Annotated in this window: 47 protein-coding genes (2 of these 47 running past the window's edge); 23 read left to right on the top strand and 24 right to left on the bottom strand. The window is 45.6% G+C overall.

Annotated features, from left to right (window positions below; translation table 11 throughout):
- Window positions 1–2,450, top strand: partial view of an S-layer homology domain-containing protein gene (locus H8698_RS06385; protein WP_249311770.1) — the 3' portion only. It extends 979 nt beyond the left edge of the window; only the last 2,450 of its 3,429 coding nucleotides appear in the window; its start codon lies beyond the left edge, outside the window; it ends in the stop codon at window positions 2,448–2,450.
- Between the two features lie 36 nt (window positions 2,451–2,486).
- On the opposite strand, the gene H8698_RS06380 is transcribed toward H8698_RS06385, so the two are convergent.
- The 8 genes from H8698_RS06380 to H8698_RS06345 form a co-directional block, all read right to left on the bottom strand.
- Window positions 2,487–5,021: an ABC transporter permease gene (locus tag H8698_RS06380; protein WP_249311769.1), complete on the bottom strand. Its 2,535-nt coding sequence runs from the start codon at window positions 5,019–5,021 to the stop codon at window positions 2,487–2,489.
- Window positions 5,014–5,691: an ABC transporter ATP-binding protein gene (locus tag H8698_RS06375; protein ID WP_249311768.1), complete on the bottom strand. Its 678-nt coding sequence runs from the start codon at window positions 5,689–5,691 to the stop codon at window positions 5,014–5,016. The genes H8698_RS06380 and H8698_RS06375 overlap by 8 nt, the downstream gene beginning before the upstream one ends.
- Window positions 5,692–5,809: 118 nt before the next feature.
- The gene (locus tag H8698_RS06370) at window positions 5,810–8,266 is read right to left on the bottom strand and encodes an FtsX-like permease family protein (RefSeq protein WP_249311767.1); all 2,457 of its coding nucleotides are present in this window, start codon (window positions 8,264–8,266) and stop codon (window positions 5,810–5,812) included.
- 1 nt (window position 8,267) lies between these two features.
- Window positions 8,268–8,936: an ABC transporter ATP-binding protein gene (locus tag H8698_RS06365; protein WP_177678671.1), complete on the bottom strand. Its 669-nt coding sequence runs from the start codon at window positions 8,934–8,936 to the stop codon at window positions 8,268–8,270.
- A gap of 76 nt (window positions 8,937–9,012) precedes the next feature.
- Window positions 9,013–10,239 carry a sensor histidine kinase gene (locus H8698_RS06360; protein ID WP_249311766.1) on the bottom strand — a complete coding sequence of 409 codons (1,227 nt, stop codon included), beginning with the start codon at window positions 10,237–10,239 and terminating at the stop codon, window positions 9,013–9,015.
- The gene (locus H8698_RS06355; protein WP_249311765.1) at window positions 10,236–10,928 is read right to left on the bottom strand and encodes a response regulator transcription factor; all 693 of its coding nucleotides are present in this window, start codon (window positions 10,926–10,928) and stop codon (window positions 10,236–10,238) included. Before H8698_RS06355 ends, H8698_RS06360 begins: the two co-directional genes overlap by 4 nt.
- 10 nt (window positions 10,929–10,938) lie before the next feature.
- Window positions 10,939–11,862, bottom strand: coding sequence for a sensor histidine kinase (locus H8698_RS06350; RefSeq protein ID WP_249311764.1), 924 nt, complete (start codon window positions 11,860–11,862; stop codon window positions 10,939–10,941).
- On the bottom strand, window positions 11,850–12,512 hold the full coding sequence (locus tag H8698_RS06345; RefSeq protein WP_249311763.1) for a response regulator transcription factor: 663 nt from the start codon (window positions 12,510–12,512) through the stop codon (window positions 11,850–11,852). The genes H8698_RS06350 and H8698_RS06345 overlap by 13 nt, the downstream gene beginning before the upstream one ends.
- Window positions 12,513–12,667: 155 nt before the next feature.
- Here H8698_RS06345 and H8698_RS06340 point away from each other — a divergent pair, with 155 nt between their 5' ends.
- The 5 genes from H8698_RS06340 (at window position 12,668) to H8698_RS06320 (ending at window position 18,761) form a co-directional block, all read left to right on the top strand.
- Entirely contained in the window at window positions 12,668–13,372 is a 705-nt protein-coding gene (locus H8698_RS06340; RefSeq protein WP_249311762.1) for a response regulator transcription factor, read from the top strand.
- On the top strand, window positions 13,365–14,702 hold the full coding sequence (locus H8698_RS06335) for a sensor histidine kinase (RefSeq protein WP_249311761.1): 1,338 nt from the start codon (window positions 13,365–13,367) through the stop codon (window positions 14,700–14,702). The genes H8698_RS06340 and H8698_RS06335 overlap by 8 nt, the downstream gene beginning before the upstream one ends.
- A 211-nt stretch (window positions 14,703–14,913) precedes the next feature.
- The gene (locus H8698_RS06330) at window positions 14,914–15,963 is read left to right on the top strand and encodes a tyrosine-type recombinase/integrase (protein WP_249311760.1); all 1,050 of its coding nucleotides are present in this window, start codon (window positions 14,914–14,916) and stop codon (window positions 15,961–15,963) included.
- Between the two features lie 108 nt (window positions 15,964–16,071).
- Window positions 16,072–17,031, top strand: coding sequence for a glycosyltransferase family 2 protein (locus H8698_RS06325; protein WP_249311759.1), 960 nt, complete (start codon window positions 16,072–16,074; stop codon window positions 17,029–17,031).
- Window positions 17,028–18,761 (top strand): DUF6056 family protein, encoded by a 1,734-nt coding sequence (locus tag H8698_RS06320; protein WP_249311758.1) that lies wholly within the window; start codon window positions 17,028–17,030, stop codon window positions 18,759–18,761. Before H8698_RS06325 ends, H8698_RS06320 begins: the two co-directional genes overlap by 4 nt.
- Before the next feature lie 41 nt (window positions 18,762–18,802).
- Here the strand turns inward: H8698_RS06320 and ligA are convergent, their stop codons facing one another.
- Window positions 18,803–20,791, bottom strand: a complete 1,989-nt coding sequence (ligA, locus tag H8698_RS06315; protein ID WP_249311757.1) for an NAD-dependent DNA ligase LigA — start codon at window positions 20,789–20,791, stop codon at window positions 18,803–18,805.
- A 228-nt stretch (window positions 20,792–21,019) separates the two neighbouring features.
- On the opposite strand from ligA, the gene putP reads away from it, so the two are divergent.
- The 3 genes from putP to H8698_RS06300 all read left to right on the top strand — a co-directional run bounded on the left by putP (window position 21,020) and on the right by H8698_RS06300 (window position 24,084).
- Window positions 21,020–22,579 (top strand): sodium/proline symporter PutP, encoded by a 1,560-nt coding sequence (putP, locus tag H8698_RS06310; protein ID WP_249311756.1) that lies wholly within the window; start codon window positions 21,020–21,022, stop codon window positions 22,577–22,579.
- A 68-nt stretch (window positions 22,580–22,647) separates the two neighbouring features.
- Entirely contained in the window at window positions 22,648–23,820 is a 1,173-nt protein-coding gene (locus tag H8698_RS06305) for an NAD(P)-dependent malic enzyme (RefSeq protein ID WP_249311755.1), read from the top strand.
- A 102-nt stretch (window positions 23,821–23,922) separates the two neighbouring features.
- Window positions 23,923–24,084 (top strand): hypothetical protein, encoded by a 162-nt coding sequence (locus H8698_RS06300; RefSeq protein ID WP_249311754.1) that lies wholly within the window; start codon window positions 23,923–23,925, stop codon window positions 24,082–24,084.
- Here H8698_RS06300 and H8698_RS06295 read toward each other — a convergent pair.
- The gene (locus H8698_RS06295) at window positions 24,079–24,969 is read right to left on the bottom strand and encodes an AraC family transcriptional regulator (protein ID WP_249311753.1); all 891 of its coding nucleotides are present in this window, start codon (window positions 24,967–24,969) and stop codon (window positions 24,079–24,081) included. The genes H8698_RS06300 and H8698_RS06295 overlap by 6 nt on opposite strands.
- A gap of 937 nt (window positions 24,970–25,906) precedes the next feature.
- Between H8698_RS06295 and kduI the strand changes: the two genes are divergently transcribed.
- Both kduI and H8698_RS06285 read left to right on the top strand, forming a co-directional pair.
- Entirely contained in the window at window positions 25,907–26,737 is an 831-nt protein-coding gene (gene kduI, locus H8698_RS06290) for a 5-dehydro-4-deoxy-D-glucuronate isomerase (protein WP_249312269.1), read from the top strand.
- Between the two features lie 11 nt (window positions 26,738–26,748).
- Window positions 26,749–27,534: a gluconate 5-dehydrogenase gene (locus H8698_RS06285; RefSeq protein ID WP_283245407.1), complete on the top strand. Its 786-nt coding sequence runs from the start codon at window positions 26,749–26,751 to the stop codon at window positions 27,532–27,534.
- 61 nt (window positions 27,535–27,595) lie between these two features.
- On the opposite strand, the gene H8698_RS06280 is transcribed toward H8698_RS06285, so the two are convergent.
- From H8698_RS06280 to H8698_RS06270, 3 genes are read right to left on the bottom strand one after another with little or no spacing between them, the layout of a single operon-like run.
- Window positions 27,596–28,258: a DUF2628 domain-containing protein gene (locus H8698_RS06280; protein WP_249311752.1), complete on the bottom strand. Its 663-nt coding sequence runs from the start codon at window positions 28,256–28,258 to the stop codon at window positions 27,596–27,598.
- Between the two features lie 17 nt (window positions 28,259–28,275).
- The gene (locus H8698_RS06275; RefSeq protein ID WP_249311751.1) at window positions 28,276–29,496 is read right to left on the bottom strand and encodes a PDDEXK family nuclease; all 1,221 of its coding nucleotides are present in this window, start codon (window positions 29,494–29,496) and stop codon (window positions 28,276–28,278) included.
- On the bottom strand, window positions 29,483–30,205 hold the full coding sequence (locus H8698_RS06270) for a PrsW family intramembrane metalloprotease (protein ID WP_249311750.1): 723 nt from the start codon (window positions 30,203–30,205) through the stop codon (window positions 29,483–29,485). Before H8698_RS06270 ends, H8698_RS06275 begins: the two co-directional genes overlap by 14 nt.
- A 152-nt stretch (window positions 30,206–30,357) precedes the next feature.
- Here H8698_RS06270 and H8698_RS06265 point away from each other — a divergent pair, with 152 nt between their 5' ends.
- The 7 genes from H8698_RS06265 to H8698_RS06235 all read left to right on the top strand — a co-directional run bounded on the left by H8698_RS06265 (window position 30,358) and on the right by H8698_RS06235 (window position 37,869).
- Entirely contained in the window at window positions 30,358–30,933 is a 576-nt protein-coding gene (locus tag H8698_RS06265) for a hydrolase (RefSeq protein WP_249311749.1), read from the top strand.
- Between the two features lie 11 nt (window positions 30,934–30,944).
- A complete protein-coding gene (locus tag H8698_RS06260) occupies window positions 30,945–31,886 on the top strand; it encodes an AEC family transporter (protein ID WP_249311748.1) in 942 nt (313 codons plus the stop codon).
- A 23-nt stretch (window positions 31,887–31,909) separates the two neighbouring features.
- Complete coding sequence (gene miaB / locus H8698_RS06255) at window positions 31,910–33,325, top strand: tRNA (N6-isopentenyl adenosine(37)-C2)-methylthiotransferase MiaB (RefSeq protein WP_249311747.1); 1,416 nt, start codon at window positions 31,910–31,912, stop codon at window positions 33,323–33,325.
- A gap of 25 nt (window positions 33,326–33,350) precedes the next feature.
- Window positions 33,351–33,755 (top strand): YlbF/YmcA family competence regulator, encoded by a 405-nt coding sequence (locus H8698_RS06250; protein ID WP_177680492.1) that lies wholly within the window; start codon window positions 33,351–33,353, stop codon window positions 33,753–33,755.
- A 20-nt stretch (window positions 33,756–33,775) separates the two neighbouring features.
- A complete protein-coding gene (gene mutS, locus H8698_RS06245; protein WP_249311746.1) occupies window positions 33,776–36,373 on the top strand; it encodes a DNA mismatch repair protein MutS in 2,598 nt (865 codons plus the stop codon).
- A gap of 85 nt (window positions 36,374–36,458) precedes the next feature.
- Window positions 36,459–37,100 carry a single-stranded DNA-binding protein gene (locus tag H8698_RS06240; protein ID WP_249311745.1) on the top strand — a complete coding sequence of 214 codons (642 nt, stop codon included), beginning with the start codon at window positions 36,459–36,461 and terminating at the stop codon, window positions 37,098–37,100.
- 94 nt (window positions 37,101–37,194) lie between these two features.
- Complete coding sequence (locus H8698_RS06235; protein ID WP_249311744.1) at window positions 37,195–37,869, top strand: CPBP family glutamic-type intramembrane protease; 675 nt, start codon at window positions 37,195–37,197, stop codon at window positions 37,867–37,869.
- A gap of 51 nt (window positions 37,870–37,920) precedes the next feature.
- Here H8698_RS06235 and H8698_RS06230 read toward each other — a convergent pair whose 3' ends face one another.
- The 6 genes from H8698_RS06230 to H8698_RS06205 form a co-directional block, all read right to left on the bottom strand.
- Complete coding sequence (locus tag H8698_RS06230; RefSeq protein WP_249311743.1) at window positions 37,921–39,732, bottom strand: L-fucose isomerase; 1,812 nt, start codon at window positions 39,730–39,732, stop codon at window positions 37,921–37,923.
- Between the two features lie 66 nt (window positions 39,733–39,798).
- Window positions 39,799–40,722, bottom strand: coding sequence for a stalk domain-containing protein (locus H8698_RS06225; protein ID WP_249311742.1), 924 nt, complete (start codon window positions 40,720–40,722; stop codon window positions 39,799–39,801).
- Window positions 40,723–40,838: 116 nt separating this feature from the next.
- Window positions 40,839–41,696, bottom strand: coding sequence for an AraC family transcriptional regulator (locus H8698_RS06220; protein WP_249311741.1), 858 nt, complete (start codon window positions 41,694–41,696; stop codon window positions 40,839–40,841).
- A gap of 290 nt (window positions 41,697–41,986) precedes the next feature.
- Window positions 41,987–43,591, bottom strand: coding sequence for an ABC transporter substrate-binding protein (locus H8698_RS06215; protein ID WP_249311740.1), 1,605 nt, complete (start codon window positions 43,589–43,591; stop codon window positions 41,987–41,989).
- Between the two features lie 39 nt (window positions 43,592–43,630).
- Window positions 43,631–44,083: a hypothetical protein gene (locus H8698_RS06210; RefSeq protein ID WP_249311739.1), complete on the bottom strand. Its 453-nt coding sequence runs from the start codon at window positions 44,081–44,083 to the stop codon at window positions 43,631–43,633.
- 17 nt (window positions 44,084–44,100) lie between these two features.
- Window positions 44,101–45,804 carry a proline--tRNA ligase gene (locus tag H8698_RS06205; RefSeq protein ID WP_249311738.1) on the bottom strand — a complete coding sequence of 568 codons (1,704 nt, stop codon included), beginning with the start codon at window positions 45,802–45,804 and terminating at the stop codon, window positions 44,101–44,103.
- A 377-nt stretch (window positions 45,805–46,181) separates the two neighbouring features.
- Between H8698_RS06205 and H8698_RS06200 the strand changes: the two genes are divergently transcribed.
- Complete coding sequence (locus H8698_RS06200; RefSeq protein ID WP_249311737.1) at window positions 46,182–47,546, top strand: citrate/2-methylcitrate synthase; 1,365 nt, start codon at window positions 46,182–46,184, stop codon at window positions 47,544–47,546.
- Window positions 47,547–47,653: 107 nt separating this feature from the next.
- Here H8698_RS06200 and H8698_RS06195 read toward each other — a convergent pair whose 3' ends face one another.
- Both H8698_RS06195 and H8698_RS06190 read right to left on the bottom strand, forming a co-directional pair.
- The gene (locus H8698_RS06195; RefSeq protein WP_249311736.1) at window positions 47,654–49,636 is read right to left on the bottom strand and encodes a pyruvate formate lyase family protein; all 1,983 of its coding nucleotides are present in this window, start codon (window positions 49,634–49,636) and stop codon (window positions 47,654–47,656) included.
- 13 nt (window positions 49,637–49,649) lie between these two features.
- A complete protein-coding gene (locus H8698_RS06190) occupies window positions 49,650–50,498 on the bottom strand; it encodes a glycyl-radical enzyme activating protein (protein WP_249311735.1) in 849 nt (282 codons plus the stop codon).
- 98 nt (window positions 50,499–50,596) lie between these two features.
- Here H8698_RS06190 and H8698_RS06185 point away from each other — a divergent pair, with 98 nt between their 5' ends.
- Both H8698_RS06185 and uvrB read left to right on the top strand, forming a co-directional pair.
- On the top strand, window positions 50,597–51,376 hold the full coding sequence (locus tag H8698_RS06185) for a helix-turn-helix domain-containing protein (protein ID WP_249311734.1): 780 nt from the start codon (window positions 50,597–50,599) through the stop codon (window positions 51,374–51,376).
- 25 nt (window positions 51,377–51,401) lie between these two features.
- On the top strand, window positions 51,402–53,366 hold the full coding sequence (gene uvrB, locus H8698_RS06180) for an excinuclease ABC subunit UvrB (RefSeq protein ID WP_249311733.1): 1,965 nt from the start codon (window positions 51,402–51,404) through the stop codon (window positions 53,364–53,366).
- A gap of 160 nt (window positions 53,367–53,526) precedes the next feature.
- Here the strand turns inward: uvrB and fabG are convergent, their stop codons facing one another.
- From fabG to yqfC, 3 genes are read right to left on the bottom strand one after another with little or no spacing between them, the layout of a single operon-like run.
- Entirely contained in the window at window positions 53,527–54,264 is a 738-nt protein-coding gene (gene fabG, locus H8698_RS06175; protein WP_249311732.1) for a 3-oxoacyl-ACP reductase FabG, read from the bottom strand.
- A 58-nt stretch (window positions 54,265–54,322) separates the two neighbouring features.
- Window positions 54,323–55,567 carry a sporulation protein YqfD gene (yqfD, locus tag H8698_RS06170; protein WP_249311731.1) on the bottom strand — a complete coding sequence of 415 codons (1,245 nt, stop codon included), beginning with the start codon at window positions 55,565–55,567 and terminating at the stop codon, window positions 54,323–54,325.
- A 9-nt stretch (window positions 55,568–55,576) separates the two neighbouring features.
- A complete protein-coding gene (gene yqfC / locus H8698_RS06165) occupies window positions 55,577–55,861 on the bottom strand; it encodes a sporulation protein YqfC (protein WP_177679069.1) in 285 nt (94 codons plus the stop codon).
- Window positions 55,862–55,925: 64 nt separating this feature from the next.
- Here yqfC and H8698_RS06160 point away from each other — a divergent pair, with 64 nt between their 5' ends.
- Together H8698_RS06160 and mnmL are read left to right on the top strand one after the other, a co-directional pair.
- Window positions 55,926–56,978 carry a nucleoside recognition domain-containing protein gene (locus tag H8698_RS06160; RefSeq protein WP_249311730.1) on the top strand — a complete coding sequence of 351 codons (1,053 nt, stop codon included), beginning with the start codon at window positions 55,926–55,928 and terminating at the stop codon, window positions 56,976–56,978.
- 80 nt (window positions 56,979–57,058) lie between these two features.
- On the top strand, window positions 57,059–57,671 hold the 5' portion of the coding sequence (mnmL, locus tag H8698_RS06155) for a tRNA modification radical SAM protein MnmL/YtqA (protein WP_177679065.1). The gene runs 338 nt beyond the window's last position; only the first 613 of its 951 coding nucleotides appear in the window; its start codon is at window positions 57,059–57,061; its stop codon lies off the right edge, out of view.

Here is a 57,671-nt window from a genome sequence, read left to right as displayed (position 1 = left end):
TATTTAATCTCGTGATGGCAAAAATGGATGAGGTGAATTCCAAAAACTATGTTTCGGGCGGGAATACCGGCGGCATTTCAAATCTGGCGCTGCTTGTTTCGGAGGTGCCCATTGAACAAAAGGACGAAATGATTGCGCACTATAAAACTATTTTATCTGACTTTGAAACACAGGGCATATCAAAAGACGATTTAAACAGTAAAATCGACAGTTACATAGAGGAGAGAAAAAATCCATACGGCTATTCCACAGAACTGAATGTTTTTAACGGACTGGTATATACCCAAGACCCGTTTTCCTGGCTGGAAATGACGGAAATTGCCGACTGGCTGAAGGGCAATCCAGATTATTTTAACACGGTGTTAGAAACTTATTTTACGAAAAACCCTTACAGTGTGATTGTGGTTTCGGGCAACGGGGCAAAGGTGCCTGTCAGCGACACCATTACGGCAACCGCAGAAGAACTGGAGCAGATAAGACAGGACACAGAAGACTTTAACGCCTGGGTAAACGCGCCGGAGGATCCGGAGGCAGTGGCGCGGATTCCGTCGTTAACCCTGGATGAGGTTGACCAAACCCCTGATTTGCTCCAGGCTCAGGAGGAAAAAATCAATCAAATTTCCTATTTCAGCACGGTGATTGAAGACCGTGAAACCGACTCTGCCAGCCTGTTTTTTGACATTGGCCTGAAAGGCGAAAGCTTAAATGAGCTGCAGTTGATGAACGGATTTTTAAATTATCAGCTGCAAAAAAGCGGTTTAGATGGGATTTATTTTGAGCTTTGCGGCTTAGAAAATGCAAAGGACGATTCTGTCGTTCGTCCTATGCTCTGTGTTGGAATGAATGCGCCAAGCGGCGAAATGGAAAGCAAGCTGAATTTGGCTATGGAATTTCTTTTGGGAGATAAGCTGTGGAATGAGGAAGATTTTAAGGAATATTTAAAAAACGCAGCAGACGATATTTTGAAAAACGGATACCGCGACCCATACTTCGTGTCCTATGAATTGATGCAGTCTGCCCAGTCTATGGGGAAACGATTTAACAGCGTTACCCGGGGCAGCATTGGTCAGGGATCGCTGGCATACTTTCGTTATTTAAAGCAGGCAGAACTGTCGCCTGAGGAAACCAACAGGCGGTTTGAAACTGTGAAAACGCTTGCAAACCGCATTTTGTCCTGCGCGCCGTTTGCAGAGTATGTGGGTTCGCAATCCGGCAGCCAGCAGTTTAAAGCCACGGTTGCCGCCCGGTTTGGCGAAATGAAAGCAGGAAGCATTATGGAATGGAAGCTCCCGGTGGGATATCCGTCTGCCGCCACCATCACCACCTTAGACGACGCAGACCACTTTATGCTGGCGGGATTTCTTACAGAAGGCGGATATGCGTTTTCAGGAAAAATGAATATTATGACAAAAGTGGTTGCTTCAAAATATTTATACCCTGTGATGCGGGGGCAATACGGCGTATATGGAGCTGGAATGAATGTTGACGGAACCACCCTGGTGTGCGCTGTGGCGGGGCTGAAAGACATAGACCTGGCCGTTCAGGTTTGGAGCGGCATGGGAAACTTTTTAAGGAACCTAGAAATGACACAAAAGGAACTTGACGGCATGATTGTCTCTGCAATTAACGAGTTTGACGAATGGGAAGCAAACACGGAAAACGGCGCATTTTTGGCTCTTTCAGGGAAAACTGCCGAAGACATAAAACAGGTGCGCAGCGAAATGCTTTCCACAACGGTGGAGGACGTAAAAAGCTATGCAGACTTTGTAGACGACATGGCGGCCCAGAACAGAATTTTTGCAGTGTTGGGGAAAGATGCGGCGGACAAGGCAAAATTTGAATTTCCCTACTATGCCGATGCAAAGACGCTCACAGTTTCGCCCAGGCTGAAACGAAATGCCGGCGGCTATATGACGGGGAAGACGGAAAACACGTTCCAGCCGGACGCACCAATTACCCGGGCGGAAACGGCGGCAATTTTTTCAAGGCTTATGGCCGACCAGCGTCCGCCGGAAGAAAAAAATTATTTTCAGGACGTAGCAGACAGCGACTGGTTTTCCAATGCGGTTGCTTCCGTAACGGAAAAGGGCGTTTTAAACGGCTATGGCGACGGCTCGTTTTGTCCGGATAAAAACATCACCCGGGCAGAGTTTGCCGCGGCGGCTTCTAAATTTTTGTTTGGCACAGTGAATAAAGGAAACACCCAATTCGCCGATGTAAGCGAAACCCACTGGGCGTATAACGCAATTTCAAAAATGGCAGACAGCGGATTGTTAAACGGCTATGATGGAGGCATGTTTATGCCCGACCAGCCCATCACCCGGGCGGAAGCCGTTACGGTGATGAACAAAATGCTGGGAAAAGCACCAGACAGCGAATCAAATAACCCATTTTCCGACCTATTGCCGATACACTGGGCCTATGCAGACATTTTAGCCGCAATTCAATAAAGCAAAAACGGCCGCAGCATGTGCTGCGGCCGTTTCTTATTCGTTTTCCCGTAACCGTTCCACAATGCTTTGCTTTGTTACGTTTCTTAAAACAATGGGCGGCAAAATCATGCCAATTATCAATAGAAGCGGAATGGTGCAGATGAGCGGCAGCAGCGTAAACTGGAAAGAGAAAAACCACAGATTACCCGAAATGGCTTTCACAATTACGCCGGAGAACAAAATGCTGCCCAATAACGACACCACAGCCGCGGCCAATGCATAGTAAAATCCCTCTAAAATCAGCATTTTCTGAAGCTGTGATTTCGTCATGCCAATGGACTGCATCATGGCAAACTCCCGGCGTCTTGTAATAATGCTGGTCAGGGTGGAGTTTACAAAGTTTAAAACGCCAATTAAGCCAATTACCAAACTCAGCGCACCGCCTACCAGCAGCACCATGCTGCGGAGTCCTTCAAACTCGCTGACGCGGGTGCCCTTGGAGCTAAAATTCATCACGGGCTCTGCGTTTTCCGTATATTGTTTTAAAAATGCGTCCATAGCGGGTTCGTCCTTGTCTTCTACATTAAAGACAAAGCTCATCACCCCCGGGTTTGCAACCATTTCTTTGTAGATATCAGCCGGCAGGTAAAAGGAAAAATCAGACCCGCGGCCGCAGGAATTGGTATATGTTTCAACAGCTACCTTTGCCATCACCTCAAAGGAGCGGATTTGCGGCTCATTGCCATTCCGCTTGTCGCTTAAGCCCTTGCGGTTGTGCAGCGTTACCGTGTCGCCGATTTTATAGTGCGACGAACTCCACTCCGGACTGCCGTCGTCATGAAGCTCCACGCCTTCTAAAATATATTTCCCGGTTTTTAATTTCTCCATGTCGATTTCACCCTCTAAAACGTCTAAGCGGGCCAAGGGCAGGTCATCTGCACCATACACGAAGCACATCGGCCGCCCCTCGGGGTCTACGTTATACTGTTTACTGGTTACATATTCGAGAGAAAAAGTTTCTGCGTCCATGTTGGCATAAAACCTTCCGCCCTCTGAAAATCCAGACTGCTGCTTCACGGCCTCAATAAAGCTTTCAGAAACAGCATTTTCCGGGCCGTGGAAATCGTAGTTAAAATAGTCAGCGTGGGCAATTAAAAAGTCGGTATCTACAAACTTTGAAAGAAACTTATCCATGTCGAACCCACGGCTAAAGGTATAAACCGTGTTAAACAAAATTAAGCTCATGGACATGGAAATTACCACTAAAACGGTTCTTTTTTTATTTCTGCTCAGGTTGGAAACAGCCATTGCCGAAATACGCGAACCGCGCTTTGTTTTTTTGCCTTTCTTTTTTGAATGTCCGGCATCGGTATACCGCACCGCCTCAACAGGGGAGACGCTGGCTGCAATTTTGCCCGGTTTATTTGTGCTTAAAAACACGGTGATGAGGGCAAACAAAAGGGCGCCGATAAAGATAATCGGGTTGGCGGTGGTGGTAAACTGCGCGCCCCTTGCAAAGGTTTGGCTTAAAATAACGGGTACCAGAGAGCAGCCGACAAAGTAGCCCGCAACCAACCCGATGGGAATGCCGATTGCGGCCAGAACCAGCGCCTGCCGCCGGATGATTTTCTTAATTTGTTTTCCGGTGGTGCCTATGGTTTTTAAAAGTCCGTAAAACCGAATGTCTTTAATTACAGAAATCTGAAAAATGTTATAAATGATCAGATAGCCTGTAAGAATAATTAAAAGCAGAGCGGCTAAAACGCCGATAACGGTGGGCGGGTCCATGGAAAAGTTCGTGGTGAGATAAGACCAGTTTACATTAGACGCAATGTAATTGGGGTCTTCCTCGCGTTGTGAATAGCCGGACTCTGTAAGTACCCGCTCTAGCTTGTTTTCTAAGCTTAGGGAGTTTGAAAACATCATGTAGCTGTTGATAACACCCGTCATGTCATAATTTTCTTTATAGCTGTTATACAGCTCGCCGATATGTTCCTCCATATATGCACGAGAGGTTATCAGCATGGAAACGTTAAACACCGGGTCTGGTTCCCACCAGCCGGAAATAACAAAATCCCGTGTCACCTTTTGGCCGTGCACCGTAAGCTCTAACGTTACCGGTGCCCCAATTTCCTGTTTTGCCCCCAGCATTTTTATGGCTTTGGTGTCTAAAATCAGCTCGTTCGCCTTTTCGGGCTTTCTGCCTGTGGTAGGTTCGCAAAAACCAAGCTTTAAGGCGGTGTCGTCCATGTAATAAAACTCGCCCCGGCGCTTTAAAAGTTCCTCATTATCAACGCTGTCGCATAAAATTCTGTTATAAGAAAGCTCTTTTATCAGTTTGTGTTTTTTTATTGTGTCAAACTGTTCATCAGTAATATATTTTATAACGGCCATGCCGTCGCCTCCGGCCTGGCGCATAGTTTGCTTTTGAAAATTTTCTACCAGCCCGCTGCCCACCGTGAAAAGGGCGGTGAACAAAACGGCAGTTAAGGCAATTGCGGCAATAGCAATGATATTGCGCGATTTGTTGGCCCAAAAGCTTTTGCCTGCAATGCGTGAAATCACTTTTTTGTTGCTTACCTTATACATTGCGGTCACCTGCAATTCTGCCGTCTTCAATGCGGATAATGCGCTGAGCCATCTGCGCCAGTTCCTCGTTGTGGGTAATCATAACAATGGTCTGGCCAAATTTTTCGCTGGTTACCTTTAAAAGCCCCAGCACATCTAAGCTGGTTTTGCTGTCTAAGTTTCCTGTTGGCTCGTCGGCTAGAATAATGGCTGGCTTGGTTGCCAGCGCCCGGGCAATGGCAACACGCTGCTGCTGGCCGCCGGAAAGCTGGTTTGGCAAATTGGTAAGTTTTGACTCTAATCCCAGCGTCGCGATGATGGAGTTTACAAAGGAGTGGTCCACTTTCTCACCGTCCAGTTCAATTGGCAGCACGATGTTCTCATATACATTCAGCACCGGCACCAGGTTATAGCTTTGAAAAACAAATCCAATTTTTCTGCGGCGAAAAATGGTAAGCTCGTCGTCCTTTAGCTTAAAAATATCGGTGCCGTCTACGGTAACGCTGCCCTCAGTTGCGCGGTCTAAACCGCCAAGCATGTGCAAAAGCGTTGACTTTCCGCTGCCGGAAGTGCCGACAATTGCGGCAAACTCGCCTTTTTGGGCGCTTAGGTTCACCCCGTCTAAGGCCTTTACCACGGTGCTTCCTTCGCCGTAATATTTTTTTAAATTGTGGGTTTTGAGAATTTCCATATGTTTAACCTCCTAAAAAAATCATGTGCAAAGATTTTTTATCCTTCGCACATGATTATATCAAACGGTTCTTTCGAGAATCTTACGAAAAGGTTACAGTTTTGAAAGAATTTATGGTTTACTCGCCGCTTCTCATCCGCGTAACCAGGCTCTCTTTGTGAATTCGTTTGGAAATGAAGAACGTAATTGCCATTTGTCCCAAAATCAGCGCCAGCCCAAGCCCGATGGTTTCAATCAGCGGATAGTGGTAAATCTGCACCTCCATAAAGCCTGTGTTCCTTCCGTATAAAAACACCAAATAGCCCAAAAGATTTCCCACAGTTAGCGCAGCAAGCAGCGTACCCATGGTGAACACCATTCCCTCTTTAGAAAGCATTTTTACAAGCTGTTTGTCGGAAAGACCAATGGCCTGCAGCATGGCAAGCTCCCGCTTTCGGGTTATAATGCTGGTTACCATGGTATTGATGAGGTTCATAAAACTGATAATACCAATTAAAATTAAGATTGCATACATCGGATATTTTATCATGTTAATGGAAAGCTTTGCAATGTCCCGCTCCTCGTCCATGGAATATAGCTTAAACAGCTGGTTTTGTCCGGTTATTTCCTGAAGCTGTGCTTTCACGGCGCCGAACTGCTCCGGCTCTGCGTGAATATATAGCGCTATGGTGGTGTTTAAATCCCCGGCCAGCTGATCGAACAGCTCTTTCGGCAGCATAAAACTCATTTTTCCCCAAGAGCCGCTGGCAGCAATTTCACCATTAAAAGGAATTTGCTTGTCCCCGCGGAAAAACGACAAAGACAGCCGCTGGTTCATGGAAAATCCTTCTTTTTCTAAAATGGTGTCGTAACAATATATCAAGCCGTGGTTTGCCAAAAGCGCGTCATAATCCAAGTCGCCCCGTTTTAAGTCTTTTTTCAGCTTTGGAATGTCCTCCCGGGTGAAGCAGCCAATTCCGGCGCGGGTCCCGCCGGCAAACACTTCAGAGTCTGAGTCGGCGCCTGCCAGCATTGCGTTTTCTGTGTCAACAGCCGTAACGCCGGGAATGGATTTGATTTTATTGAGCAAAGCATCGTCAAAGGGAGAGTGCATCTGCACTCGGTCTAAATTATTTTCCGGATAGGTCTTGTCGTTGTAAGATGCGTCTAAAGAAATCATGAAATCGCCCTCCGGCAGCGTTCTGCGGGCAAAGTCGTCAATGCTCATGCTGTTTGCCACCGCGGCAAGGCTGATGAACAGCACACAGCTCAGCCCCATGGTCACAATGGTAACAACGGTTCTTTTTTTATTCCGTGCAAGATTTGCCCAGCTTAAACGGGTTAAGTTTAAGGTGTTGCAGCCCTCCCGCTCTTTCCGCTTGTCTGAGCTGGTTTCTTGATACCGGATGGCCTCAACAGGTGAAATTTTTGAAGCCATTGACAGCGGTTTTAAAAGAGAGAGGAACACCGTAACAAGCACAACGAGGATAACCCCCAGCGTAACGGGAAGAGAAAACATGGAAATTCCGCCTTCGGGCAGCTCGGCATAAACGCTGTATTTCGACATGGCGCTCATGAGCATGGGAAGCCCCAGCTTGGGAATTAAGTATCCTAACACCAACCCAACCGGCAGGGCAATGAGGGAGGCAAACAGCCCCTCAAGCTGCAGCAGACGGCGGATTTGTTTTTTCGACGCCCCCAGGGCTTTCAGCTTTCCGATTTCCTGCACATCGGTAATGACAGACACGTAATAAATGCTGTAAATAACAAGACCTGCAAAGAGCGCAATGATGAGCGCGATCAGCACCGAGCCTGCTAAAATATCCTGGCCGGGGTCTGTCATCACCATTAAATATTCGGTGTTAAAGTCTAAATCGTCTTTGTTTAGCCCAATGTCTTCTGCAACGGACGCAATCCGCGCTTTCATCGCGTCGTAGTTTAAATTGTTTTCGCCGTTTACGCGGATTGCAGCGGAAAAGGAGCGTTCCTCCTCCGGGAAAAACTCGCGGATTAATGCTTCTGAAATGCTGGCGCCATAGGCGATCCTGTCGTCGCTCACGTTAAGTTTTGAAACATCCGCCTGGGAAACGAGACCGCAAATAGTAAATTCCCGTGTTACATATTCAGTTTCCCCGGGACGAAACGTAATAGACAGCGTGTTTCCAATTTCAGGGCTCGTGCCCATTCGCTCAAAAAACGCAGGAGGGCCGCAGATTTCGTTCGGAGCTTCGGGCAGCCTGCCCTCAGTTAAGTTTCCCGCACTGTGGAAAACAGAACCTTTCACGGCCTTTGTGAGGCTTAAAAATCCGGTCATTTTTTCATATTGAATTCTGGCAAATATTTCTGAGGCCTCCACTGCTTCAACATCCACATGGTTGGTAAGCAGGTTAAGCTGCCGGGCCGTTAAGTTTTTCATGCGGGCGTGGTGGTTGGCGGTGTGCGATACCGCATATTTCTGGTTGTTAATCAACCCCGCTACAGAGGTGCCCAAGCTCATGAGCAGCAGGGTGGTGAGCATGATGGAAATAACGGTGAACACCGTTCTGCTCTTGTTAAATTTAATCCGGCTTTTTGCAAGAGAGGTGAGTGAATTCATGCTATTTCACCACCTTGCCGTCTTCAATTATAATGGTGCGGTCTGCCATTTGGGCAATGTCCTCATTGTGGGTAATTACCACCAGCGTCTGGCCATATTTTTTTGCGCTTGTTTTAAGCAGAGCGATGACCTCGTCGCCGGTTTTGGTATCTAAATTTCCCGTGGGCTCGTCCGCTAAAATAATGGCGGGCTTTGCCGCCAGGGCCCGGGCATTGGCAACCCGCTGCTGCTGACCGCCTGACAGCGTGTTGGGCAAACTTTTCACCTTGCTGTTAAGCCCCAGTGTGCTGATAATGTCTTTTACAAATGCCGTGTCCGGCCGGCGCCCATCCAACCCTAAAGGAAGCACAATGTTTTCCCATACGTTCAGCGAGGGCACCAGGTTAAATGCCTGAAACACAAACCCAATTTTGCGGCGGCGGATCACAGCCAAACTGTTTTCGCTGTATGCAGCAATGTTTTCGCCGTCCACGAAAACCTCGCCGGAGGTGGGGTAGTCCAGTCCGCCCAAAAGGTGCAGCAGCGTAGACTTTCCGCTGCCAGATTTTCCAACAATGGCAACAAATTCATGCTGGAAAATAGAAATGTCGGCGTGGTCAATGGCCTTTACCAGGCTTTCACCAGCACCGTAGTGCTTACATAAATCCTTTGTTTCTAAAATGACATTCATGATGATTCCTCCTTTTTATAATTCCATTTTATCAGGGGAATCTTACATTTTTCTTACAAACAGCCTTACAGTTTGCTTACAGCGGAAGCTGAAGAATAAAAGCGGCGCCTTTGCCTGGTTCCGATTTCACCGAAATGGTGCCACCCTGTTCCTCTAAAATCCTGCGGGTGAGATAAAGCCCAATGCCGCTGCCCTCGCTGTTTTTTACCTCAGGGGTCGTGCCGCGGTAAAACCGCCTGAAAATTTTGTTCTGTTCGCTTTTTTCAATTCCAATGCCGCAGTCTGTTATTTCGACCCGCACAAAGGAATAAAGCGGTTGCACATGAATTGAAATTTTGCTGTGTTCAGGGCTGTATTTTAAAGCGTTGTCCAGCACGTTCATAATAGCCTCTGCCGTCCATTTCGGGTCGAGATTTAAGTTCAAATCTTTAAAGTCCGACGTTTCAATGGCAATGTTTTTTTTCATTGACTTGTCGTAAATGCCATTCACTGCGCGAACCAATAAATCTGAAAGATTCACTTTTTCTTTTTGGAGGGAAATCATGCCGGTTTCTAAGCGCGACACGTTCATCAGCGCGTCGGCAAGCAGTCTTAATTTGTCCACCTGCAGCAAACTTCGGGCTAAAAATTCTGTTTTCTGTTCCTGGGAATCTGCCTCAGAAAGCACGGTTAAGCAGGTGGAAAGCGCCGCAATGGGCGTTTTCAGCTGGTGGGAGATGTCTGTCACCAAAGATTTAGTGTTGTTTTTTTCCTCTGCCAGAAGCAAAGATTTATACTCTAAGTTCCTGCCCAGCTTGAAAAGTGTATCGGCAAACTGCCGGTTTAACAAAAGACGCTGTTTTTCTGCATCTTTTAAAAAAGAGAAATCGTCGGAAAAATAGCCCTCTAACACCTGGGCAATGCTTTTTTCCTGCCGGCTTTGTCTGCGCTTGATACTGATAAAAAAGGCAAGAATGAAAAGTGTTAAAACTGCCCACAATCCCCAGGTGACTGCAAAAAGAATGATAACCGTTTTTTTATAGCCGCTGTTTTCCAAAAGGCGCATGTGTTCATTATACCCATATTTGCCCAAAATTGTACTTCCTGTTTCAAAAGCGTCAGTTTCTCCTTTTGCAGCGGCGAGAAACGGCTGCTCGGCATTTGAATTTTCGGGCAAAACTGCGCCTGCAATGTTAATTACCGTGTTAATTTCCTGCCGGTAGGCCTCTTTTACAAAAAAAAACGCAAAGGTAGAAAAAGCAGCGGTGAACACGGTTACGGCAATCAGACAGGCAGCAAGGCTGCGTTTCAGCGGCCGGTTCATTTTGTTTCACACGCCCTTTCCCAAATATAACCCAGCCCGCGGATATTTTTAATGTAAACCGGATGGGAGGGGTCGGTTTCTATTTTTTCGCGCAGACGGCGAATGTTCACAGCCAGCGTGTTTTCGTCTACAAAGTTGCCCCCTGAGTCCCAAAGGGACTCCAACAGCTGATTTTTGGAAAGAACCTGCATGGGATTTTTTAAAAAAAGGAGCAAAAGCTTTTGCTCGTTGGCGGTTAAAGAAAGATATGCACCGCTGCGTTTTGCACGGTTTTGTTTTAAATCGAACATAATATCTCCGGAGCATATAACAAATTTTTCCTCCGGTTTGGTTCTGCGCATTATGGCGTTTACCTTCGAAATTAAAACCATCAGCGGAAAGGGTTTGGTAATATAGTCGTCTGCGCCGGCCTCATAGCCGTTCACCATGTCAATTTCCGTGTCCTGCGCCGTGAGAAACAGGAACATAACGTTGCTTTCCCTTCTTACCTCCCGGCAAAAGTCAAGGCCGCTGCCGTCTGGCAGGCCAATGTCGCAGATAATCAGCGAAACTCTGTTTGCAGAAAACAATGCGTTTGCCGCAGCCAGCGTTTCGGCACAAAGCACGTCGTAGCCTTCCTTTTTCAGCTTTACGCAGATACCCCGGCGCAGGCTGTCGTCGTCTTCTATCAATAAAATGGCGTTGTTCATGTCATCAACCTCACTTCGCTAAAAATAAGTTAAACTCTGTGCCGTGGCCTTTGGCAGATTTCACCGTTACATATCCGCCTTGTTTGGAGATAATTTCCCTTGTTAAATATAGACCGATGCCCACGCCCTTTTCGGCGGCTACGTCCGGACTGCGGTAAAACCGCTGAAAAATTTTGGGATATTCCGACTCATGAATTCCTATTCCCGTGTCGGAAACTGTGATACACACAAAACTCTCAAACTCTTTTGCATAAACCGATACGCTGCCGCCTGCATGGGTATATTTTATTGCGTTGTCCACCACGTTTGAAACCGCCTCAAAGGTCCACTTTGGGTCATAGGCGGCAGAAAATGCGGCGGGCGTTACCGTAAAACGAAGGTTTTTTTCTTCAGCCAGGGGGCGATAAGCCATGAAAAGATCTTTCAAAAGCGGGGATATTTCCTGGATTTTCGGTGCTACGGCAATAATGCCTGCCTCCAGGCGCGAAGTCTTAATTAAGGAGCTGATTAAAAAATTCAGCTTATCTGCCTGGAAGCGCACCTGTCGTGCCAGGTCTTTCGCCGGTTCATCAAGGGTTTCCTGCTCGCATAACAGCTCGGAATAGAGCTTCATGTTAGCAACCGGCGTTTTTGTCTGGTGGGAGATATCGCTGATGAGCACTTTAATTTGGCTTCGCTCTTTGTCAATAGCCTGCCTTTGCTCGTTGCCCGCCGACAGCAGGTGATACAGCATAGTTTCCAGCTTTGAAAGCCGGCTCTCGTCGAAATGCTGTTTCACAAAATTACCTGCAATTGCAGTCTGCAGCATGATTTCCAGCCGTTGGGCCAATTGAACAGATTTTATCTGAACGACAACGGCATATAAAAGGCAGCCAAGCGCCGCCATCGACAAAATTACAGAAACAATCACAGCCGCACCTCCTAACTTTCCCATTGGTAGCCAAGCCCGTACACCGTTTTAATAAACTCTGGTTTTTTGGGGTTGTCTTCAAGCTTGTTTCTTAGCCGGTTGATGGAAACAGACAGGGCGTTTTCATCCACGAAAGCTGCGCCATTTGTCCAAATGCAGTCAATTAGCCTGTCCCGTGTCACGGTATGGTTCGCATTTGAAACCAGCAGGTTTAACAGCTTCTGCTCCGTTTTGCTCATTTCAATGGGCGTTTCGTTTTTATAAAATACCATGTTTTGAAAATCGAACCGGAAAGGGCCAATGCATTGCACCATTCCTTTGTCGTTGCGGCGCAGTACGGCGTTTACCCTGGCGCGCAGCACTGCTAAGCTAAACGGTTTTGTAATGTAGTCGTCTGCGCCCAGTTCCAAACCCGTTACAATGTCCGACTCTAAGTCGTTTGCAGTCAGAAAAATTACGGGAACAACAGACTGTGCTTTTATTTCTCGGCAAAGGTCAAGGCCGCTGCCGTCAGGCAGGTTAATGTCGATTAAAATTAAGTCCGCCTTTGATAGATATTTTCTCGCTTCTAAAAGGTTAAAAGCCTGCAGAATGGAAAATTCAAGACTCTTTAAAGACAGCATTATGCCATTACTTAAGCTCAAATCGTCTTCTATTATTAAAATTGTTTTCATATTCTTATCCTCATTTAATATCATTTAATTTTATTGTACTATAGAACGCCGTCAATGTCAATTTAGGGAGAACAACCTTACGTTAACCTTAAGTTTTTTCTGATTTGCTTTTCACAAACGCAAAGGTGTGGTACAATAAAATCAGGTGATTCATAATGCAGGAACTGAAAACGAAAAAAATATTAGTTGTAGATGATGAACCAACGCTTTTGAAGCTGTTGGAGGACGCGCTGTTTCACGAGGGGTTTTATCACGTTTACACGGCAAAGGACTGCCGCGGGGCGCTGGAAATTGTGCAAACCCAAAACATTGCCCTGTGCATTTTAGACGTAAACCTGCCGGACGGAAACGGGTTTGCGCTGTTTGAAGACATTAAAAAGACATCGCAGGCACCCGTGATTTTTTTAACGGCAAAGGGCGAGGCAGACGACAGGCTGTGCGGATTGTCTTTGGGTGCGGACGACTATATCGTAAAGCCTTTTTTAATGAAAGAGCTGGTGCTGCGTGTGACGGCGGTTTTAAAAAGAACCTACCAAACCAGCGGCGCTGATTCCAGCTTCACGCTATCGGGAAAAACCATTGACTTTGAAACTGCTTCGGTGAACTCCGACAGCGGAGAAGTGCGGCTTACGGCAAAGGAGTTTATTTTGCTTAAAAAGCTGTTTGCACACAAAAATAAAATTGTAACCAACGACGCGCTGTGCCTTGCCGCCTGGGGCGACGACTATTACGGGTATGAAAACACGCTGATGGTGCACATCAGGCGGCTGCGGGAAAAAATTGAACAAAATCCGGGAAAGCCAAGGCACTTAATTACCGTGAAAGGAATTGGCTATAAGCTGGTGATTTCTGATGAATAAAACTATATTTAAAATTTTAATTTTGTTTATCGCAAGCGCTGTTGTGATTTCGTTAATTCTTCTGTCCATCAACTTTCTTGCCTTTGCTATAACGGCCAGCGACACAAGCAATTTAAACCAAAAGTCGCCTGTCACGGTTTTAGGTGAGGTGGCGAAGCACTTAAACAAGACAGACAGCGGGTTCGCGTTCGGTGAAGAATATTCCCTTTCTGAAAACCTCTGGGTCATTTTAATTGATGAAGCGGGCAATGTGATCTGGCAGGAGCATAAGCCTGCGGACATTCCGGAGCATTACACCATTAACGACGTTGCTTCCATGACCAAATGGTTTTTAAACGACTATCCCGTTTATGTGCGCACCTTAGACGATGGCCTTTTGGTGTTGGGATATCCCAAAAACACGGTGGGGAAATATCAAATGGAGTATTCCATGGAGTGGTTCAGCTCGCTTCCCACGCGGCTGATAGCGGTGCTGCTGTTCAATGCGGTTTTGGCAACGGTTCTGGCCCTGTGCTTTGGCCTTATTCTTTACCGCAGACTGAAAGAGCTGGTGACAGGTATTCGGACATTGAAACAGGAAGAACCGACAAATTTAAAGGAAAAGGGTATTTTTAAAGAGCTGGCCAAAAGCGTAAACGAAACGTCTGTGACAATCGGCCGTAAAAATGCGCTGTTAAAGCAGCAAGACGATGCCCGGGCCAACTGGATTGCGGGCATTTCTCACGACGTTCGAACGCCGTTATCCATTATCATGGGCTATTCTGAGGAGCTTTCCGGCTCATTAAAAGATGAGAATAAGCAGAAAAAAGCGGAAATTATTATGTCCCAAAGCCTAAAAATTAAAACGCTTGTGGAGGATTTAAACTTAATTTCCTCTTTGGAATATGACATGCAGCCGGCAAAAAAAAAGCAGATTAAAATTTGCAGTTTGCTGCGGGAAGCCGTTTCCGAAATTTTAAACGAAGCGATGGATGAAAAGGTTAACATTGAACTGGATTTAACCTTTGAAAAGGCCGCTGTCGTTGGAGACGAACGGCTGTTAAAGCGCGCGGTGTTTAACTTGATTCACAACGCCGTTTGTCACAATAAAAGCCCCTGCACCATTCAAATTATCCAGAAAAAAGAGGAAAGCATGTGTGTAATATCCATCCGGGACAACGGCGCAGGCGTTGACCCAAAGGTTTTAGAGCAGATCGGCACAATCCCTAAATCTGCCCACGGGTTAGGACTTCCCATGGCATATAAAATTGTTCAGGTTCACGGCGGCGTTTTTAACGCCTATAACGACGGCGGTTTTTGTGTGGAAATGAAGCTGCCGCTGGCACAATAAGAAATATCAAAAAGCCTCCTGAGGGAAGACCTCAGGAGGCTTTTTTCCGTAAACTAAATCTTTTCGGACACGCTAAAAATCGACAAATTTATCAAATTCGACAATTGTGATATAATTCATAATAGCACAAAAACGACGGTAAATCAAGGGATATTTAAAATATTTTATTCTATTTGCCGTCAAAATCACAGTCAAAAGGGGAAGTGTTGACATGGCCCGAAGAGGTGAAAATATTTATAAACGAAAAGACGGCCGCTATGAAGGACGATATATAAAATTTTATAATTCTGCCGGCAAGGCTGTTTACGGATATCTCTATTCAAAAAGCTATACGGACTTAAAAGAACGGCTAAAATCATGCAAAACGGAAAAGTGGGGTGCTTCAAAGGGTATGAATATCCCGCTGGGCGAGTGGATGAACACCTGGCTAAGCTCCTTAGGAACAACGCGAAAGCCCACAACGCAGCGCGTTTATAAAAGCCACATTGAGAACCACATTAACCCTGCGCTTGGAGCCATTCCGCTAAAAAAATTAAATGCGGAACAGATACAAAATTTTGTAAACGACTTAAATTTGTCCGCGGCTACGGTGAAAACAATTTTTGCAACGTTAAAATCGGCGTTAATTTCAGCTGGAGGCGTTGCGCCGCAGGTGTGGAGCGGTGTGAAAATGCCTAAAAGCGAGAAGTTCATTACGCGTGTTTTGTCTGTTGAGGAACAAAAACGCTTGGAAAATGCGCTTTCAGGCGACAGTGACATCGGAATATTCCTTTGCCTTTACACAGGTCTGCGCATTGGTGAGCTATGCGCCTTAAGATGGGAGGACATTCACTTAGAACGCGCGGTTCTAACAGTGAACGGCACCCAGGCCCGAACAGAAAAGGGTGTTGAAATCATTTCTCCCAAAAGCAAAAGCGCAAAAAGAGAAATTCCGCTGCCGCCGTTTCTGTTAGAAAAAATTAAGCGTTTGCCCCGCACGGGCGAATTTGTAATATCGCGCTTTGGCAGGCCTTTTGATATCCGCACATACCGGCGACATTTCAAGCATATTTTAAATAAGGCAGGCTTGCCGGATATTAAGTTTCATGCACTGAGGCACACCTTTGCAACCAGGGCGTTGGAGGTTGGAATGGACTATAAGACCCTTTCGGAAATATTGGGTCATTCCACCGTTTCCATCACCCTTGATTTATATGCCCATTCGTTAAATGAGCATAAAAAAAAGCAGATGAATAAACTTGGTGGAATTTTTCAATTATAGTCAATTTTTGTGGTCAAGGAGCGCAAAATGGCCGTGTGAACATGCTTTATTTTGCTTTTGTCCGAAAAGATTTAGTTTACGGACAAATTGGAAACGGGAGGTAGAAAAATGGATAAACTGTCGGTGATTGTTCCCTGTTACAACGAGGAAAAAAGCGTTATGTTGTTTTATATTGAGTTGTGCAAAGTGATTTGCCGCATGAATCATACGGAGTTTGAAATATTGTTTGTTGACGACGGTTCGTCGGACAAAACCCGGGAAATTATTGAACGCATTGCGACACAGGACGCCCGCGTGTTTTTTTTGTCCTTTTCCAGAAATTTTGGAAAGGAGGCAGCAATTTATGCCGGGCTCAAACATGTCAGCGGCAGCTACGTCGTGGTTATGGATGTGGATTTGCAGGACCCGCCTTCACTTTTGCCGGAAATGTATCAAATTCTTCAAACCGGGCAGTATGACTGTGTTGCAACAAAACGAAGCACCAGAACAAACGAGCCTCCTGTAAGAAGCATGTTTGCCCACGGGTTTTACAAACTGTTTCACAAATGCACCGGCCTAAAGGTTGCCGACGGCGCGCGCGATTTTAGAATGATGACGCGGAACATGGCAGACTGCATTGCCGAAATGCCCGAACACGGCAGATTTTCCAAGGGAATTTTTGCGTGGGTGGGCTTTGAAACAAAATGGCTTGAATTTGAAAACAAAAAACGCGTTGCAGGCGAAACAAAATGGTCGTTTATGAAGCTGCTGGGCTATGCGTTTGAAGGACTAACGGCGTTTTCGTTTGCCCCGCTGCACTTGTCCACGCTTTTTGCGGTTTTGTTTTTTGCCGCTTTTGTAATTTTTACGCTCTTTTGCATGTTTAGCCCCACAACGCGGCCTTTTTCCGCCTTGACTGGGCTGATTTTGGCGGTTGCCAGCCTACAGTTTTTCGTAATTGGAATTTTGGGGCAATATCTGTCGAAAATAGCGCTTGAAAATAAGCGGAGGCCGCACTATATTATCAAAAAGACCAATTTGAACAACCAAAAACAAATCATGCCGGAAAGCAGGTGCGGCTTCAGATGAACCAGCGGAAAAAAGCGGTTTTAAAAATACTTGGGATATGCGGTTTCGGTTTTATTTTGGCGCTAATGTTCTTTTTGCATGCAAATATCCGGCTTTCGCGGGACGATTTTTTTTATTATCCCTTTTTAAAACACGGAATGACAGAATTTTTTAACAGGCTAAAGCTCCACTATCAAAACACCAATGGACGGCTGCTGGTACACAGTGTTTGCGCCGCGTTTTTAAATTATAACCTGTGGACGTTCCGCCTGTTTAACATTGCGTCAATTCTTTTGTTTTCATGGCTGTTGGCAAACTTATTTGAACAGGACGTAAACCGACGCGCCGGCATGTTTTTAACGGCGCTTTCCGGTTTTTGGCTGATGGGCGGTTTTACTGCGGCGGAGGCTGTAACCTGGGTATCAGGTTCTTTTAATTACATATTACCGGCGCTGCTGCTCATATCTTATCTATATTTTCTAACAAATGCAACAAATGCTAAGGGCTATTTACTTACGTTTGTGCTTTGCCTGCTTTCTTCTGTTACAACCGAGATTACAAGCGCGCTCACGCTGTTGCTGTCTATAGTTCTTTTATTCAGCAGTCACAAAAAAAACAGCCTAATTCCCCCATTTTTTCTGGCCAACATGTTAGCAGCCCTCGCTGGGTTTTTATTTTTGGTTTGTTCGCCTGGAATGCATACCAGGACGGCTGCTGTTTCCTCGCTGGCCCAAGCAATGAAGCAGATGCTCATTCACTTCACCACGTTTTCCCAAATGTGCTGGGAGCCCGGGGGAATTGGCGGTATGCTTATTTTTTCCGCAATCTCTTGTGGAATATGCGCCTACAAAACTTTAAAACGGAAACTTCTATCCGGAACCATGTTTTTTATAGCTGCAATGGCGGTTTTAACAAATTTGGGCGTTGTGTATTCTGCGCGGTGCTACATTGTTTTCGACCTTTGCTATTTTGCGGCACTAATTTGGTTCGGCGTGTTGTTATGTCGTCAGGGAGAAACAAAGGTACTCCTTGCCGCCATATGTTTTGCGGCCGCATTTGCAATTATGTGCGCATCTGGGATTGTGGGCTTTCGCATGCTGTTTCTGCCTGCCATGTGCCTGCTCGTCATTGGCCTTTGCGCCCTGAGCCTGGCACAGCTCAGCCTGGGCGCAATATCTGTGGGGTGTGCCATTATGGTTGTAGTTTCGGGCGTGCAGGTTTTATGTCTGGCTAAAATTAACCAGAAGAATGCGGCTGTGTGGGACGAAAACCAGAAAACTATTGAACGTTACGATGGCGGCTCCCTTGCGCTTCAATCGGTTCCTGACGAATTTTATTTTCAGGGCGGCGTACCGGTAGACAACAATTTTGGCCACGATTATCTTGCGGAGTTTGGCATTGATGACGAGGTGCAGTCATATGCCGTTGAGAAGCAGTATTATACGGCGGTTGACGGGCAGAATGCGGTGGTGACAGATAAGGTAATTCGGCGGTATGATGATTATTACATTTCTTTTGAACGGCTGGCGGAATATTTAAACGAGCCCCACGCATGGCGCTATGAAACTTCTGAAATCCGGCACCGCGGTGAGCTTTACCGTTTTCACTACGGCGCACGTTCTGTTTTGACGTCTTATGTTGGCGGACGGTCGCAAAAATTGTCCGACCCTGTAAGAATTGTGGACAGTGATTTGAAAATTTCTGTATCAGATGCAAACAGGCTTTTTCACTTAAATCTCACCATAAAATAAAAATCGGGCGCCGCAAATTGCGGCGCCCGTCGTTGCGGCATTCATTTCGTCATGCTGAGCAATTCCTCTATCGTTAGAACAGGAATGTTCAGTTCTTGCGCCTTGGCAAGCTTACTGCCCGCATCCTCCCCGGCGATGACATAGTCTGTCTTTTTCGATACGCTTCCTGCGGCGGTTCCGCCGTTATCCTCAATTATTTGAACAATGTCGCCCCGGCTAAAGCCTTCAAACTTTCCGGTAATAACAAACTTTTTGCCTGCGCATGCGCTGTCTGTTTTCGGCTCAGGCGCAAAGGAAGTCTGGTTTACCCCCAGGGCTTTCAGCCGCAAAATCAGCTCCTTGTTCTCCGGACGGCTGAAAAAGTCGCAAATATTTGCAGCGGTTTTTTCGCCAATGTCAGGAATAGCGGTCAGTTCCTCCTCGCTTGCTTCCATAATATTTTCCATAGTCCGGAAGTGCGCTGCAATGGTTTTGGAGGACTTCAAGCCGTTTAACTGAATGCCCAGCGCAAACAATAGCCGGTAAAGGTCATTTTGCTTGCTTTTTTCAATGGCGGAAATCAAGTTTTCCGCGCTTTTGTCACCCATTTTTTCCAGGGCGGCGATATCCTCTTTAGAGAGCTCATAAAGGTCGGCTGCCGATTTGATGTGGCCAACGTCTAAAAGTTTTTCCAGTATGGCAGGGCCTAAACCCTCGATGTCCATAGCGTCCCGGGAGGCAAAGTGCATCAGCCGCCTGAGCAGCTGTGCGGGACAGCTGTCTCCGGTGCATTTGTGGGCGGCTTCACCCTCAACGCGCACAACCGGCGCGCCGCATTCCGGACAGACAGCTGGCATTTCAAAGGGAATCTCGTTCCCTGTACGGTCTTTTTTTTCAACGCCGACAATTTCCGGAATAATGTCTCCGGCCTTGCGCACATAGACGTTATCACCAATTAAAATGTCCCGCTCGCGGATAAAGTCCAAATTATGAAGGGTAGTGCGGCTCACTACGCTGCCTGCTACCCGAACAGGCTCAAGAACTGCGTTGGGCGTGATTTTTCCCGTTCGGCCCACCTGTACGACAATGTCCAGCAGTTTTGTTTTTTTCGTCTCTGCGGGGAACTTAAACGCAACCGCCCAGCGGGGGCATTTCGACGTGGCGCCTAAAAGCTCCCGGGTGCGAAGGTCGTTTACTTTAATTACCGCACCGTCAATCTCAAAGGGCAGGTCGTCCCGCAGGGCGCCGATTTTTTCCACCTGGGCAAACGCACCTTCAATCGAATTCGACACGTTGTTTTGATAAACGGTTTTAAACCCCAGCTGTTTGAGTTTTAATAGTCCCTCGTGATGAGTGGCGATGTTTAACCCCTCCTCGCGCTGAATGTTAAACACAAAAATGTCCAATCCGCGCTCTCTTGCAATGGAGGAGTCTAACTGTCTTAAAGACCCAGCCGCGGCGTTTCGGGGATTTGCAAACAATGGTTCGCCCTTTGCCTGTTTTTCGTCGTTCAATTTGTCAAAGGTGGCTTTGGGCATAAACACCTCGCCCCGCACCTCTAAATATGGCACAGCTTCTTTTAACCGCAGCGGAATGGAGTTTACGGTTTTTAAGTTCTCCGTTACATCTTCTCCCACAAGGCCGTCGCCCCGGGTGGAACCGCGGACGAACAAGCCGTTTTCATACTCTAAAGAAACGGACAGACCATCAATTTTATATTCCGTCACATATTCAATTTTTCCCGGAACAGCCTCCCGTACACGTTTGTCAAACTCTAAAATTTCTTCTTTTGAAAACGCATCGTTCAAACTGAGCATGGGCACCTCGTGAGTGACGCTTTCAAAGCCCTCGATTACGCTGCCGATAACCCGGACAGTGGGGGAGGCGGGGTCTTTTAAGTGGGGATATTTTCCCTCCAGGTCCTTCAGTTCCCGCAGCAGCATGTCATATTCATAATCAGAAATTTCAGGACTGTCCTCCACATAATATTTGTGGGAATGGTATGTTAAAAGCTCCGTAAGCTCTTTCATTCGTTTCTCGGCGTTTTCCATTTGTTTACTCCTTTTCATAGCATATTTCTATTATATCCCACCCGCGAAAAAAAAGCAAGACGCAGCAAAATTTTATTATAAATGATTGAAGTTTACAAAATGTTCATATTTATTTTACATAGATTTTACATAAAATATTCACAACACCTGTCAGTTTATGGTATAATTTACATATTATGCGCCCCGTTTTAGGTTAATGCGGGGGAAAATAAAATTGGAGGGGTTAACATGACATCAGACAGAATTCAAATTTTGATTGCCATGTGCTGTTACATGGCGGTCATTGTCTTGATTGGTGTTTATTATGCCAAGAAAGCAAACGAAAATTCTGAAAACTACTTTTTAGGCGGCAGGGGCTTAAGCCCGTGGGTTGCAGCCATGAGCGCGGAGGCTTCCGACATGAGCGGCTGGCTTTTGATGGGGCTTCCCGGCGTTGCATATTGGTGTGGCCTGGCTGACGCTGTTTGGACGGCAATCGGCCTTGCTGTTGGTACATATTTAAACTGGCTCATCATTTCAAAAAGGCTCAGGCGTTACAGCGTTAAAGTTGGGGCGATTACGCTTCCTGAGTTTTTCTCCAACAGGTTTAAAGAAAAGAAGGGCATTATCATGGCGATTTCTGCCCTGTTTATCTTAATCTTTTTCACGGTTTATGCGGCAAGCTGTCTGGTTACCTGCGGCAAGCTGTTTTCCACGCTGTTTCAAACATCTTACATTTGGATGATGATTTTAGGCGCGGTATTTGTTTTGTTCTACACATTCCTGGGGGGATTTTTAGCTGAGAGCGTGTCGGACTTTTTGCAGGGCATAATCATGATTATTGCCTTAGTGGCAGTTTTAGCTGTCGGCACGGCAAGCGCCGGCGGTTTTAACGCGGTTTTGGAAAACTCAAAGAATATTCCGGGATTTTTAGAATTTTTTGGCACGGCAACCCCTGCTTTAAATGAAAGCGGTGTTCAGGCTGTGCAGGCAGGCGCACCTGTGTTTGGCCCAAGGGCAACCTACAGCGCGCTGACAATTGCATCGGCTTTAGCGTGGGGGCTGGGATATTTCGGCATGCCTCAAGTACTGCTGCGCTTTATGGCAATCCGCAAGGAAAACGAGCTGAAAATGTCCAGAAGAATTGCAATCATCTGGTGCGTTATTTCCCTGATTGCCGCTGTTGTAATCGGTTTAATCGGGCGTACGCTGTATCCTACGGATTTGCTTACAAAGAGCTCGGCTGAAAATGTGTTTATTTTAATGTCAACCAATTTGCTGCCGCCGCTTTTAGCAGGTTTTGCCATGGCGGGAATTCTGGCGGCAACCATGAGCTCGTCCGACTCCTATTTGTTAATTGCATCGTCGGCTCTGGCGCGAAATATTTACAGCGGTTTGTTTAAAAAGAACGCAACCGACAAACAGGTTATGAATGTTTCAAGAATTACGTTGGTTATTATCACGTTGATTGCAATTGTCATTGCCTTAGACGAAAACAGTGTTATTTTCAGCATTGTGTCCTTTGCATGGGCGGGCTTTGGTGCGACATTTGGCCCGCTGGTGGTGTTCTCGCTCTTCTGGAAACGCATTAACAGCGCTGGCGCTGTGGCGGGCATGGTCGGCGGCGGAGCCATGGTGTTTTTGTGGAAGTTAGTGATTGCGCCGATGGCCGGCGGTATTTTCGCCATTTATGAACTGCTTCCGGCGTTTATTTTCTCAAGCCTTTGCATTGTTGTTGTGTCGCTTTTAACCAAGGCGCCGTCAGACGAGGTTGTGAAAGATTTTGAAGAGGTTCGGCTAAATAAGTAAAAAAAAATTACATTGCGCTCCGGCGGTTCTGCCGGAGCGTATGCGCGCATATAAGGAGAAAAACTAGAATGGATGTAAAAAAACAAGCACTGGATAAGCACTTTGAATGGAAAGGCAAAATTGAAGTAGTTTCAAGGACAGAGGTGAAAAATAGTCAGCAGTTATCCACGGCCTATACGCCCGGGGTGGCGGAACCGTGCCTGGCGATTCAAGCGGATGTAAGCAAGTCGTATGAACTGACCCGCCGCTGGAATTTGGTTGCGGTGATAACCGACGGTTCAGCGGTTTTAGGCCTGGGCGACATTGGACCGGAGGCAGGCATGCCCGTTATGGAGGGAAAATGTGTGCTGTTTAAAGAGTTTGCTGACGTAGACGCATTTCCCCTTTGTATTAAAACACAGGACGTAGATGAAATTGTAGAAACCATTTATAACATTTCCGGCAGTTTCGGCGGTATTAATTTAGAAGACATTGCGGCGCCCAGGTGCTTTGAAATTGAACAGAAGCTCAAGGAACGGTGTGACATTCCAGTATTTCACGATGACCAGCACGGCACGGCCATTGTGGTGGCCGCGGCACTGATAAACGCATTAAAAGTGGTTGGAAAAAAGATGGACGAAATTAAGCTGGTAATTAACGGCGCCGGTTCTGCGGGAACTGCCATTGCAAACCATCTGCTTCGGCTGGGCGTGAAACATCTTGTAATGTGCGACCGGTTTGGCATTTTGTGCGAGGGAATGGATGGGTTAAACGACGCGCACAAAGAAATGAGCAAAAGAACCAACCGTGAAAAGCAAATGGGTACGCTGGCCGACGCGCTTTGCGGAGCTGATGTGTTTATCGGTGTTTCCGCACCTAACATTGTAACCGAAGAAATGATTCAAAAAATGGCGGACAAGCCCATTGTGTTCCCTATGGCAAACCCCGTGCCGGAAATTATGCCAGACAAGGCACTGGCCGCTGGCGCAGCCGTGGTGGGAACAGGCCGGTCTGACTTTCCTAACCAGATTAACAATGTGCTGGCCTTTCCCGGAATTTTCAGGGGAGCGTTAGATGTCCGCGCGTCAGATATTAATGAAGAAATGAAAATGGCGTCTTCCTATGCCATTGCCGGCTTAGTGTCAGACGGGGAGCTCTGCGCAGAATATATTTTGCCGAAGGCGTTTGATCCCCGTGTGGGGAAAACTGTGGCAGAAGCTGTGGCAAAAGCCGCAAGGTTAAGCGGCGCGGCAAGAATTTAGCATAAAAATCCGGCGGAATCTCCGCCGGATTTTTTTATTTCGTTGACATCTATTTCCCGTTATAGTAAAATAAAAGAAAAGGCAGGAAAGGTGGTATTTTGTTTGAAAGAATGTGTTTTAAAAGATGGGCCGTGCACAAACTGCGGGGAGTGCGACCTTTGCGATTTAGATAAAACAAAAAAATGCGACAACTGCGGAAGGTGTATTGACACAGACGCAGCGTCGCGGGCAATAAAAATTGACAAAGTCATTATGGATTTATGATTTCGCAATACGATTTTTTTCGCTGTTAAATTTTTTGTGGGAAAAGTTATACTTTCCCGGAGACACGCCGACGAATTTTTTAAACACCCTGATAAAGTTGGCATAGTCGGAAAAGCCGCAGGCTAAAGCGGTGTCGGAAACGCTTTTTCCCTGGGACAAAAGTTTTTTCGCCTCGGAAATACGCTTCGACATAATGTATTTGGCAACGGTGGTGCCAAAACGCTTTTTAAACAGCTTGCAAAGTTGGTTCACCGAAACATAAGACTTTTTTGCCAGCCGTTCCAGCGTCAGTTCTTCAGAAAAATGGGCATTGATGTAGAAAATTGTGTTCATAATCATTTCGTCGTCGATATAAACTGCTTTTTTCGTTTCTGCGCGCTTCATAAAATATTGGTTTACCAGCACCAAAATGGTATTCACCGCGGCGTTTTTCAAGATGTCGTCCCCAAAGCCGCTGTCGCTGCGAAACAAAATAAAAAGCTGTTCAATTTCAGCAATTTCGCTGTCGTTTAAGGCAATTTTGTTGGAAATGCCATCGCCGCGGGTATAAAAACACCGAGATAAATCGGTTTCTTCGGTGGAGTTGGCAATGAAATATTCCGGGTGGATTTGTAAAACAAAACGGGCAAAAATCAGGTTTGGGTCTGCGGTAATTTTGTGGGGTTCGAACTGGTTTAAAATAAAAAGGTCGCCGTCGTTTACGTCATATGCCTTGCCGTCAATCAAAAAGCTTTTTCCGCCGGAAAGGCACAAAAGCACTTCACAGCAGTCGTGCACATGGATGTTTAGATCGGGATTTTGCTCCTCAGAATAGTAGACGCCGAAAGTGCGGGTGTCTGACGCGTGGGAAATTGCGTCCGCGCATTTGCTAAACAAAAACGGCATTTTCATTTCTCCCTTTTTCAGATTTGTCATGCTTTTTCTATTTTATCACGTTTGTGTGGAAATTGCAATAAAAAATGCAATAATTGCAAAGAAATTGCATGTAGTGTGTGATATTATAAGAATAAACGAGAGGAGGCTGGTGGTTATTTTAAAACTTTCTGTTGAAAACAAAAGCGGCGAAGTAGCGGCTGAATTTTGCGGCAATGTGATTGACACGGTTTTGAAACACTCGTATCAAGAAGGGGACAGACTGATTCTTAACATTGGAAACAAGGGCTTTGCCGAGGTGCAGTTTGACGAAACGCTGGCAAAAAGCGTGGTTTATCTTGCAAACGGCAGCTTTGAATTTCGGATTCCCTCAGAGAGCGAAACTTGTTATCACCCAAAAGCGTTCCGTGGTCCGGAGCACAAAATTTTTGCGCGGGCATTGGATGACGAGGAAAGCTTTGCATACCGCAATATCGCCTTAAACGCATGCGACAGGCCGGAGAATGCTCGTGTGTTTCCTCATGCGGAGGCAAATTTTGTTACCCGGGGAGACTCGTGCTTTTATGCCAGAAACGCCATTGACGGCGTGTGCGAAAACACGTCCCACGGAGCATATCCTTACCATTCCTGGGCAGGCGGCGCCAGAGAAGACTTAGAGTTTACCATTTGGTTCGGCGCAGAGGCAGAGGTAGACAAGCTGGTGTTTTTTTTAAGGGCTGACTTTCCCCACGATACCTATTGGAAGTCGGCAGACATTACATTTTCAGATGGAAGCGTTGTAAAAGCGGAGTTTTGTAAAACTGCTGAGGGACAGACCGTGACGTTTGACAAAAAGAAAACAACCTTTGTTCGTTTCAAAAACTTTAAACAAATATCCGAGCCGCTCTCGTGGGCTGCGCTTACGCAGGTTGCGGTTTACGGAAAATACATAAAAAAGGAGTTGGACACTTTGGAAATTAGAAATGCATCGAATTCTAAAGACGTTAAATTTTACACAACCGACAGATTAAGAGAAGAATTTTTAATCACAAACCTGTTCACAAAGGACAATATCCGCATGGTATACAGCCATATCGACAGGATTATTACAGCGGGCTTAATGCCGGTGTTACAGGAGCTAAAGCTGGAAGCAGGCAAGGAGCTTGCGGCGGACTTTTTCCTGCAGCGTCGTGAAATGGGCTGCATTAACATCGGCGGAAAAGGCATTATCACCGTGGACGGCACGGAGTATGTAATGGAACCCAGAGACGGTATTTACATCGGCATGGGCAACAAAGAGGTTACCTTTAAAAGCGTAAACCCCGACGAGCCCGCAAAGTTTTATATGAGCTCCTGCCCGGCGCACAAGTCTTATCCCATTGTGAAAATTGACATCAGCAAGGCGAAAAAGGTGCCCTGCGGCAGTGTGGAAGACTGTAATAAGCGCGTGATTAACCAGTATATTCATCCTGAGGTAATGCAAAGCTGCCAGCTTTCTATGGGACTTACCCAACTGGAGCCGGGGTCGAACTGGAACACCATGCCTTCCCATACCCACGACAGAAGAATGGAAGTTTATCTCTATCTCGATATGGATGAGGATAACGTCGTGTTCCACATGATGGGCGAGCCCAGCGAGACGCGTCACATTGTAATGCACAACGAAGAAGCGGTAATCAGTCCCAGCTGGTCAATCCACAGCGGCGTTGGCACAAAGGCATATTCCTTTATTTGGGCAATGTGCGGCGAAAATCAGGAATTTGACGATATGGACCATATTCAGACAAAAGATTTAAGATAGGAGGCAAATTTATGTTTCGTTTAGACGGAAAAGTTGCGCTGGTAACCGGCGCGTCATATGGAATTGGGTTTGCAATTGCAAAAGGCTTGGCCGGCGCAGGAGCAACCATTGTTTTTAACGATATTAAACAGGAATTGGTAGACAAGGGCTTAGCCGCTTATAAAGAAGAGGGAATTGAGGCTCATGGCTATGTGTGCGACGTAACAGATGAAAAAGCAGTAAATGCATTTGTGAAGGCCGTAGAAAAAGAAGTCGGCGTGATTGACATTTTGGTGAACAACGCAGGCATTATCAAACGAATTCCCATGTGCGACATGTCGGCCGACGAATTCAGACAGGTGATTGACGTTGACCTAAACGCGCCGTTTATTGTGTCGAAAGCTGTTATTCCTTCTATGATGAAAAAGGGCGGCGGCAAAATTATTAACATTTGCTCCATGATGAGCGAACTGGGCCGTGAAACGGTTTCCGCTTATGCTGCGGCAAAGGGCGGCTTGAAAATGCTTACCAAGAATATTGCCAGCGAATATGGCGAATATAATATTCAGTGTAACGGCATTGGGCCCGGATATATTGCAACTCCCCAGACAGCGCCCCTGCGCGAAAAACAGCCCGACGGCTCGAAGCACCCGTTCGATTCGTTCATCATCTCCAAAACCCCTGCGGCAAGATGGGGCAACCCGGAAGATTTGGCCGGCCCTGCAGTATTTTTGGCGTCGGAAGCTTCTAACTTCGTAAACGGCCACATTCTCTATGTAGACGGCGGAATTTTAGCTTACATCGGCAAACAGCCGTAAGATAAGAACTCTCAAATCCAATCAAAAAGCGGAAACGTAAAACTTTACGTTTCCGCTTTTTTCATATTAAAGCTTTCACCATGTTTTTCATGAACGCAAATAAAAATCCGAATAAAAACTCAAGCAATAAATAAACAGCGATAGAACGGCCGCTGGTTCCGCCTTTCTTTATGTAATAATATTTTTTTGAATTATCATCCATGGTTTTGCCATAGATAATTTCGTTTTCCGCGTGGCGCATGTAGACATAGTTTCCAAATAGACCATAACAAACCCATAATGCAAGAGAGAAAACCAGGTTAATTGGATAGGGCAACAAACGGCTAAAAACAAAGTTCGTTGAATAAACAATAGCACAAATGCCATACATTTTTCTATAAACCAACCAACAGTTTCCAAACAAAAAAGCTGCCCAATTCCAGCTTATCTTAGAATTTGTTACCCTCATTTTTTGGAATTTGTTTCTGTAATATACCTGGTTATCACAAATAAAATAAGCTAAATCATTCTCGTTTACAACGAGCCGCGCCTCATTAGGATTTTGCGTTGTGTATTGCTGATTTTGATCCCAATTTTGAAATGCATCCGATTTTTCATGGTCTACATTCAAGCTAGTACCGCATGCGGTACAATAGTTTTGTTTCGAATCACATTCCGCTCCGCATCCCGGACATTTTTTTAACGCCCCGGGGGTGGCAGTGTTAGATAAATTTTCATAATTCATCCTAAAATCTCTCCTTTTTAATTTTTTATATTATCGCTAAGCCGTTTTATAAATTCTTCGCGGCTCATTTCATGCACATTCCGAATGAGTTTAATGTTCATAGCCTGGGCGCGCTGTATAAAGGATTCCCGGGCGTTGTAATATGTCATCACCAAAATCTTTTTTGCATATTTGCCGCCGAAACGCTCTGCAACGGTGCTTAGTTTATACAGCTCACCGGAATCGACGCCGCCGTTTTTGCAGGAAATAAACACGGGAATAGCGCCTGTGGTTGCCAAAACGTCAATTTCATTTTTCACGTCGTCAAACTCATCCGGCGGGTTTTCCCAGTCAATTACCGCGCCGCTTACCGCACTGCCGACTAAGGAAGAGCCGCTTAAGGATTTGGCTGACAGCACGCACAAAAGGGTGTAAAGCTCTAAAACCGTGCCGGATTTCGACAGGGCGCGAAGCATTTGCTTATTTTTAAAAGTGAAGCGACGCATATCGCCAGTTCTTTTTTCAAATAAAATGCCCTTTGCAGTAAGCTGGGACAAAACCGATTCCATGCAGGCAATTTTATAGGAGCTGTTTTTTAAGCCGGACTTAAAGTAGTTTTGCGGAACGGAAAAGGTTAAGCCGTCCCGATCCAGGTTTTGTACGTCGGTTAAAGGGGAGAGCACCTCAATCGCGGCGTTCCAGTCCCCGCAGTTTTTGCGCAGAATATGCCAAAGTGCGATGACGTCGCGCTGCATGGTGCCGTCTAATTTCAATGGAACCGTTTTTCCGCTCCCAGGTGCGCCGTATTCAATCATGCCGCCGAACAGGGTAATGGCTTCGTCAACAGTCAGCGAGGCACTTTTTGTTTCCCTGGTTTCCCCGGAATTATGGAGAATGGTTTTCACCCTGCCGCTTCTGGGATTGATGGAATGCAGCGGAATATTGCGTTTGGCCGCCACTGCACCCATAGCCACTAAAATCAGCTCCTCGCCGCCGGTTAAATCGAAAACACAGTCGGGATAAGCGTCGATAAACCCGTTTAACTTTTTCACAACTGAAGCATATTCCGTGGTGTTAACGCTCTCAATTAATATTTTAGTGTGAATATTCTTATTTGCCAAAACCTGCGCCATGTTTTTTTGAAACGCCGCTAATTTTTTTAAGTCCCTGCCGAAAAGAACCACGCGCTCGGGCTGAAACATTAACGTGCCAATGATGTTTTCCAGCATTTCGCGGTCAAAAAATTCAACAATTGTCATAGGGTTCACCTGCACTTTGATAAAAATATCGGTCATTCTCTGAAAGATTTCGCACTGTGTGAAACGCAAAATAATATAAAAAAACCATAAACGCCGCAAAAATCAGCATGGAGAATTTATTTGCCTGAAACAGCAGAAAGTCGAAAAAACCATGGAGCAAAACAGGAACGCCCAGGGCAAAAACAAGGTTTAATTTAAAGGGCAAAAACCGTCCGTTTAAAAAATGCCGCCGCGACGCGGAATAAAACAAACCCATGAATATACCGAACATCATGTGCCCCGGGACGGAAAGCACCGCCCGAACCACACCGGTGTAAAATCCATTGGCAAAGACATACATAATGTTTTCAGGCGTGGCAAACCCCAGGGATATGAAAACAGCATAAACCACCGCGTCGAATGTGCAGTTAAATTCAGAAAGCCTCCAGCTGGCAGCATAAAGAGCAATTAGTTTCATCAGCTCCTCTGTCAGCGCCACAACGAAAAACGCATCGATTAAATTATAAATAACAACGGATTGAATGACCGCGGCATTTAAAAGTTTCGTTCCCAAAATTTCTATCACTGCCGCGGGAATTACGGTCAGCGTTCCGAAAAAGAACATTTTGGAGAGCACCCAGAGGGGTTCTTTTTCAACCCGGTCTTTCCTATACATATATAGCATTAAAACAATGGTTGGAAGCAGGGAAATTAAAAGCAGCCTTTTCATAAAATCGAAACCTTTACAAGTGGTATTTTTCTAAATTTTAACATAAATCATACGCAATGTCAAAAAAATTAATCCCCGCATTAATTTTTCTTTGAAAAACATGGGGAATTATGATATAATAATATAAAATATGCCATAAGAGGGGATTGTATTTGACAAAAAAAGAAGAATTTATCAATCTTTATCAAACCAATATTACACGCGAAGGCGGCGATAAGCTGTTAGAATATTTAGATTCGCCCCAAAGCGATTTTTTTACCGCCCCTGCAAGCACACGGTTTCACGGCGCTTTTGAGGGTGGGCTTTTGGAACATTCGTTAAACGTATACCATTGCCTGTGCGACTATTTGTCGCGGGATCGGGTAAAGAACACCTACAAGCTTTGCTATCCCGACGAGTCGGTTGCAATCTGTGCCCTGCTGCACGATTTATGCAAGGTGAACTGCTATGTGAAGGGAACGAGGAACAAAAAGGACAAACACGGCGTGTGGCAAACGGTGCCCACCTTTGAATATGCAGATGACATGCCCTACGGTCACGGAGAAAAATCTGTTTACATCATTTCTGGCTTTATGCGGCTCACCCGTGAAGAGGCCTTTGCCATTCGCTATCACATGGGATTTTCCGGCTGCGAACCGCAAAACAACATTGGAGCGGCCTTTGAAAAATATCCCCTTGCCTTTGCCCTCTCAACGGCAGACATGGAAGCAACTTACTTTTTGGAATAGGTGGTTATACGATGGATATGTCAGTGATCATAGACCCGATTGTTAAGCTGTTTATTGCAATTTTAATCGGGTTTGTGTCTGTTAAAGCAGGATATCTTTCGGCAGATATGCGAAATGTGCTGTCGAAAATCATTATTAAGGTTACGCTGCCGCTGATGATTATTACGTCGCTTTTGTCAAAAGATTTAAGCGGCGACACGGCAATGAATGCAGCGGTTGCGGCAGTTTCCGCCGTGGTGGTGATGACGGTTTTATATTTTTTAGGCCTTGGCACGGCAAACCTTTTCCGTTTAAAGGAACCTACAAAAACCCTCCATGCGGTTTTGAGCGGAAGCGGCAACGTGGGCTTTTTGGGCTATCCTGTTGCCCTTGCGGTTTTTGGAACGGAGGGTCTTTTTTATGCGGTGATTTACGGTATGGTGAACGACGCTGTTTTTTGGACGGCAGGCGTCTATTTAATCAACCGTTCCGGCGGTTCGCTGGTAGGCAGACAGGCTTTAAAAAAATTGGTTAATCCCAACACCGTGGCGTTTTTAATTGGAATTCCCCTTTTATTTTTCGGCGTTAAGCTTCCGCCGGTTTTAAACGACGCGTTTACCGGAATCGGCTCTTGCACCACTTACATGTCCATGCTGTTCATCGGCATGACGCTGGCGACCATTGACATTAAAAGCCTTTACAAGCGCGTGTCTATGATTGCGCCGGCGCTCATTAAAATGGTGATTGTGCCAGTGCTGGTCAGCATGCTGTTTGTGCATTTTGGCTTAAATCCTGTTACCATTGGCGCAGTGGTTTTAGAAATTGCAATGCCGGCGCAGACTGTTGCGTCTATTGTGGCAATGGAAGCGGGCTCCGACGAAAAATATGCTGCGGAGTATATCTTTTTTTCAACGCTTTTAAGTCTTTTGACACTGCCGCTGATCTACTACATAATGGAACGAATTATGGCGTAAAATAGTAAAGGAGTTTATCATAGATGCAGAGAAAAGATGTTTTCGTTTCGGAAGAGGAATTAAAACGGCAGAAAGAATTTGTGCAGCAGGTACGCGGGCTGTATGCTGAAAAAGGCAAAACGCCAAAAGCGCTTGTGGAAACCTATGGCTGTCAGCAAAATGAAAACGATTCCGAGCGCATTAAGGGCATGCTGTCTGAAATGGGCTTTGCCTTTACTGACAGCCGGGAGGACGCGGACTTTATTTTGTTTAACACTTGTGCGGTGCGGGAGGGCGCTGAAATGCGCGTTTTGGGCAACGTGGGGGCGCTAAAGCACTTAAAAGCAAGGCGGCCTGACTTAATTGTCGGCATTTGTGGATGTATGATGCAGCAGGAGCACATGGTGAAAAAGCTGAAGTCGAAATATAAGCATGTGTCGGTGATTTTCGGAACACACTCGCTGTACCAGTTCCCCGAAATTCTATATAAAGCCGTGTGCAAAAATGAGCGTGTGATTAGCCTGATTGACAGCGAGGGAAGAATTGCCGAGGACATTCCCGTATACAGGGAAAACACCGCCAGCGCATGGGTTTCAATTATGTATGGCTGCAACAACTTTTGCTCATACTGCATTGTGCCTTATGTGCGGGGCAGGGAGAGGAGCCGCGAGCCGGAGAAAATTTTAGAGGAAATTAAAAGCTTAGCACAAAACGGTGTGAAAGAAATTACCCTTTTGGGTCAAAACGTGAACTCTTATGGCAAGGATTTAGACCGAAATGTTGACTTTGCAGATTTGCTCTTGCTGGCAGATAAGGTTTCCGGCATACGCAGGATCCGGTTTATGACTTCCCACCCGAAGGACATGACGGACAAGCTGATTGAAACCTTGCCAAAGGTGAAAAAGCTGTGCGACCAAATCCATTTGCCATTTCAGGCGGGCAGCGACAGAATTTTAGAGAAGATGAACAGGCGTTATACAAAAGAAGGCTACATCCATTTAGTGGAGAGAATTCGGACGGCAATGCCAAACGCCGTGTTTACCACCGACATTATTGTTGGGTTTCCCGGCGAATCAAAAGAGGATTTTAACGAAACGATTGATGTGTTAAAGCGCGTGCGGTTTGACAGCGTGTTTTCGTTTATCTATTCCAAGCGGGAGGGAACGCCGGCGGCCAAAATGCCAAATCAGGTGCCGGAGGATTTAAAGCATAAGCATTTTGACGAATTGTTAGACGTTCAGAACAAAATTTCCCGGGAAATTAATGAAACCTATGACGGAAAGACCGTTGAAATTATGGTTGAAGGTTTAAGCAAAACGAACGAAACTATGATGTGCGGCAGAACAAGCGGCGGAAAGATTGTGAACTTTCCCAAAGACGACGCGCTTTCAGCCGGCGATTTTGTTCACGTGAAAATAACGAAAATAAGCACATGGTCCCTGACAGGGGAACGTGTTTAAACCTATAACAGAAAGGCAGAAAGATATGAACGATATTTTAGAAATGGCACAGAATTTGGGCCAGGCAATCGCAGATTCCGAAGAAATGAAAGTGTTCCACGAGATGGAAAAAATATTTTATGAGGATGAAGAGGCCCAGCGGGTGATGAACGAATATGAAGCGGAGCGGGCGAAAATGACCGTAAAAGCGAAAGAAACGGGAATGACGCCGGAGAGCTTAAAGCTTTTTCAGAGCGAGATGAAAAAAAGCATGGACAAGCTGATGGCAAACAAAACCGTGAAGGAATATTTAGAAGCAAAGTCAAATTTTAACGATATTATTAAAAAAGTAAATTCAATTATTTCGTTCTGCATTCAGGGCGAGGAGCAGGAGCTGGCTTCTGAGGGCGGCTGCTCTGGCAACTGCGGCTCCTGCGGGGGATGCCACTAACAAATAGGAGGGGTTATTATATGACACCAATGATGCGCCAATATTTGGACGTGAAAAAGAACTACCCTGACTCCATTTTGTTCTTTCGGATGGGTGATTTTTATGAAATGTTTTTAGACGACGCTATTTTAGCGTCAAGAGAATTAGAAATAGCGCTGACCAGCCGTTCCAAAGGGGAGGATGGGGAGAAAAACCCGATGTGCGGCGTGCCGTATCATGCGGCGGACGCTTACATCGATAAGCTGATTGCAAAGGGCTACAAGGTGGCGATTTGTGAACAGTTAGAAGATCCTGCCACGGCCAAGGGGATTGTAAAGCGGGATGTAATTCGTGTTGTTACCCCCGGAACGGTGATCAACTCGAAAATGCTGGACGAAAAAAAGAACAACTTTCTCTGCGCGGTTTATGGCCACAAAACAACCTTTGGCGCAGCATTTTCCGATTTAACCACAGGCGAGGTATTTGTTACCAGCGTCAGCGGACGGCAGCGTTTGATTGACGAAATTGCGCGGTATAGCCCCACCGAAATTGTGGTAAGCAGCGAGGTTTTTAAAAATACCAAGCTGCGGGACGAGCTTAGGTACCGGTTTAACGCATCGCTTGAAATGATTTCAGCCGAGCCTACTCGCGACAGCTGCGAACACTTGATTTACCAGTGGTTTCATATCACCGACTTGTCAGAGCTGCATCTTTCGGAGGACTACTTCACGGTAAATGCGCTGGGCATGATTTTAATGCATTTTGAAGAGACGCAGAAAATGCAGATTGGCCATATAAAGCGCGTCAGTGCCTACAGTGAAAATGAGTTTATGGACATTGACATTTTTACCCGGAGGAACTTGGAAATTACCGAAACCATGCGGAGCAAGGCGAAAAAAGGTTCTTTGTTGTGGGTGCTGGACAAAACAAAAACCGCCATGGGCGGCAGGCTGATGCGCTCTTTTGTGGAAAAGCCTCTGATTGACTGTGCACAAATTGCAAAACGGCATTATGCTGTGTCGGAGCTGTTTGAGGCTACAGATAAAAGGGAGCAGGCAATGGAGGTTTTGGAAGGGATTTACGACATTGAGCGTCTGCTGGGAAAAATCTCCTGCAAAAGTGCGTCGCCAAAAGAAATGATTTCTTTAAAACAGTCGCTGCAAAACCTGCCACAGGTGGAGTTTTTGCTGTCTGGTCTGAAAGCGCCGCTGTTCCGCCAGATGTATGAACGGATTGATACGTTAGAGGACATTGCAGAGCTGATAGACGCCGCTATAACAGAGGAGGACACGCCGATTTCGCTAAAAGACGGCGGAATTATTAAAACGGGTTACGACAGCCAGGTAGACGAATTTCGTAATCTGGCGGAAAATGGGCAGTCGGAAATTGCGAAAATTGAAGCGCGGGAAAAGGAACTCACCGGCATTAAAACCCTGCGTACGGGCTATAACCGGGTGTTCGGCTATTACATAGAGGTTTCAAAATCCTACCGGGACAGCGTGCCGGACAGGTATATCAGAAAACAGACGCTCACAAATGGAGAGCGGTATATCACAGAGGAACTGAAAGAATTAGAAACAAAAGTTTTGGGCGCTTCGGAATTTTTAAAAGCAAGGGAATATGAGCTGTTTTGCGGTATTCGCGACAAGGTAGCCGAGGCGGCGGCAAGAATTCAGACATCGGCCTCAGTTGTTGCACATCTTGATGTGATTTGTTCGCTTTCTGAGGTGGCAGTGAAAAACGGCTACACGATGCCCTGTGTTGACGCTTCGGATAAAATTGAAATTAAAGGCGGCAGGCACCCAGTGGTGGAAAAAATGCTGGACGATGCGCTTTTTGTGCCCAACGACACGTCGTTAGACTGCGGCGACAACCGGATGTTAATTATAACCGGCCCCAACATGGCGGGAAAGTCTACCTATATGCGCCAGGTGGCGGTGATTGTGCTGATGGCGCAAATTGGAAGTTTTGTTCCGGCAGAGAGCTGCCGCATTGGCGTGTGCGACAAAATTTTTACCCGTGTTGGCGCGTCGGACGACTTGTCTGCAGGGCAGAGTACCTTTATGGTGGAGATGACCGAGGTGGCGCAAATTTTAAAGCACGCAACAAAACGGAGCCTGCTGGTGTTAGACGAAATTGGCCGGGGAACCAGCACCTACGACGGATTGTCGATTGCTTGGGCGGTTTCAGAGTATATTGCGAACAAGAAAAAAATCGGCGCACGCACGCTGTTTGCCACACACTATCATGAACTGACGGAGCTGGAAAACAAGCTAGATGGCGTGAAAAACTATTGTATTGCCTGCAAAAAGCGGGGAGACGACATCATCTTTTTAAGGAGGATTGTGAAAGGCGGAGCGGATGAAAGTTATGGAATTGAAGTCAGCGCCTTAGCGGGTCTGCCAAAAGAGGTGGTTTCCCGTGCAAAAGAAATTTTAGCAAAAATTGACGCGAAGGAAGCCGACGTAAGCGGCGTTTCCAAGCAGCCACAGGAGGAAAACACAGACTTTCAAATTGGTTTTACCGACATTAAGAATAACCGTTTAGCGGAAGAGCTTTCCGGCCTTGATGTGACCACTCTAACCCCTATAGAAGCGCTCAACAAGCTTTATGAGCTGGTGAAAATTGCAAATGAATAAGAACAAAACGAAAATTTTTTGTTCTAAATGAATCATCTGCCCATATAATGTACCGTACATCAATACTTGAAGGGAGAAATACGGTATGTTAAATTGCGCGGAGGATAATGAAGCAAGAATTGTGGGGTATGTGGCAAGTGATTTAGAATTCAGTCACGAGGTGCACACCGAGGGCTTTTACAGGTTTATCATAATGTCCGACAGGCTGTCGGAAAATAAAGATACAATCGTTGTTACCATTTCTGAACGGATTTTGGCAGATGTTGAAATACCGGCGGGGACAAAGGTGGAGGTTACCGGACAGTTTCGTTCTTACAATAATTACAGCGGGGAAGGCAGCAAGCTGATTTTAACCCTTTTTGCACGGGATTTGCGCATTTCGGACGACTGCGAAAAATGTGAAAACGAAATTTATTTAAACGGATACATATGTAAGCCGGTGGTCTACAGGGTTACACCGTTTGGCAGGGAAATTGCAGACATATTGGTTGCGGTTAACCGCGCCTATAATAAATCGGATTATATCCCCTGCATTGCCTGGGGCAGAAACGCAAAGTTTGTAAACACCCTTGCCGTTGGTGCAAATATCAAAATTTGGGGACGGATGCAGTCCCGTGAATATCAAAAACGGGTTTCTGAAGATGAAACCGTAACCAAAACAGCATATGAGGTTTCTGTCAGCAAATTAGAAGCGGTGAAAGATGTGGAAACACAAGAAGAACTTTAAAATTAAGCGTGCAGGTTTGCCTGCGCGCTTTTTGCCATTGACAAATAAACAATTTTAAGATAAAATGCTTTTAAAAATACGAAGGAGACGCTACATGGAAAACAGAAAAGGATTGGTCACACACGCGGCGTTATCTTTGTCCGTGTGTGTGTTATACGGTTTGTTGCTGCTGACGCCGCTAAACGGCTATGTTTATACTACATTGCTGAAAATCGCGCTGTTTTTGGCTGTACCGCTTATTTTTGGAAAGAAAAAGCATACGAATGTAAAAGGTTATCTCGGAACCGTGAAAAGCAAAAAAATGATGGCCCTATCCTTTGCAGTAGGTGCGGGTATAATTATAATTATTCTAACGGGATATTTTCTTTTAAGACAATTTTTTGACGACCAGATGATTTTAGGATCACTAAAAAATGAGGGCATTACAAAAAGCAATTTTCCTGCAGTGTTTTTAAATATCATTTTTGTAAACGCATTTTTTGAAGAATTTTTTTTCCGCGGGTTTGTGTTCCGTGGTGGTTTAAAGATTGGCACAAAGCAGTATGCATATCTGTTTTCTGCCGTTTTGTTTGCGCTTTATCATGTCACTATGATTATGAACTGGTTTACGCTGCCAATATTTTTCCTTTGCATGGCGGGCCTTTTTGCCGGTGGGCTGATATTTAACTATGTCACGGACAAATGCGGCAGCATTTTTGGTTCCTATATAATCCATGCCGCGGCAAACCTGGCAATTAATGCAATTGGTCTTTATATCTTTATGAAATAAAACAAAAAATAAGGGACGCCTGTTTTGGCGTCCCTTTTCAAATGCAAATAATTATCTGATATTTTTATACATCGGGCCATAGGCTGCGCAGGCTCTGTAGTCTGCACCTTCTTTGTCCATACCAAATGCATTCCAAGCGGTAGGACGGAAAATTTTGTCGCCCGGCACGTTGTGCATGCTAACCGGAATACGGAGCATGGAGCAAAGTGTGATAAGGTCTGCGCCAATATGTCCGTAAGAAATTGCACCGTGGTTCGCGCCCCAGTTGTTCATAACATCATAAGCTGTTTTAAATGGGCTGCCTTCTTTGCCGTCGCAGCGCGGAGCAAACCATGTGCACGGCCATGTGGGATTTGTGCGTTCCATAAGCGTGTCGGAAACTTCATCAGGAAGGTTAACTGTCCAGCCTTCTGCAATCTGAAGCATGGGTCCAAGGCCCTTTACCAGATTGAGTCGGATCATAGTAACAGGCATTTCCGCTCTTGTTGTAAAGTGAGAAGAGAAGCCGCCGCCACGGAAGTTATCAAAGCCTGCTTCACACCAAACGGTTGCGTCGGTCATCTTCTTAATATCTTCATCGGTAACTTCCCACCATTTTTTCATAATGGCGTTGCCGTTCTCGTCTGTGCATTCGCCGCAGGCGTCAAGGCAGGCAGCACCAGAGTTTAGCAGGTGGATAATGCCGCCGTTTTCTTTTGCATGTCCTTCCAAATCATAACCGGTAACGCGCTTTGTTGCTTCCGGAGACCAGAATGTACGAACATCGGCAAAAATCTGCGCACGGTTTGTGAGAAGTTTGCAGAACAACATTCCCAAACCATTTAACACATCGTTTTCGGTGGCTAAAATCATAGGTTCTTTTTTACCTTCAAAGTCAAAAGAAGAGTTTAAAACGGCTTCCGGATAGTCGCAGTTAGGCCAATGGTCTGTCCACTGGCGCTGTCCCTGGAATCCGGCACAAATTGCATTGTGGCCAACCATTTCTTCCTCAAAGCCTTCGGGAAGGTTCGGGTTGCCCTTCATCAAATCTTTGATGATGCAGTACATTTTAATGGTAAATTCCCACTGCTTGTCTTTTTCTTCGCGGCTAAATTTTACAAAATCCGGGTTGTCATCCCGGCCTTCTTTACAATTTTCACGTGTCCAGGCCAGGGCTTTTTCATACTCTTCTTTATTGTAAATGCCCTCTTCCATGCGGCGGAGAATTTCTACCTCGTCAACTGACTCCACACGAAGACCTAAATATTCTTCCATAAACGCCTGATCCATAATGGAACCGCCGATACCCATACAAACGGAACCAATTTGCAGATAGGATTTACCGCGCATTGTAGCAGCAGCCACTGCGGCACGGCCAAATCTGAGAAGCTTTTCTTTTACGTCTTCGGGAATGTTTGTAACATCATCCCTGTCCTGCACTTCATGGCCGTAAATGCCGAATGCAGGAAGGCCTTTTTGCGCGTGGGTTGCAAGAACAGAAGCAAGATAAACCGCACCCGGCCGTTCAGTGCCGTTAAAGCCCCAAACGCCTTTAATCGTCATGGGATCCATATCCATGGTTTCAGATCCATAGCACCAGCAAGCAGCAACGGTTAATGTAATATCAACCCCGGCCTTGCGGAATTTTTCTGCGCAAGCAGCAGATTCAGGGGCGCGGCCGATGGTAGAATCAGCTACAATAACCTTAACGGGCTCGCCGTTTGAATAACAAAGATTTTCTTCAAAAAGTTTTTTTGCGGCCATGGCAAGCGCCATTGTCTGGTCTTCAAGGCTTTCGCGCAGCTTCATGGGGCCGCGTCTGCCGTCGATTGCCGGACGTATTCCGATTACCGGATAACCGCCGATTAATTCGCTTTTAGACATAAATACTACCTCCGTTGTTTTATTAATGAATATATTGGTTGTCCATAAAAACCTGATGTAAATATATTAGTCGTCGATCAAAACGGTTCTGGTTGCCGGGTCCCAATCGACGCTGGCGCCCAAAGATTCCGAAATTGCACGTACTGGCACCATGGTTCTGTCTCCTACAATCTGCGCGGGAACATCAATTTCAATGTCTGCGCCGTTTTTCTTAATGATATTCGTGTCGACCACCAAAGAGATGTTAATATCGTCCCGGCGCGCCGTAACCGTTCTTGTTGTGGGCTCCCAGTCAACAACCGCGCCCAACGCCTCAAAGATTGCACGCAGGGGAACCAGCGTTCTGTCGTTCACAATTACCGGAGGCTGGTCGAATGTTAAAAGCGATCTGTTAACGCTCACCATAATTTCTTCCGGAGCAGGAAGAGAGCCGTCAAACGGAATATCATGTTCTTTGGAAAAGGTTTCGGCGTAAGAGCCGGGAATGCCGACAATTGTTAAATCGAAACAGTTATAAAACGCGTCGCTGCTGATATAATAAACGCTTCCAGGCACGGTAATGGTTTTTAAAGCTTCGCAGCCCACAAAAGCGCCGCCTTCCACCCGTGTTATACGGTCTGACAACACAATGCTTTCTAATCCCTCGCAGGATAAAAATGCGCTGGAGCCAATTGTGGTCATAGAAGAAGGAAATTCAACCGTTTTCAATTTACGAAACGCGGTAAACGCGCCTTCCGCAAGCGACGTAATCCCGTCGCCGATTACTATGGTGTCAATATTGTTTCTTTCTTCATACCAGGGAATGTCCGTAAGATATTCATACGTCAAGGTCATATCGCCGCTGCCCTCTAAATAGAGCACGGAACCGTCAACCTTCCAGGTTATATTGCCGCCCAGCACATTGTCGGCTGCAAAAGCTGAAAATGCGCAGGTAAGCAGACAAACTGCTAAAAACAGACTAAAAAATGAATGAACCTTCTTTTTCATCATTTTATTTACAATCCTTTCTTATGTAACACAAAGTCAATAAATCACATCGTAATTATTATACTATAATCCAGCGCAAAAGTCAATGTAGATATGTAAGAAGAATATAGAAATTTTCTCTATTCCTTAGGCATTACGGCGTGGAGTTCTTTCATATATTGTTTTGGCGTTTTGCCCGTCATATTTTTAAAAACACGTGAAAAATGTGTCGGGGAATCAAAGCCGTTGGTAAACGCAATTTCGGTAACATTGTTTAACCCATTCAGCATCATTCTTCTGGCTCTGGTAATTCTAACGGTGTTCACATAGGTGACAAAGGAGGCGCCTAAATAGTCCTTAAACTGTCTGGAAAGCTGATATTTGTCTATATCAAAGGTTGATGAAATCATATCCAATGTGATTTTGCTGTGGCAGTTGTTGTTGATAAAATGCGCAATGGAAGTAAATTTTTTGGCAATGTCATCATCAATTTTAACAATTTCTTCGCCTACGCCCTTTTTGTTGATGAGCAGAATCAACTCGCAGAGCTTCAGTTTTAAGTGATAGTCCTTATAAAAATTGTCGTATAAATAAATCTGGAGAATGTCTTCAAAATATTTACGGATTTTTTCCCGCGTTTCATTGTCAAATTCAAACACATGGGTTTCCATATTGAAAATGCTGAACAGGGAATCGTCCGGCAGCATGTCGGAAATAAATTCTTTCTTAAAATTAATTAAAATCCTGCGTTTGGTAAGGGATCCGATTCCGGTGGCCTTATGCGCAAGATAGGGCGGAAGCAGCGCCACGTTGTTCTGGTTCAGCTCATACTTCCTGTCGCCGATGCACATCAGCCGTTTGTCGTGGGTCATATACATGATTTCATAGTGGTTGTGATGATGGTAAAACATCATGTTGACCTCGCCGTCGTAAATTTGCTCTTCAACGGCAAACAAGCTGGTAGTATCTTCCAGCAAATCCTCGGTAAAAATTTCCAAGGGAAAACACCTCCTGCGCAATAAATATTACTTTTACCTTAGTATATCAGGACAAAAACCATTTGTCAACACAAGATTTGTATAAAAATAATGTTGAAAAACGCAAGAAATGTATTGCACGCAAGTTGTTTTTAGTGTAAAATACAAGTAAAGAATCAATAAAGATTGTGTTTTAAGGGATTTGTCCGCCTCTCTCTCGTTCCCTGATATATTATATACCATTATACAAATACGGATAAGTCCCTTTTTACTAAAACAAAAATTCCCCAAACAATTGTTTGGGGAATTTTTTAATCTGTAATTGACCAGGTATGAACGCTTTTGTATGGATTTAGGGTTAAAATGTTTTCTGCTTTAATCCGTTCATCACACAGCAAAACCTCATTTTTAAAATAAAGCCCGGCCACAGGCCGCTGGGCGCTGTAAAGGCTTAAAATTTGTGAATAGTTTTCTTTTTGGGTCATAGAATCTGTTGCATTTTGTGCGTCTTTTATTTCGTCTGACAGTGCGCTGTCTGTCTGGCTCAGCTTTGAAAGCGTTAAAATGTCGTCAAAATCAAAGTTGGGCAAAAGTTCTGATTCACCAAGAAACAACTCATAATCACCCGATGAAATTTTTGATTGATAGGCTGCATAGGGCAGGGAACGAATTTTTATGTTAATTCCCAGTGCGGACAGGCTTTTTCGAACACTTTCGGCAATCAGCGTTTTTGTGGGACTGTCAGCGCTCACAAGCAGTTCAAATGATAGCTCATATTTTTTCGACAAAACCGTTTTATCCAAAATTCCGTTGCTGTCTGTATCAGCCCAGCCCTCGGCCGCAAGCAGCCCGCCTGCCCCGGATTGATTAATGCCGTAGAGGTCGGTATCCGAACTGTAGAGATAGTCTCCGGGGTGAACGGGCAGGGACGAAATAACGGCGTTTACGTTTCCGGCGGATAAAATGTCCTCCCGGTGAATGGCGGCAGAAACGGCGCTGCGCACCTTGGGTGTGTTGGCTTCCTTTTCTTTTGTGTTCATGCCCAAAAAAACAAACCTGCAGCCGTTGTAGGTTTTATAATTTAGCTTTTTTCTGGGGGTGTAGGTTTCAATGTCTGCCGCATATCCGGTAAGCATGTCAATTCTGCTGTTTTCCAGCATGCTGACTGCCGTTTCGCGGTCAGCGGCCATGTGAATGACAACAGTTTCAATATACGGCAAGGTGCCGCTGTGATGGCTGCGGTTCACTTTGAGCCGTATCTCCTTGTTTAACTGATATTCTGAAAGCTGATAGATGCCGCTGCCGGGAATTACGGAGCTCAAAACGTCGTTATTTTCACTTTTTGCGTGTTCCTCTTTACCGCCTTTGGGCATAATGGGAAAGTCCAGCAGCACGTTTAAATTTGCTGTGGGTTTTTTTAAATAAATTTCTACACGGTTTCCCTTCGCCGCCGCTCCTTTAATCATAGTAAGCCGGTTTTTATAATACCCGTTTGACGCAATAATTGTGTTAATTGATGCGGCTACATCATTAGCTGTAAGCGTTTCGCCGTTGGAAAACTGAACTCCGCTGCGGATTTGTACCGTATAGGTCAAACCGTCTGGAGACACAGAAGCATTTTCCGCAAGGTTTGCAGCAGCGGAAAAGTCCGACTGGGCGGTGTATAAACTGTCGTACATGAAAGATAGGACCTCGGCGTTGTGTTTCACCGAGGTCGTAAGCGGATTTAACGTGTCGGTATTATAAATGCACAGGTCTAAAATGTCGTTGTCTACCCAAGCCTCCGCTTTTGCCGCGGCTTCGGTTGAGTTTCTGCCCTCGCCGGCCCCTGTTCCTGCGCTGTTATTTTGCGCGCAGGAACAGGCAAGCGGCACGGCAAGAAGCAGGACACAAATTGCTGTGACAATCCGTTTCAAAGCTTCACCTTCACCTTTCCAAATCCAAATAACGCGCCGTTATTGCGCATTAGCATAATCTTCATACCGCGGCGGGTTACATTCCGGGCACTGCCAGAATCCCACCATTTTGATGTATTCCCACGAAACTTCATTTGTTTCTTTTCCCTCTAACAGCTTGCAGTTTTCTAAATGATAGGTCAGCTTGTCCACGTTAGACTCTGCGTTCTGAATCATAAACACCTTCGGCGCATTTTCTTCTTTTACCACTTCTTTGTTTTCTGAAACAGCGGGAAGGTCGTTTTCCTGAACGCTGTCGCCGGGTGCTGTATTATTGCTGTTGTCCGGGGCAGCAGATGCAGACGGGCTGCTTTCGGGTGAAGTTGACGCAGCCGCAGACTGGCTGGGCGCAGCGCTGCTTTGACTGTTATTATCTTTTTTGGCACAGCCGCAGGCGGAAAAAAGCCCAACTGCAAGCAAGAGTGTTATTGATAAAAATACAATTTTTTTCATTGCTTTACTCCTTTTTATTATAATAAGTTTTCCTTAATATATGCGATTGTTTTGGAAACTGCTTCGTCTGCGCTTACATCTTCAGCATCGCCGCCGCTTCTGAATTTAAACTCGCAAATTCCGTCAGCCGCTTTTTTGCCTACAGTAATTCTCACCGGAATTCCAATTAAATCTGCATCTTTAAATTTCACGCCGGCACGTTCCTGGCGATCGTCAATTAAAACTTCAATGCTGTTTTCTTTTAACTGTTCATAGATTTCTTCCGCAAGCTTTGCCTGGGTTTCGTCTTTTACATTCACCGGAACCACGATAGCCTGATAAGGTGCAATGGCCAGCGGCCACACAATGCCGTTTTCGTCGCTGAGCTGTTCAATGGCAGCTGCAATGGTGCGGCTCACGCCAATGCCGTAACAGCCCATGATAATGGTCTGCGGTGTGCCGTTTTCATCTAAGTATGTGCAGTCTAACGCATCCGTATATTTTGTGCCTAATTTAAAGATATGGCCCACTTCAATGCCCTGTGTGGTAACAATAGGCTTTCCGCATTTCGGACAGGGATCACCGGGCTCAATGGTGCGCACGTCAGTAACCTCGGCTTCAAAATCCTCTGTATTTACATTAATATAATGATAGTCCGTTTCATTTGCGCCAACAATAAAGTTAGACATAAACGAAACTTCTTTGTCCATCACGACAGGAATTTTAAGCCCGATGGGGCCTGCAAACCCAACGTCAGCGCCGGTTACCTCACAAACAACGTTTGGTGCGGCAAGCTCTAAGTCATCGCAGCTAACACCTAAATGGTTTGCAAGCTTCACTTCGTTCACTTCACGGTCGCCGCGAACCATTACGGCAACTGTTTTTCCGCCGCCGGAATAAATTAAGGTTTTAACAAATTTTGAGCTGTCTGTGTTCAAAAAGTTCACAAGCTCATCAATGGTTTTTACGTTAGGGGTATGAATCTTTTCGCGGGGAAGTGCGCTTTCCTTTTCTAACTCAACCGCAATGCATTCCGCCTTTTCAACATTTGCCGCATACTGGCATGCAGGACAATGACAAATGGTGTCTTCACCCACTTCAGATTTTACCATAAATTCCTGCGAGCCGGAACCGCCCATGGCGCCGGAGTCTGCATCAACAACGATATAGTCAAGTCCCAAACGGTCGAAAATCTTGCAGTAAGCGTGATACATCTTGTCGTAGGATTCGTCCAACCCCTCCCAAGTGCGGTCAAAGCTATAAGCGTCTTTCATCACAAATTCCCGGGAACGGATAATGCCAAAACGAGGACGGCTTTCGTCCCTGTATTTATTTTGAATCTGATATAGGGTAACAGGAAGCTGACGGTAGGATTTTAAGCAGGATTTCACCGTGTCTGTAAAAATTTCTTCATGGGTGGGGCCTAAGCAAAAGTCGCGGCTGTTGCGGTCTTTTAAACGAAACATATTGGCGCCGAACACGTCCCACCGTCCTGAAGCCTGATAGGATTCCGCCGGAAGCAGGGCAGACATTAAAAGCTCCTGGGCGCCGGCGCTGTCCATCTCTTCGCGAACAATATTTTCAACTTTTCTAAGCACACGGTAACCCAGCGGCAGATAGGAATATACCCCGGCCGCAAGCTTTCTGATAATTCCCGCCCGAAGCATCAGCTGATGGCTGATGGTTTCCGCCTCGGCAGGAACCTCCCGGAGCGTGCTTAAAAACAATTCTGACATTCTCATAAACTAACATAGCCTTTCTGCCCACTTAAAATGAATGTTTGCTGCGCTGCCATACGCGGGCATATGACAACAACTTCTCTTGTATCTTTTCAAATAGTTACTTAATATAATAATATGAAACGTAAAGCCTGTCAACCGTTTTTAAGAAAATTTGGCGAAAAAAATTTTGGCACTGTACTGCTGGATTTTCACAAAAATGAAATAAACAAAAATGAAAATTGCAAAAATTAGTGCTTGAACCGAGAAAATAAAAGAACAATCTGTCTAAAATGAAATGAAACATATAAAACAAAACAAAATCTATTGACTTTATTATAAAAATAAGGTATAATATTCCGCAGAAGCTTAGAGAAAAATTATGCAAAGCAGGTGAAGCCATGGAAGGCGAAAACAAGGAATATTTAAAAAGCGCGCTGGAGCAGTGGTGCAGTGTGATTGAACAGAACACACAAATTGAACCCGGCTACTATGACAATTATAAGGTGAAACGCGGCCTGAGAAACAGCGACGGCACAGGTGTTTTGGCAGGTCTCACCAATGTGGGCCAGGTGCACGGCTACATCATGTATGAGGACGAAATGATTCCTGATGACGGAAAGCTCAGCTACCGCGGTGTTGACGTCACTGACATTGTAATGGCCTGCGAAAAAGAAAACCGGTTTGGTTATGAGGAGGTTTGTTACCTTCTGTTGTTCGGAAAACTGCCTACGCAAAAGGAGCTGGACGATTTTAAAGCGTTGGTCGGCGCAATGCGCCCGCTTCCCTTTGGTTTCCGCGAAGACATGATTATGAAAACCCCCAGTAATGACATTATGAACAAGCTTGCAAGGTCTGTTCTCTCCATGTATTCCTACGACAACAACCCAGACTCCACCGATTTATATAACATCATCCGTCAGTCCATTCTGCTGTTTTCCAGAGTTCCCACCATGGTGGCCTATGCCTATCAGGCAAAGGCTCATTACTTTGACGGTAAAAGTCTGTATATCCACAACCCCCAGCCGGAGCTTTCCATGGCGGAAAACTTCCTATATATGATCCGGCCGGACAATCAATATACCGATTTGGAAGCAAAGGTTTTAGACTTGGCCATGATTCTGCACGCAGAGCATGGCGGCGGCAACAATTCGGCCTTTACGACCCGGGTGGTTTCTTCAACTGGCTCGGATACGTATTCGGCCATTGCCGCGGCGATTGGTTCGCTGAAGGGTCCAAAACACGGCGGTGCAAACCGCAAGGTTATGGCAATGATTGAAGACTTTAAGGCCAATGTAGACGATATGAACGACCGCGACGCTGTGGCAAACCACATTGCAAAGCTGTTGGACAAAGACGGATTTGACCATTCCGGCCTGATTTACGGTATGGGCCATGCCATTTACACAAAGTCTGACCCCAGAACCGTTCAGCTGAAGAAAAAAGCGGAGGAACTTGCAGACGTTACGGGAAACATGAAGGAATTTAAGCTCTACAGCCTGATTGAAGAGCTCACCCCGGAGATTTTTGCGGAGAAAAAAGGGAAAAAGCACATGTGCGCCAACGTGGATTTGTATTCTGGCTTTGTTTACAAGTGCTTAAACATTCCACCGGAGCTTTACACTCCCATGTTTGCAATCTCGAGAATGGCGGGTTGGTGCGCCCATAGAATTGAAGAAGTGATGTATGGCGGCAGAATTATCCGCCCGGCATATAAAAGCGTTTGCGGAGCGGGAGATTATGTTCCCATTAAAGATCGAGCATAACGAAGAGCTTTGCCGTTCTTTTGATCATAAAAAGGAATTCGATAAAAACGTGATAGATAAGGGGTGCGGCAAATTTTGCCGCACCCCTTTTTGTTTAGTAGAAAACGTTAACTGCCATATTCTGTGCGCCGAATAATATGGTTTTGATAGCTTAAATCCAGCTCGTTAAAATAACCGCTCCAGCCCCAGACGCGCACAATTAGGTTCGGATAGTTCTCCGGGTGCTTTTGGGCGTCGAGCAGACGTTCCCTGTTGATGGAATTAAGCTGCAGCTGGTGGCCGCCCAAAAGGATATAGCTTTTCACAAGCATTGCAACCTTTTTGATGCCAACGTCATTTCTTAAAACGGTGTCGTGTATTTCAATGGTCAGCGGCCCGCCGTTCACAATATTGCATAAAGGATACTTGGTAAAGGACTGCATTACCGACAGAACACCCGCCGTTTTCGCATCCAGCGCGGGGGAAAAACTTGAAGAATAGGCCTCTTTCGCCTTCCTGCCGTCAGCGGTGGCGGGACACTTTTCCCCTTTCCAGATATATTCCATTGCACTTCCTGTGCCTGCCCTCCAAACTCCGCCGTGTCCATTTTTCTTGTTGTTTAAGTGATTGGAGAAACAGTCCATTAAGTCACAGGCAATGCTGTCGACATAGTCGTCGTTGTTTCCCATTTTAGGGCTATTTCTAAGTTGATTACGAAGCTCGTCATGGCCACGAAAATTATTTGCCAATGCGTTTAAAAGCTCCGATTTTTCAATCGTCTTCTCGTCAAAAACATTCTTTTTCACCGCAGCCAAAGCGTCGGCGGCATTAGCAATTCCGGCGCCATGACAGCCAAAATTATGATATTTTGCCCCGCCGTCATACATATCAGCAAGACATTCGATACAGCCGTCGATAAAAATGGACAGAAGCGGACGCTTAACAACTTTTTGTTCCCGGCGTGAATGAATTAACATGCCACATTCAATCTCAATCTCTTTTTTTACACAGTCCATCAGTTCATCAAAATGTTTACACTCTGTCAGCTTTGCAACAACTGCCCGATTCACAACGGCCGGAAAGTCCATTGTTTGAATGTTTGGAACATCGGCCCCGCAATTCGGTATAATAAATTCCCAACACGCGGCTACCACATAGTTTACAGCGTCTTCATGCTCATATCCCAGCTTTAAAAGGCCGGGAATGACAACGTCGTCGTTGCAGTATTGCGGAAACCCTAACCCCTGCTTGGTGAGCAAGGTGGCAAACTCAAAAATTTCGTCCGGCGTGTTTTTGCCAACCCGTAAATTAATTTTTGGGTCAATCAGATTTAATTCTAAAGAGGCTTGCATACACATTTGCGACAATTCGTTAAATTGGCTGTTTCCAGCCTTATCAAAGCCGCCCAGCACCAGGCTTTGTCCGTTGTCCCCCTGCTGCACGCCGGAGTAAAGGTCAGTATCCCGGTTTATCGCAATGAAAAAAGATTCTAAGGTTTCAAAAATCTCATTATCCTGCACACCGCAAGCTTTGTCATGCAGATAAAACGGATACATATATTGGTCAAAACGCCCCAGGCCTAAGTGGTCGACAAAAGAAATCCGCAAGAAATAAATGCAGATTTTTAGAAACACACAGGCCTCATAAAACGATTCTGCCCCTTTGTGAGGAACCTTTTTTAAAGCGCCATACAGCTTTAAATTGCCGCTTGCTTTGGCAGCTGTTTTGTATTGACTGCAAAATTCCAGACACAAATGAATACATTTTGCCATGTTTTTGCCGTAGGCTTTTTTCTCCGCATCTGTAGTTTTGGCAACCGCTTTTCCAATTTGGTCTAAAACCGCATCAAAGCCCTGGGAGATAATGCGGTAATAATTCGGCGTAACATTGCCGCCATAGGGTGGGATGGTCAAATCAGTGCTTCTGTTAAAACCAAATTCGTCGTTTTCCAAGAAAGAAGGCTTTTCAAGTGCTACGATTTTCTGAAAATTATTGATAAAGTTTTCCGACTTTTTAATGTCGTCAAACATGGCGTCCTCAATATGTTTCCGCTTTGTTTGATAAGCTTTGCTGTTCAGCTGTTTTAATTGAAGTTCAATTTTTTCAGTCATACAATCGCTCCGTTCACATAATTTTTGTGCGTATTCCAAACGACCAAAACAAATCCTGGCGGGGTTGGGGCGGCGCAGCTTCGTCAAAGCCTGGCGCATAGTTTCTTTGAAGCATTTTATACTTTCCGCCGGCCATTTTGTTGTATGGTAGCAGCTCGGCGTAAGAAACATGGTTATCGTTTAAAATCTGCGCAAGCTGTGTCAGATTGCGCGTTGAATCAGTTACACCGGGAATGAGCGGAATTCTCACAACATAAGGTACGCCGCTTTTTGCAAGTGCCGAAAGATTCCGTAAAATCGGCCGGTTCGAAACGCCGGTATATTTGATATGCATGGCATCGTCGGCCAGCTTTAAATCGAACAAAAAATAATCTGTTATATTTAATGCATTGCAAAAGGTATTTGCGTCGCAATAGCCGCTTGTTTGAATTGCCGTATGCAGTTTGTTTTTCAGCTTCATAATACATTCAAAAAGGAATTTACTTTGCAGAAACGGCTCGCCTCCGGAAAAGGTGACCCCGCCGCCGGCATTTAAAATCCGTTTGTTTTTTAACAGCGTTTCACACAGTTGACCACTGCTGACGGTTTCACCGCACACCCGAATTAAATTGATTGGACAATTTTTTATGCTTTCCTCAGTAAAAGAAATGCTGCCATCTTCTTTTTGCACGCTTGTTTGCAAACAGGCTCCGCACCCAATGCACCCGTTTGGACTTTTAATCATTTCGCTTTCCTTAAGCTGTCCCTCGGGGTTGTGGCACCAGCTGCACCGCAGCGGACACCCCTTTAAAAACACCGTTGAACGGATTCCTGGCCCATCGTAAACAGAAAATTCTTCAATGGAAAATATTGTTCCTGTCATTTGCTCACCCCACATATTTCATTATATCAGCGCAGGTTGACAAAGCAAGCAATATGTTATATAATTATAGACAGAATTTAAGATTTGGAAGGGTAAATATGATTCAGCACCAGACATCAAATTCCTGCGGAAACTATAACTATAATGCCTTTTTATATTCAGATATTTCCTATAGCGCACATTTTCACAAAAATTATGAGTTAATTTACGTTCTTAAGGGCACGGTGGAGTTGTCTGTAAACGGAAAGCCTGATGTGCTAAAGCCTGGTGAAATGATTCTTATTTCTCCCTATGCCGTACATTCTTTTGCTGTGGACGGGAAATCTAAAATTTGGGTTGGCGTGTTTTCGGAAGATTTTGTTTTGAGCTTTTCAAAAGCCAACAGTCAAATCAGCTATTCAAAATTTAAATGCGGTTTGAAGCAGGAAGCCTTTTTAAAAGAACATCTGTTTTTTCAGGGACAGCCGGAGTTATATTTGGCCAAATCCTGCCTTTATCTGGTGTGCAGTGAATGTTTAAAACATGCCGTTGCTTTTGACATGAAATCATCCGATGAGTTTCGGAACCGGGTAATTGCATTTATATCAGAAAATTTAAGCGACGAAATAACCCTAGGTAGTACGGCTGCGGCTTTGGGCTATGAATATCACTACTTTTCAGCCTTGTTTCACCGCTGTTTTAACATGCATTTTAAAGAGTTTATTAATATGTTCCGCTTTGAATTTGCCTGTGAAATGCTGTTGCACACCAAGGCCGACATCGCATTTTTAGCAGTGGAGTGCGGGTTTCAGAGCATTCGGAATTTTAACAGAATATTTAAAAAATTTAGTGGACATACCCCCACGGAATATAGAAAACAATTGCAATCAGAAGATTAAATTTATAGGAAAGGTGTGAAATTTTGTGGATTTTAAAATACATTCCGACTACCGGCCCACAGGCGACCAACCTGAGGCAATCAATAAACTGACCGACGGAATTTTGCGCGGCGAAAGGGAACAAACGTTATTGGGCGTTACCGGTTCGGGAAAAACCTTTACCGTGGCAAACGTCATTGAAAAGGTGCAAAAGCCTACGTTGGTGCTGGCCCACAACAAAACCCTTGCAGCCCAGCTCTGCAGTGAGTTTAAGGCATTTTTTCCCGAGAACGCCGTTGAGTTTTTTGTTTCCTATTACGACTACTACCAGCCGGAGGCATATATTCCCCATACCGATACCTACATTGAAAAGGACTCAGCGGTGAATGAAGAAATTGACAAGCTGCGCCACAGTGCTACTGCGGCGCTTTTCGAGCGGCGCGACGTTATCATTGTTGCCAGCGTGTCGTGTATATACGGCTTAGGCGACCCAATCGACTACAACGAGCTTGTGATTTCCCTGCGTCCGGGCATGGTTCGCGACAGGGACAGCATATTAAAAAAATTAGTTGAAATTCAGTATGAACGAAACGATATTAACTTTGTCCGCGGGAAGTTCCGCGTGCGGGGGGATGTTTTAGAGGTGTTCCCCGCAGAGAGCAGCGACAGCGCCATTCGGATTGAGTTTTTCGGCGACGAAATTGACCGCATTACTGAGATTGACGTTGTGACGGGTGAAATTAAGGGCACTAGAAACCATGTGGCAATTTATCCCGCGTCCCACTATGTTACTACAAAAGAAAAAATGGAAAAAGCCATCGGCACCATTGAAGCAGAGCTTGCGGAGCGTGTGAAGTATTTTAAAGAAAATGATATGCTGCTCGAGGCCCAGAGAATTGAACAAAGAACCACTTATGACATTGAAATGATGCGGGAAATTGGCTTTTGCCAGGGCATTGAAAACTATTCGCGCCACATCAGCGGAAGGGAGCCGGGCTCGGCGCCGTTTACCTTAATGGACTATTTTCCGAAAGATTTTCTTTTGGTCATTGACGAATCGCATGTTACGGTTCCTCAGGTGCGGGCAATGTTCAACGGCGACCAGGCGAGAAAGCAATCCCTTGTGGATTATGGGTTTCGCCTGCCCTCGGCCTTTGACAACCGCCCTTTAAACTTCAACGAATTTGAAGGAAAAATTAACCAGGTACTTTATGTCAGTGCCACGCCAGCCGACTACGAGCGCAGCCGCTCTGTGCAGATTGCAGAACAAATTATCCGTCCCACAGGTTTGCTTGACCCGGAGATTATAGTGCGTCCCGTTAAAGGGCAGGTGGATGATTTAGTTGGTGAAATTCACAGCCAAACGGAAAAGGGAAACCGCGTTTTAGTTACCACTTTAACGAAAAAAATGGCCGAGGATTTAACCGACTATCTGCGTGAGATGGACATTAAAGTGAAATACCTCCATTCCGACGTGAAAACCATTGAGCGCATGGAAATTGTGAAGGACTTAAGGGAAGGCCTGTTTGACGTGCTGGTGGGAATTAACCTGTTAAGGGAGGGGTTAGACATTCCTGAGGTTTCATTGGTTGCCATTTTAGACGCGGACAAGGAAGGCTTTTTGCGATCGGAAACATCGCTTATTCAGACGATTGGCCGCGCAGCAAGAAACGCAGACGGCAAAGTAATTATGTATGCCGACGCAATTACGAACTCAATGGAGCGCGCCATTACTGAAACCAACAGGCGGCGGAAAAAACAGCAGGAATATAACGAACAGCACAACATTACGCCCCAGTCGATAAAGAAAAACATCAGAGGCGTAATTTCCGCTTTGGGAGAGGCACCGGACGAAACCATTGCAGACGTTAAAATTTCCAAGAAAATGGACATTCATTTGCAGATTGAAATTTTAACCGAACAAATGAAACTTGCGGCCTCAGAACTGCGGTTTGAAGACGCGGCCTCAATCCGCGACAGGATTAAGCTTTTGCAGAACAAGAAAAAATAAAGAAAAAAAGAAAGATGCAGCATACACCACAGGAATTGGTTTTACTGCATCTTTTGTTCACTCCCTGACCGGGAGAACGAAAATTATTATACTGGATTTTATTTTAAATTTCAAGATATTTTTATGAAAATTTTGTCACATTTTTGTGACGTGTTTTTCGTTACATTATAAACCCGCCGTTTGGGCTTAACACCTGCCCGGTGATGAAGGGCGCAAGGGAATCAGACGCTAAAAAAAAGATTGACTTTGCCACATCAAGTGCAGTGCCGATTATTCCCAGAGGCGTTTCTTCTTTTAAACACTCTAAATCCTCCGGTAAAAGATTACTGTTCATATCTGTATCAATTACGCCCGGGGCAACGCAGTTTACGCGGATATTTGATGGCGCAAGCTCCTTTGCCAGCGCTTTGGAAGCGCCGATAACTGCCGCCTTTGCAGCGGAATAGTGTACCTCGCAGGACGCGCCGCAAATGCCCCAAATGGAGGAAACGTTTACAATTGCCCCCTGTTTTTCGTGCACCATCAGCGGCACAACAGAAGCTGTGGTGTTAAACATGCCGCCTACATTTACCGCAAACATACGGTTCCATTCTTCAAACGTAACGTCGGTAAACAGCGATTGCTTCGCAACCCCTGCGTTGTTCACCAAAACGCCGATGCCGTTGAAACAAGACGCGGCCCTTTCAACCATTTCAGCGGCCTGGCTGGGGTCAGCCACATCCGCTTGCAGTAAGACGCCTTTTCGTCCCAAAGACGTTACCTGCTGCAGCACATTTTTTGCAGATTTTTCTTCTTTTAAAAAGTTAATGCCAACGTCAAACCCGTTTTGTGCAAAATAAACTGCGGCTGCTGCGCCAATTCCGCGGGAAGCGCCTGTAATTAACACTGTTTTTTTCATTCCGTTTCTCCTGCGTTAAAAGATTTATAATTTATTATATCAAACAAATTGGGTTATTTCAAGCCTGGGGCGGTAAAGCTTCTCCGTTTTCGCCCTCTTCCGGTGCAGGCGCTTCAATTTCACCTTTTACTTTTACGGCAATGTCCTCTTTATATTCGGCCTTTACCGTCACCTCCACGGTGGTATCGTTAATAGCCCGGTACGAGTCGGAAACGGAAAGCAGCTCTGAGTCCGGCAGGGTTTCGTCATCAATCTGGTTTTTCAAAATTTGTGCGCCCTGGGCTGCTATGCTTTCTTCCGTGTGCAGTTCTTCAGAAAGCGTTACCTCTTTAAATTCCCGTGATATCAGCGTGGCACCCAAATAGTTTCCAAAAACAGAGAGCTCATGTTTGTTTTCTGTTATGTCGCTGTTTTCATAGGGCGGGTTGCCGGAATGGAACAGGTGGATTTCCCTGCCGAAAATTTTCAGCGTATACTGCTTTTTTTTGTTACCCGTTTGGGTGCGGATGGTAGAAATACGCGAAAACTGCTGTGTTTTTTCATACCATACCCGGGCATAAATCTGTGCGTCAGACTGCACGTATCGAATTTCAGACTTTAAAGAGCTTGGAATTTTACCCGTTACCAGCACCGTGTCCTTTAAAACTGTGTCGCCGATGGAAACCACCGGGATGCCGCCCCGTACGATTAATGAGTCAATTACCGCGTCTTTTGCAGCTATGATGTTGCAGTAGTCGTCGGGATTAAAAATTTCCGGTACGGGAACCCGCTCTCTGACGTCTACAATAATTTTTGAACCGTGCTTGTCAACCCACAGCCAGGAAAGGGCAGGAATTTTTAACATGGTTTTATTTTTTAAGGTGCGCTGGTCTATTTTCGATTTTAAAACACCGCATTTTAAACCTTCTTCTTCTAAAACCGCTAAAATGTCGGCGGCTTTCACCGTTTCGTTTCCGCGCACTTCAATGTCCCACACAAACTGGTTGGCCATAACCACGAACAGGATAAATATAAATATACCGGCCAGCATAATTTTTCGGCGGCGGTATTGCTGAAGGATAAAGGGGAAACCGTGCCGGGCATTGATTTTTACATTCACACCTGTGTTATATGCAATTTTCGGAAGCTTTTTAAATGCACGCACAGAAATTTTGCACCGTATGGTTCTGCCCGAAATTCGTGTGATGTCCCACAGGAGAATGTTTTGAGCGGTGCAGACATTTAAAAAACGTTCCGTAAAGTTTCCGGTAACTGTGATAACCAGATACCCCCTGAAATAAGAAAATAAAGCCGGGATAAACATGGCGACCTCCTATGCAAACTCAATCGCGGTGATAATGCCTTTGACGCTGATTTCGTCATCGGTTATAATGGTAATGTTTAAATTCTTGCCGTTAATATTGATAAACTTATCTTTGCAGGCAAGTTTAATTGCTGTTTCTTCATATTCTAAAACGGTTTTATAATTTTCAATTCGAATTTCCGTGTTGTCGCAAACCGTGATTCGCGGAATGTCAAACACTACGTCTTCCGGAATATCAAAACGGCCTACGATTTTTTTAGAAATCGATTCGCTCTTTTTTTTTCGCCTTTTCATATCACGTTCACCTCATGTAATACTTATGCGGCAGGCTTCATAATAATTACATGAGGTGAGCAGGATGAAAGCAAAACATATTGTCATTTATATACTGTCTGCGGCAGGTTTGGCGCTTGTGGTCTGCGGCGCAGGCACGTCTATGGAGGCGGCAAAAAGCGCACTGGTTCTTTGCGCTCAAACGGTTATTCCCTCGCTGTTTCCCTTTTTTGTTATATCCTCTTTCATGGTGAACACGGGGTTTGTCAGCTGTGCAGGAAAAATAGCGGCACCTATCTCCAGACGGCTTTTTAAGGTCAGCGGCAGCGGAGCAGTGGTATTTGTAATGGGAATTTTATGCGGTTATCCCACAGGGGCAAAAATGGTTTCAGAACTGTACGAAAACAAGGAAATCAGCCGAAATGAGGCAATGCGCCTGCTTCCGTTTTGCAACAATTCCGGCCCGCTGTTCGTTATCGGCGCAGTGGGAGCAGGGATGTTGGGAAGCACCCGCTTAGGGGTTACCCTCTATGCGGTGCATGTGGTTTCAGCTGTTTTAACCGGAATTTTCTTTTCCTTTTTTTCTAAACAAAGCGACGGGCATCAGACCAGCACGGTTATGGCAATTCATCTTGGCCGTGCGTTTTCCGACGCCGTTTGCCGCGCTGTGCAGACCATGTTAAATGTATGCGGCTTTATCGTGTTTTTTTCCGTCCTGCGGGAATTTTTAACCCCCTTCATTTTTAAACTGCTTGGCTCCGGTGCGCTGGGCCTCACCGTTTCCGGAATGGCAGAGGTGACCCTGGGCGCACAGGACATTTGCGTAAGCGGCCAGGCGCTTCCTTTCACAATGATTTTGCTGTCCGGCATTATTGGATTCGGCGGCGTTTGCGTACTGCTCCAGGTTTGCGGCGTGGTATCCCAGGCTGGGCTGGGCATTAAAACCTATGCTGTAGGCAAGATTTTTCAAATGCTTGTTTCCATGGTAATTACAGCATGTGTGGTGAGCTCGTGGAAAACCCAGGCGGCCTTTGCAAGTATCTCTTCGCTTCCGCACCGTTATTTGGAGGTTGCGCCCTACATGTTAGTCGCTTTTTTCTTTGCCTGCGCGTATGCTGCCGCACGAAAGAAAAATTGACAGAACAGGCGCTTTTGTGATATATTTATTACGAATTTGAAAGAAACCGATAGTTGTTTTTGCAGGAGGGAAGCGCATTAATGATACAGACAGAGCCGAATAAAAGCCCTTTTCCATTTTCTGTGGACAACAAGCGCTACCACACCTTAAGCTACCATTTTCAGAAGACCTTTGGCTGCCGCGTAGAAAAAGCGGTGGTTGACGCAGGCTTTACCTGCCCGAATATTGACGGAACCTGCGGAACAGGTGGATGCAGCTTTTGCTTAAACGGCTCGGGCGGCTTTGCACAATCGGGTGTGTTTTCTGTTACCCAGCAGCTTCAAATGGAAGCGGACCGAATTTATAAAAAACGGAATGGTGCAAAGCTGATTGCCTATTTTCAGTCCCATTCCAACACCTATGGGGACTTAGATATGCTCAAAAAAATTTATAACGAGGCGCTGTCATTTCCCAATGTTGTTGGCCTTAGCATCGGCACCCGGCCGGACTGCATTGACGAAGAAAACGCCGGGCTTATAGCGGATTTTTCTAAAAAGGCGTATGTTACGGTAGAGCTGGGACTGCAAACCATTCATGACGAAACGGCAAAACGGTTTAACCGCGGCTATGGGTTCTGCGAATTTCTGCGGGCCTTTCGTTTGCTGAAAGAAAAAAATATTCGCGTGTGCGTGCACATTATTAACGGGCTATATG

The organism is Congzhengia minquanensis, assembly GCF_014384785.1.
Classification (GTDB): Bacteria; Bacillota; Clostridia; order UBA1381; family UBA9506; genus Congzhengia; species Congzhengia minquanensis.
Note: the sequence above shows the minus strand (reverse complement) of the source record. Positions and strands in the feature narration are given on the sequence as shown.

What these genes read in the sequence shown, in the direction of transcription:
- H8698_RS06295 (WP_249311753.1), bottom strand. Translation starts at nt 24,969, where the DNA reads ATGCCGTTTTTGTTTAGCAAATGCGCGGACGCAATTTCCCACGCGTCA.
- H8698_RS06210 (WP_249311739.1), bottom strand. Translation starts at nt 44,083, where the DNA reads ATGAAAAAAATTGTATTTTTATCAATAACACTCTTGCTTGCAGTTGGG.
- H8698_RS06195 (WP_249311736.1), bottom strand. Translation starts at nt 49,636, where the DNA reads ATGACTGAAAAAATTGAACTTCAATTAAAACAGCTGAACAGCAAAGCT.
- H8698_RS06185 (WP_249311734.1), top strand. Translation starts at nt 50,597, where the DNA reads ATGATTCAGCACCAGACATCAAATTCCTGCGGAAACTATAACTATAAT.
- mutS (WP_249311746.1), top strand. Translation starts at nt 33,776, where the DNA reads ATGACACCAATGATGCGCCAATATTTGGACGTGAAAAAGAACTACCCT.
- H8698_RS06250 (WP_177680492.1), top strand. Translation starts at nt 33,351, where the DNA reads ATGAACGATATTTTAGAAATGGCACAGAATTTGGGCCAGGCAATCGCA.
- H8698_RS06240 (WP_249311745.1), top strand. Translation starts at nt 36,459, where the DNA reads ATGTTAAATTGCGCGGAGGATAATGAAGCAAGAATTGTGGGGTATGTG.
- fabG (WP_249311732.1), bottom strand. Translation starts at nt 54,264, where the DNA reads ATGAAAAAAACAGTGTTAATTACAGGCGCTTCCCGCGGAATTGGCGCA.
- H8698_RS06260 (WP_249311748.1), top strand. Translation starts at nt 30,945, where the DNA reads ATGGATATGTCAGTGATCATAGACCCGATTGTTAAGCTGTTTATTGCA.
- H8698_RS06325 (WP_249311759.1), top strand. Translation starts at nt 16,072, where the DNA reads ATGGATAAACTGTCGGTGATTGTTCCCTGTTACAACGAGGAAAAAAGC.
- H8698_RS06285 (WP_283245407.1), top strand. Translation starts at nt 26,749, where the DNA reads ATGTTTCGTTTAGACGGAAAAGTTGCGCTGGTAACCGGCGCGTCATAT.
- H8698_RS06205 (WP_249311738.1), bottom strand. Translation starts at nt 45,804, where the DNA reads ATGAGAATGTCAGAATTGTTTTTAAGCACGCTCCGGGAGGTTCCTGCC.
- H8698_RS06275 (WP_249311751.1), bottom strand. Translation starts at nt 29,496, where the DNA reads ATGACAATTGTTGAATTTTTTGACCGCGAAATGCTGGAAAACATCATT.
- ligA (WP_249311757.1), bottom strand. Translation starts at nt 20,791, where the DNA reads ATGGAAAACGCCGAGAAACGAATGAAAGAGCTTACGGAGCTTTTAACA.
- H8698_RS06360 (WP_249311766.1), bottom strand. Translation starts at nt 10,239, where the DNA reads ATGAACCGGCCGCTGAAACGCAGCCTTGCTGCCTGTCTGATTGCCGTA.
- H8698_RS06235 (WP_249311744.1), top strand. Translation starts at nt 37,195, where the DNA reads ATGGAAAACAGAAAAGGATTGGTCACACACGCGGCGTTATCTTTGTCC.
- H8698_RS06230 (WP_249311743.1), bottom strand. Translation starts at nt 39,732, where the DNA reads ATGTCTAAAAGCGAATTAATCGGCGGTTATCCGGTAATCGGAATACGT.
- H8698_RS06335 (WP_249311761.1), top strand. Translation starts at nt 13,365, where the DNA reads ATGAATAAAACTATATTTAAAATTTTAATTTTGTTTATCGCAAGCGCT.
- H8698_RS06330 (WP_249311760.1), top strand. Translation starts at nt 14,914, where the DNA reads ATGGCCCGAAGAGGTGAAAATATTTATAAACGAAAAGACGGCCGCTAT.
- miaB (WP_249311747.1), top strand. Translation starts at nt 31,910, where the DNA reads ATGCAGAGAAAAGATGTTTTCGTTTCGGAAGAGGAATTAAAACGGCAG.
- H8698_RS06370 (WP_249311767.1), bottom strand. Translation starts at nt 8,266, where the DNA reads ATGAATTCACTCACCTCTCTTGCAAAAAGCCGGATTAAATTTAACAAG.
- H8698_RS06225 (WP_249311742.1), bottom strand. Translation starts at nt 40,722, where the DNA reads ATGATGAAAAAGAAGGTTCATTCATTTTTTAGTCTGTTTTTAGCAGTT.
- H8698_RS06280 (WP_249311752.1), bottom strand. Translation starts at nt 28,258, where the DNA reads ATGAATTATGAAAATTTATCTAACACTGCCACCCCCGGGGCGTTAAAA.
- H8698_RS06380 (WP_249311769.1), bottom strand. Translation starts at nt 5,021, where the DNA reads ATGTATAAGGTAAGCAACAAAAAAGTGATTTCACGCATTGCAGGCAAA.
- H8698_RS06365 (WP_177678671.1), bottom strand. Translation starts at nt 8,936, where the DNA reads ATGAATGTCATTTTAGAAACAAAGGATTTATGTAAGCACTACGGTGCT.
- putP (WP_249311756.1), top strand. Translation starts at nt 21,020, where the DNA reads ATGACATCAGACAGAATTCAAATTTTGATTGCCATGTGCTGTTACATG.
- H8698_RS06190 (WP_249311735.1), bottom strand. Translation starts at nt 50,498, where the DNA reads ATGACAGGAACAATATTTTCCATTGAAGAATTTTCTGTTTACGATGGG.
- H8698_RS06350 (WP_249311764.1), bottom strand. Translation starts at nt 11,862, where the DNA reads ATGGGAAAGTTAGGAGGTGCGGCTGTGATTGTTTCTGTAATTTTGTCG.
- H8698_RS06345 (WP_249311763.1), bottom strand. Translation starts at nt 12,512, where the DNA reads ATGAAAACAATTTTAATAATAGAAGACGATTTGAGCTTAAGTAATGGC.
- H8698_RS06340 (WP_249311762.1), top strand. Translation starts at nt 12,668, where the DNA reads ATGCAGGAACTGAAAACGAAAAAAATATTAGTTGTAGATGATGAACCA.
- H8698_RS06375 (WP_249311768.1), bottom strand. Translation starts at nt 5,691, where the DNA reads ATGGAAATTCTCAAAACCCACAATTTAAAAAAATATTACGGCGAAGGA.
- H8698_RS06200 (WP_249311737.1), top strand. Translation starts at nt 46,182, where the DNA reads ATGGAAGGCGAAAACAAGGAATATTTAAAAAGCGCGCTGGAGCAGTGG.
- H8698_RS06320 (WP_249311758.1), top strand. Translation starts at nt 17,028, where the DNA reads ATGAACCAGCGGAAAAAAGCGGTTTTAAAAATACTTGGGATATGCGGT.
- H8698_RS06160 (WP_249311730.1), top strand. Translation starts at nt 55,926, where the DNA reads ATGAAAGCAAAACATATTGTCATTTATATACTGTCTGCGGCAGGTTTG.
- yqfD (WP_249311731.1), bottom strand. Translation starts at nt 55,567, where the DNA reads ATGTTTATCCCGGCTTTATTTTCTTATTTCAGGGGGTATCTGGTTATC.
- H8698_RS06270 (WP_249311750.1), bottom strand. Translation starts at nt 30,205, where the DNA reads ATGAAAAGGCTGCTTTTAATTTCCCTGCTTCCAACCATTGTTTTAATG.
- H8698_RS06355 (WP_249311765.1), bottom strand. Translation starts at nt 10,928, where the DNA reads ATGAACAACGCCATTTTATTGATAGAAGACGACGACAGCCTGCGCCGG.
- yqfC (WP_177679069.1), bottom strand. Translation starts at nt 55,861, where the DNA reads ATGAAAAGGCGAAAAAAAAAGAGCGAATCGATTTCTAAAAAAATCGTA.
- H8698_RS06305 (WP_249311755.1), top strand. Translation starts at nt 22,648, where the DNA reads ATGGATGTAAAAAAACAAGCACTGGATAAGCACTTTGAATGGAAAGGC.